Origin of the sequence: Pseudomonas sp. KB_15 (assembly GCF_052114525.1) — a bacterium.
In the GTDB taxonomy this organism is placed as follows: Bacteria; Pseudomonadota; Gammaproteobacteria; order Pseudomonadales; family Pseudomonadaceae; genus Aquipseudomonas.
Genome location: NZ_JBFREX010000044.1, coordinates 1 through 45,006, shown reverse-complemented (window position 1 = coordinate 45,006; position 45,006 = coordinate 1). Strand labels below are relative to the sequence as shown.

Annotated in this window: 41 protein-coding genes; 25 read left to right on the top strand and 16 right to left on the bottom strand. The window is 59.3% G+C overall.

Features of this window, described 5'->3' with window-relative positions; genetic code table 11:
• Positions 1-188, bottom strand: a 188-nt coding sequence (locus tag AB4Z35_RS24605; protein WP_442099931.1) for a glycosyltransferase family 2 protein, incomplete at its 3' end; no start/stop codon positions are given.
• Between the two features lie 304 nt (positions 189-492).
• On the opposite strand from AB4Z35_RS24605, the gene AB4Z35_RS24600 reads away from it, so the two are divergent.
• Entirely contained in the window at positions 493-1,137 is a 645-nt protein-coding gene (locus tag AB4Z35_RS24600) for a YceH family protein (protein ID WP_007997002.1), read from the top strand.
• A gap of 181 nt (positions 1,138-1,318) precedes the next feature.
• On the opposite strand, the gene AB4Z35_RS24595 is transcribed toward AB4Z35_RS24600, so the two are convergent.
• Positions 1,319-1,837 (bottom strand): cupin domain-containing protein, encoded by a 519-nt coding sequence (locus tag AB4Z35_RS24595; protein WP_442099930.1) that lies wholly within the window; start codon positions 1,835-1,837, stop codon positions 1,319-1,321.
• Between the two features lie 171 nt (positions 1,838-2,008).
• On the bottom strand, positions 2,009-2,827 hold the full coding sequence (locus tag AB4Z35_RS24590) for a shikimate 5-dehydrogenase (protein ID WP_442099929.1): 819 nt from the start codon (positions 2,825-2,827) through the stop codon (positions 2,009-2,011).
• A 246-nt stretch (positions 2,828-3,073) separates the two neighbouring features.
• Between AB4Z35_RS24590 and AB4Z35_RS24585 the strand changes: the two genes are divergently transcribed.
• The 3 genes from AB4Z35_RS24585 to AB4Z35_RS24575 all read left to right on the top strand — a co-directional run bounded on the left by AB4Z35_RS24585 (position 3,074) and on the right by AB4Z35_RS24575 (position 4,176).
• Complete coding sequence (locus AB4Z35_RS24585; RefSeq protein ID WP_442099928.1) at positions 3,074-3,439, top strand: hypothetical protein; 366 nt, start codon at positions 3,074-3,076, stop codon at positions 3,437-3,439.
• A gap of 235 nt (positions 3,440-3,674) precedes the next feature.
• Positions 3,675-3,869 carry a hypothetical protein gene (locus AB4Z35_RS24580; protein ID WP_007988042.1) on the top strand — a complete coding sequence of 65 codons (195 nt, stop codon included), beginning with the start codon at positions 3,675-3,677 and terminating at the stop codon, positions 3,867-3,869.
• A 115-nt stretch (positions 3,870-3,984) separates the two neighbouring features.
• Entirely contained in the window at positions 3,985-4,176 is a 192-nt protein-coding gene (locus tag AB4Z35_RS24575) for a hypothetical protein (RefSeq protein WP_008004165.1), read from the top strand.
• Here AB4Z35_RS24575 and AB4Z35_RS24570 read toward each other — a convergent pair.
• Positions 4,173-5,234, bottom strand: a complete 1,062-nt coding sequence (locus AB4Z35_RS24570) for an AI-2E family transporter (RefSeq protein WP_442099927.1) — start codon at positions 5,232-5,234, stop codon at positions 4,173-4,175. The genes AB4Z35_RS24575 and AB4Z35_RS24570 overlap by 4 nt on opposite strands.
• Positions 5,235-5,388: 154 nt before the next feature.
• Here AB4Z35_RS24570 and trhP point away from each other — a divergent pair, with 154 nt between their 5' ends.
• Positions 5,389-6,714: a prephenate-dependent tRNA uridine(34) hydroxylase TrhP gene (gene trhP / locus AB4Z35_RS24565; protein ID WP_442099926.1), complete on the top strand. Its 1,326-nt coding sequence runs from the start codon at positions 5,389-5,391 to the stop codon at positions 6,712-6,714.
• 122 nt (positions 6,715-6,836) lie between these two features.
• Here trhP and AB4Z35_RS24560 read toward each other — a convergent pair whose 3' ends face one another.
• Positions 6,837-7,700 carry a LysR family transcriptional regulator gene (locus AB4Z35_RS24560; protein WP_442099925.1) on the bottom strand — a complete coding sequence of 288 codons (864 nt, stop codon included), beginning with the start codon at positions 7,698-7,700 and terminating at the stop codon, positions 6,837-6,839.
• A gap of 95 nt (positions 7,701-7,795) precedes the next feature.
• On the opposite strand from AB4Z35_RS24560, the gene AB4Z35_RS24555 reads away from it, so the two are divergent.
• Positions 7,796-8,698: a DMT family transporter gene (locus AB4Z35_RS24555; RefSeq protein ID WP_442099924.1), complete on the top strand. Its 903-nt coding sequence runs from the start codon at positions 7,796-7,798 to the stop codon at positions 8,696-8,698.
• A 147-nt stretch (positions 8,699-8,845) separates the two neighbouring features.
• On the opposite strand, the gene AB4Z35_RS24550 is transcribed toward AB4Z35_RS24555, so the two are convergent.
• Positions 8,846-9,556 carry a FadR/GntR family transcriptional regulator gene (locus AB4Z35_RS24550; protein WP_442099923.1) on the bottom strand — a complete coding sequence of 237 codons (711 nt, stop codon included), beginning with the start codon at positions 9,554-9,556 and terminating at the stop codon, positions 8,846-8,848.
• Positions 9,557-9,836: 280 nt separating this feature from the next.
• Between AB4Z35_RS24550 and AB4Z35_RS24545 the strand changes: the two genes are divergently transcribed.
• The 3 genes from AB4Z35_RS24545 (at position 9,837) to ampC (ending at position 13,821) form a co-directional block, all read left to right on the top strand.
• A complete protein-coding gene (locus AB4Z35_RS24545; RefSeq protein ID WP_442099922.1) occupies positions 9,837-11,183 on the top strand; it encodes an MFS transporter in 1,347 nt (448 codons plus the stop codon).
• 24 nt (positions 11,184-11,207) lie between these two features.
• Positions 11,208-12,551, top strand: coding sequence for a glucarate dehydratase (gudD, locus tag AB4Z35_RS24540; protein WP_442099921.1), 1,344 nt, complete (start codon positions 11,208-11,210; stop codon positions 12,549-12,551).
• A gap of 160 nt (positions 12,552-12,711) precedes the next feature.
• Entirely contained in the window at positions 12,712-13,821 is a 1,110-nt protein-coding gene (gene ampC, locus AB4Z35_RS24535) for a class C beta-lactamase (RefSeq protein ID WP_442099932.1), read from the top strand.
• A gap of 133 nt (positions 13,822-13,954) precedes the next feature.
• Here the strand turns inward: ampC and AB4Z35_RS24530 are convergent, their stop codons facing one another.
• Positions 13,955-14,515 carry a DUF4174 domain-containing protein gene (locus tag AB4Z35_RS24530; protein ID WP_442099920.1) on the bottom strand — a complete coding sequence of 187 codons (561 nt, stop codon included), beginning with the start codon at positions 14,513-14,515 and terminating at the stop codon, positions 13,955-13,957.
• A 180-nt stretch (positions 14,516-14,695) separates the two neighbouring features.
• On the opposite strand from AB4Z35_RS24530, the gene AB4Z35_RS24525 reads away from it, so the two are divergent.
• The gene (locus AB4Z35_RS24525) at positions 14,696-15,064 is read left to right on the top strand and encodes a VOC family protein (RefSeq protein WP_007988019.1); all 369 of its coding nucleotides are present in this window, start codon (positions 14,696-14,698) and stop codon (positions 15,062-15,064) included.
• A 70-nt stretch (positions 15,065-15,134) separates the two neighbouring features.
• A complete protein-coding gene (phaR, locus tag AB4Z35_RS24520; RefSeq protein WP_108230268.1) occupies positions 15,135-15,668 on the top strand; it encodes a polyhydroxyalkanoate synthesis repressor PhaR in 534 nt (177 codons plus the stop codon).
• Between the two features lie 35 nt (positions 15,669-15,703).
• On the opposite strand, the gene phaP is transcribed toward phaR, so the two are convergent.
• Positions 15,704-16,267, bottom strand: coding sequence for a TIGR01841 family phasin (phaP, locus tag AB4Z35_RS24515; RefSeq protein ID WP_442099919.1), 564 nt, complete (start codon positions 16,265-16,267; stop codon positions 15,704-15,706).
• 250 nt (positions 16,268-16,517) lie between these two features.
• Here phaP and AB4Z35_RS24510 point away from each other — a divergent pair, with 250 nt between their 5' ends.
• A complete protein-coding gene (locus AB4Z35_RS24510) occupies positions 16,518-18,941 on the top strand; it encodes a DUF3141 domain-containing protein (protein WP_442099918.1) in 2,424 nt (807 codons plus the stop codon).
• A 14-nt stretch (positions 18,942-18,955) separates the two neighbouring features.
• Here the strand turns inward: AB4Z35_RS24510 and AB4Z35_RS24505 are convergent, their stop codons facing one another.
• Positions 18,956-20,083 carry an AraC family transcriptional regulator gene (locus AB4Z35_RS24505; RefSeq protein WP_442099917.1) on the bottom strand — a complete coding sequence of 376 codons (1,128 nt, stop codon included), beginning with the start codon at positions 20,081-20,083 and terminating at the stop codon, positions 18,956-18,958.
• Positions 20,084-20,355: 272 nt separating this feature from the next.
• Between AB4Z35_RS24505 and phbB the strand changes: the two genes are divergently transcribed.
• The 4 genes from phbB (at position 20,356) to AB4Z35_RS24485 (ending at position 24,723) form a co-directional block, all read left to right on the top strand.
• Positions 20,356-21,102 carry an acetoacetyl-CoA reductase gene (phbB, locus tag AB4Z35_RS24500; RefSeq protein ID WP_442099915.1) on the top strand — a complete coding sequence of 249 codons (747 nt, stop codon included), beginning with the start codon at positions 20,356-20,358 and terminating at the stop codon, positions 21,100-21,102.
• A 64-nt stretch (positions 21,103-21,166) separates the two neighbouring features.
• Positions 21,167-22,345, top strand: a complete 1,179-nt coding sequence (locus AB4Z35_RS24495; RefSeq protein ID WP_442099914.1) for an acetyl-CoA C-acetyltransferase — start codon at positions 21,167-21,169, stop codon at positions 22,343-22,345.
• Between the two features lie 161 nt (positions 22,346-22,506).
• Complete coding sequence (gene phaC / locus AB4Z35_RS24490) at positions 22,507-24,210, top strand: class I poly(R)-hydroxyalkanoic acid synthase (RefSeq protein WP_442099912.1); 1,704 nt, start codon at positions 22,507-22,509, stop codon at positions 24,208-24,210.
• Positions 24,211-24,456: 246 nt separating this feature from the next.
• Positions 24,457-24,723, top strand: coding sequence for a hypothetical protein (locus AB4Z35_RS24485; RefSeq protein WP_414910308.1), 267 nt, complete (start codon positions 24,457-24,459; stop codon positions 24,721-24,723).
• A gap of 222 nt (positions 24,724-24,945) precedes the next feature.
• On the opposite strand, the gene AB4Z35_RS24480 is transcribed toward AB4Z35_RS24485, so the two are convergent.
• On the bottom strand, positions 24,946-25,731 hold the full coding sequence (locus tag AB4Z35_RS24480) for a sulfite exporter TauE/SafE family protein (protein WP_007988000.1): 786 nt from the start codon (positions 25,729-25,731) through the stop codon (positions 24,946-24,948).
• 368 nt (positions 25,732-26,099) lie between these two features.
• On the opposite strand from AB4Z35_RS24480, the gene AB4Z35_RS24475 reads away from it, so the two are divergent.
• Positions 26,100-26,921 (top strand): aldo/keto reductase, encoded by an 822-nt coding sequence (locus AB4Z35_RS24475; RefSeq protein WP_008004123.1) that lies wholly within the window; start codon positions 26,100-26,102, stop codon positions 26,919-26,921.
• A 29-nt stretch (positions 26,922-26,950) separates the two neighbouring features.
• Positions 26,951-27,421: a DUF1810 domain-containing protein gene (locus AB4Z35_RS24470; protein WP_008004122.1), complete on the top strand. Its 471-nt coding sequence runs from the start codon at positions 26,951-26,953 to the stop codon at positions 27,419-27,421.
• Here the strand turns inward: AB4Z35_RS24470 and AB4Z35_RS24465 are convergent.
• The gene (locus AB4Z35_RS24465; RefSeq protein WP_442099909.1) at positions 27,386-29,746 is read right to left on the bottom strand and encodes a DNA polymerase II; all 2,361 of its coding nucleotides are present in this window, start codon (positions 29,744-29,746) and stop codon (positions 27,386-27,388) included. The two genes, AB4Z35_RS24470 and AB4Z35_RS24465, sit on opposite strands and share 36 nt — an antisense overlap.
• 212 nt (positions 29,747-29,958) lie before the next feature.
• Complete coding sequence (locus AB4Z35_RS24460) at positions 29,959-30,390, bottom strand: nuclear transport factor 2 family protein (RefSeq protein ID WP_442099908.1); 432 nt, start codon at positions 30,388-30,390, stop codon at positions 29,959-29,961.
• 157 nt (positions 30,391-30,547) lie between these two features.
• Here AB4Z35_RS24460 and AB4Z35_RS24455 point away from each other — a divergent pair, with 157 nt between their 5' ends.
• Positions 30,548-31,198: a DUF2238 domain-containing protein gene (locus tag AB4Z35_RS24455; RefSeq protein ID WP_442099907.1), complete on the top strand. Its 651-nt coding sequence runs from the start codon at positions 30,548-30,550 to the stop codon at positions 31,196-31,198.
• Positions 31,199-31,420: 222 nt separating this feature from the next.
• On the opposite strand, the gene ilvD is transcribed toward AB4Z35_RS24455, so the two are convergent.
• Positions 31,421-33,103, bottom strand: coding sequence for a dihydroxy-acid dehydratase (ilvD, locus tag AB4Z35_RS24450; protein WP_442099905.1), 1,683 nt, complete (start codon positions 33,101-33,103; stop codon positions 31,421-31,423).
• Between the two features lie 391 nt (positions 33,104-33,494).
• Between ilvD and mqo the strand changes: the two genes are divergently transcribed.
• The 3 genes from mqo (at position 33,495) to sorB (ending at position 37,444) form a co-directional block, all read left to right on the top strand.
• The gene (gene mqo / locus AB4Z35_RS24445; protein WP_007998620.1) at positions 33,495-35,141 is read left to right on the top strand and encodes a malate dehydrogenase (quinone); all 1,647 of its coding nucleotides are present in this window, start codon (positions 33,495-33,497) and stop codon (positions 35,139-35,141) included.
• A 406-nt stretch (positions 35,142-35,547) separates the two neighbouring features.
• Positions 35,548-36,789, top strand: coding sequence for a SorA family sulfite dehydrogenase catalytic subunit (gene sorA, locus AB4Z35_RS24440; protein ID WP_442099903.1), 1,242 nt, complete (start codon positions 35,548-35,550; stop codon positions 36,787-36,789).
• A gap of 10 nt (positions 36,790-36,799) precedes the next feature.
• Positions 36,800-37,444: a SorB family sulfite dehydrogenase c-type cytochrome subunit gene (gene sorB, locus AB4Z35_RS24435; protein ID WP_442099902.1), complete on the top strand. Its 645-nt coding sequence runs from the start codon at positions 36,800-36,802 to the stop codon at positions 37,442-37,444.
• A gap of 114 nt (positions 37,445-37,558) precedes the next feature.
• On the opposite strand, the gene AB4Z35_RS24430 is transcribed toward sorB, so the two are convergent.
• Both AB4Z35_RS24430 and AB4Z35_RS24425 read right to left on the bottom strand, forming a co-directional pair.
• Complete coding sequence (locus AB4Z35_RS24430) at positions 37,559-38,365, bottom strand: glycosyltransferase family 2 protein (RefSeq protein WP_442099901.1); 807 nt, start codon at positions 38,363-38,365, stop codon at positions 37,559-37,561.
• Between the two features lie 74 nt (positions 38,366-38,439).
• Complete coding sequence (locus AB4Z35_RS24425) at positions 38,440-39,072, bottom strand: dihydrofolate reductase family protein (RefSeq protein WP_442099900.1); 633 nt, start codon at positions 39,070-39,072, stop codon at positions 38,440-38,442.
• Positions 39,073-39,364: 292 nt separating this feature from the next.
• On the opposite strand from AB4Z35_RS24425, the gene AB4Z35_RS24420 reads away from it, so the two are divergent.
• Entirely contained in the window at positions 39,365-39,526 is a 162-nt protein-coding gene (locus tag AB4Z35_RS24420; RefSeq protein ID WP_442099898.1) for a DUF2986 domain-containing protein, read from the top strand.
• Positions 39,527-39,554: 28 nt separating this feature from the next.
• On the opposite strand, the gene AB4Z35_RS24415 is transcribed toward AB4Z35_RS24420, so the two are convergent.
• Complete coding sequence (locus tag AB4Z35_RS24415; protein ID WP_442099897.1) at positions 39,555-40,220, bottom strand: LuxR C-terminal-related transcriptional regulator; 666 nt, start codon at positions 40,218-40,220, stop codon at positions 39,555-39,557.
• A 204-nt stretch (positions 40,221-40,424) separates the two neighbouring features.
• Here AB4Z35_RS24415 and AB4Z35_RS24410 point away from each other — a divergent pair, with 204 nt between their 5' ends.
• A complete protein-coding gene (locus AB4Z35_RS24410) occupies positions 40,425-40,712 on the top strand; it encodes a PilZ domain-containing protein (RefSeq protein ID WP_442099896.1) in 288 nt (95 codons plus the stop codon).
• A gap of 90 nt (positions 40,713-40,802) precedes the next feature.
• The coding region (locus tag AB4Z35_RS24405; protein ID WP_442099894.1) for a beta strand repeat-containing protein at positions 40,803-45,006 on the top strand (4,204 nt) is incomplete at its 3' end.

Below are 45,006 nucleotides of genomic sequence, written 5' to 3'. Positions count from 1 at the left end.
GTGTTCAAGCCGTCGTGGCGGATCTGCCGCAGCTCATGCAGGGTCGCATCGGTGCTGCCATCGTCGACGACGATGATTTCGTACGACTCATCGGCCAGCGCCACGCGGATTTCCTCAAGCAGCGGCTTGAGGTTGTTCGCTTCGTTCTTGGCGGGAATCAATACGGATACAAAAATGTCTTGGCTCATGGAGTCTCTCTCGCCTTATTGGATTTCTTTTATCAGAGGCGAATCAAGGTGTCGTACACCGGCCGACTCGATGCAGGGTTCAGCTATTCAGGGCGAAGACGCCAACAATATCCCGCCCTGTGGACGCACTCGCGCGCGACCCCGCATACGGTGCCCGGCCATTTGTAAAAATGGCGTTAATATTTCATACACTTTTTGTCATCATTCCCCGAATGACGCAGCGAATTCGGTTGCCATTGGCGCTTGCCCATCTAAAGTGCACTCACGCACGTGAAAAACATGAATCGGGTAAGGATGCACAACCATGAGCACTGACCAAGAGACGACTTTAGACGAGCCGCGGCTCAACAGTACGGAAATCCGTATTCTGGGCTCGTTGATCGAGAAGCAGGCCACCAGCCCGGAAACCTATCCCCTGACCCTCAATGCCCTGGTGATTGCCTGCAACCAGAAAACCAGCCGCGAGCCGGTGATGAACCTCACACCGGGCCAGGTCGGCCACAGCCTGCGCGCCCTTGAAGGACGCGGCTTCACCAGACTGGTGATGGGCAGCCGCGCCGACCGCTGGGAGCACAAGGTTGACAAGGCCCTGGAACTGGTGCCGGCGCAAGTCATCCTGACCGGGCTGATGTTTCTGCGCGGCCCGCAGACCGTCAATGAACTGCTGACCCGCAGCGGCCGCATGCATGAATTCGAAGACGCCGAACAGGTGGTGCATCAGCTCGAACGCCTGATTGCCCGGGGTCTGGCCGTGCTGATTGCGCGTCAGGCGGGCCAGCGCGAAGATCGTTACACACACGCCCTGGGCGATCCGGAAGATATCGAAGCGATCATGGCGGCAAGGAACAACCCGTCCGAGCGTGGCAGCAGCGGGGTTTCGGTTGAACGGATAGAAGAGCTGGAAGCGCGGATTGCGGCGCTGGAAGAGCGGTTGGCACGGCTGGAGTAATTTTTACCTGTTAATGATTACCCCTGTGGCGAGGGGGCTTGCCCCCGTTCGGCGGCGCAGCCGTCGTAAAATCGGTGGACGAGGTTGCTCCTGAATGACCACTGTGCCTGGTTATGGGGCCGCTTCGCAGCCCAACGGGGGCAAGCCCCCTCGCCACAAAGTAACCGCCATCCTGTACCGCTTACTCGCCATCCCAGTAATCCACCCCATCCGCCTGCCGGGCCACCGCGACAAAACCTGAAGCATTACCCTCGGCATCCACCTTGAAGTCATCCATCACGGCGTATTTGCCGGAATCCGGATACTCACAGATCTCCGGCGATTGCTGGGTGCTGACGGCCAGGTAACGCAACTCGCCATTGCTGGTATTGATGATCTGATGCGCCCTTTCAGGCCCGCCCGGCGGGCAGGCAATCACATCACCGGCGCGGATTGGAAAACGTTCGGATCCCAGGCGGACTTCCCCTTCCCCAGCCACGACGTAGAACATTTCCTCATTGACCCGATGACTGTGAAACGGGCTGCCGCGCATGCCTGGCCCCAGCACATACAGGCGATAACCAAGCTTTTGCGCCCCCAGCAGCTGACCGACACGGGCCAGACGCTGTTGATAGCGACCGGCGGTCTCACCGGTCGGCGCAAACGATTCGGGCAGCGGTTCGAGTTCGACTGAATTCAGATTGAGAATGGGGGGATGCATCGACACCTCCTAGTGTCCTGTGTGGGAAATACGTTTCCTTTTGACGAGTGCCTGTGGCTGTCCGGCAAGGCGCCGCGACGAGTCATAGCAGGGCTATGGCGAGGAGTGGCAACGCAGGCGGGCGGCCACAGGTGCCGTCAAAATGGAACAGCTTATTTCCCACACAGGACACTAGCTGCGGGCAAAGGCTACTGCCTTGTGGAATTGCTCGTCCGTCGGACGCACGCCGGTATAGAGGACAAATTGCTCCAGTGCCTGGATCGCGATGACTTCCAGTCCGGTGATGACCCGCTTGCCTTCGGCACGAGCATGCACGATCAGCGGTGTTTCCGAGGGAATCGCCACCACATCAAAGACAGTTTCCGCTTTTTCGATTACGTCAGGCTCGAAGGCCAGTTGATCGGCCTCCGGTCCTCCCGTCATGCCGATCGGGGTGACGTTGACCAGCATCTGCGGGCGACGACTCCCCAGCTCTGCCTGCCACTCATACCCCAACGACTGCGCCAGTGCCTGCCCGGCGCGCTCGTTGCGGGCCACGATCAGGCCGTTTTCATACCCGCCATCGCGCAAGGCGCTCGCCACGGCCTTGGCCATGCCGCCGCTGCCGCGCAGGGCAAAGGTCGAGTCCTTGGGCACCTGGTGTTTTTCCAGCAACTGGGCAACGGCAATGTAATCGGTGTTGTAAGCCTTGAGATGACCGTCGGTGTTAACGATGGTGTTGATCGATTGAATTGCGGCGGCAGACGCGTCGAGTTCATCAACCAGGGCGATGCAGGCTTCCTTGAACGGCATCGACACGCCACAGCCACGAATCCGCAGGGCGCGAATACCGGTAACGGCGCCCGGCAGGTCCTGGCTGGCAAAGGCCTTGTAGTAGAAATTCAGGCCCAGCTGTTCATACAGATGATTATGAAAACGCAGACCAAAGTTCCCGGGGCGCCCTGAAAGGGACATGCACAGCTGGGTGTCTTTGTTGGGGTTCATCTGCATGGGGAAGCTCCTTCAAATGCACTTTTCGGATGGACGGGTTTAGCCCCCCATCGGGTTCTGATCGATCATATAAGCCTGATTTCACGGACTTACACAGGTCGGTAAGAAAGTCGGTACAGACCTTACACAAAATTTACCAAGCGGCTGTGCTGATTTTCGAAAAAACGCTGTCTTAGAAGTATCCCCGCGACAATCCCTGGGTCTATTGCAGACACAGGCGCCGGGCTGAAGAACCGAGGAACTATCATGATCCGTAAAGTCCCCACAGTAGCCTTGCTGATTGGCGCCCTCGCTATCGCAGGACAGGCGCAAGCCCATGGTGGTGGTAATTACTGGCAAGGCCCGGCGGTATTTGGCGCGATAGTCGGTACTGCCATCGTCGGCTCGGCCCTGATCAACGCCAACCGCCCGGTTTATGTCGCACCGCAACCGGTCTACTACCAGCCAACGCCGGTTTATTACGCACCACCGCCTCCGGTTTACTACCAGCCGGCGCCGGTCTACGTGCAACAACCGATGTACTACCGTCCGGCCCCGGTCTACTACGGACCACCCGGTGGTTACTACGGCCCGCCTCGCGGCTACTACGGCCATCACTACGGTCGCTGGTAACGGACTCATCAAGCCCCGCTGAAACAGCGGGGCTTTTTTATGCCCTTTTGTCGGTGCAGGTCTGGATAAATCTCGCCAAGGTCGTTATCGGAACAGCGTTGGCGACTCAAGTTGGCAAGATTGACCTGGTATTGTTTCTGCCGTGCGGCAGCAAACTGTCATATTTATGTCATGTCAGGTCCGCAAGCTCGGGTCTGTCCGTCAATAACAGGTTGATAACAACAAGGACGACCACATGCCAACGCAAAACCCGCACCGCATCGTCGGTCTGTGCACCTCCAGCAAGGTCTACAACGCACTGACCGAACTCAAGCACCTGGAAGGTCATCGCAGCGCCAAGTTTCTATCGCTGCTGACGCAAAACCTGGTGCGCAAGGGCCTGCTCAACGAGCAGGAAGTGGTTCATATGCTCGATCAGGTGGTCAGCTGACCGACCAACGGTCGTTTGCCCCCGCTGGCATCAATGACCACTATCGAAAGCGTTGATTACCCCTCAAGGCACCCTGACCTTAAAGTAACTCCACAGATTGATGGAGGTACTTGTCATGTCCAAGGTTCAGATCATGTCCGTTATCGGCAGCGCCGTCCCTGCACAGCTCAGAGAGCTGGGCATGCTCGCCTGTTGGTATCTGGTGCAGGATGGCGTGCAGATCAGCGGCCCGCTCACTTCGCTGCCCGCCGCCCGGGAGCTGTCGCAACGCATCGGCACCGGCCAGTCCGGCAGGCTCAGCGCCTAAGGCAGCTGCACCCGCGGTTTGGTTTCAATGAAGATGTCCCAGCTCGACATGAACAGGGCTGCGATCAAAGGGCCGATGACAAAGCCGTTCAGCCCGAATATCGCCAGGCCGCCGAGGGTCGAGATCAGGATCATGTAGTCCGGCATCTTGGTGYCCTTGCCCACCAGCAATGGCCGGAGCAGGTTGTCCACCAGTCCGATCACGAAGATCCCGAACAACCCCAGCACCACGCCCTGCCAGATTGCCCCGGTGAGCAGGAAAAACATCGCCACCGGCGCCCAGACAATCCCCGCCCCGACCGCCGGCAACAGCGACAGAAACGCCATCAACACCGCCCAGAGCAATACGCTGGGAATGTCCAGAAACCAGAAAATCAGACCGCCCAGCGCGCCTTGCGTGATCGCCACCAGCAGGTTGCCCTTCACCGTGGCCCGCACCACACGATTGAACTTGAGCTGCAAACGGCGTTTCTGCTGTTCCTGCAACGGCACCGCCAGGCGCACCTTGCGCGCCAGTTCCGCACCGTCGCGCAGGAAGAAAAACAGCAGGTACAGCATGATGAAAAAGCTGACGATGAACTCGAACGTGCCCTGGCCAAAACTGAAAGCCTGGGTGGCGAAAAACTCGTTGCCGGTCATCGCGCTCTTGATGATTTTCTCCCTCAGCCCATTGAGTTCCCCGATGCCGAAGCGGTCGAGCAAATGCTGGAAATATGGCGGTAGGCTGTGCTTGATCTGCGCCACATACCCGGCGATGTCCAGCTCGCCGCTTTCGATGCTCTTGTAGAGCGTTGTTCCCTCCTGGACCAGGAAGACGCCGAGGACTATCACAGGCAGGATCGCGATCAACAGGCAGATGCTCAGTGTGAGCAATGAAGTGAGGTTGCGCCCCCAAGCGAACTTCAGTTGCAGCCGACGTTGCAGGGGAGCAAAGAGGATCCCGAGGATCACCGCCCAAAACACGGCGCCGTACAGCGGCAACAGAATCCAGACGAAAGCGATGCTCACCAGGGCCAGCAGGACGGTCAGCGATTTGTCTTTCAGAGTTTCTTCGTTCATGTCCGATCCATGCCAGTCTGCCCGGACGCAAAGGTACGTCCTGATGCTTAGGTCGTCGCGGCCAGCACGAGTGCCATGAACAAAGCATAGATCCAGATCAATAAACCCTCGGGCCAAGGCGTTTACCCTGCGCGGCTTTTGCGATCGACCCGCCATGAACCTGATTGCTCCGCAACTGCTTGCCCCCGCCGGTACCCTGAAAAACATGCGCTACGCCTTCGCCTACGGTGCCGATGCCGTGTACGCCGGCCAGCCGCGCTACAGCCTGCGGGTGCGCAACAACGAATTCGATCACGCCAACCTGGCCCTCGGCATTCGTGAGGCCCAGGCTCAGGGCAAGCGCTTTTACGTGGTGGTGAACATCGCGCCGCACAACGCCAAGCTCAAGACCTTCCTCAAGGACCTGGCGCCGATCATCGCCATGGCGCCTGATGCCCTGATCATGTCCGACCCCGGCCTGATCATGCTGGTGCGTCGCCACTACCCGCAGATGCCAATCCACCTTTCGGTGCAGGCCAATACGGTGAACTGGGCGAGCGTCGAATTCTGGCAGCAGCAAGGTTTGAGCCGGATCATCCTGTCGCGCGAGCTTTCGCTGGAAGAAATCGCCGAGATCCGCGAGCAAGTGCCCGCCATGGAACTGGAAGTGTTCGTGCACGGCGCGTTGTGCATGGCCTATTCCGGGCGTTGCCTGCTGTCGGGCTACATGAACAGGCGCGATGCCAATCAGGGCAGTTGCACCAACGCCTGTCGCTGGAAATATTCGGCGCAACCGGCCACGGAAAACCGGTTCGGCGAGATTGTCCAGACATTCGATCCCGAACCGACCCTGGGCATCGGCGCGTCCACCGGGCAGGTGTTTCTGTTACAGGAAGCCAATCGTCCCGGCGAACAGATGCCGGCCTTCGAAGACGAACACGGCACTTACATCATGAACGCCAAGGACCTGCGCGCCGTGCAGCACGTCGAACGCCTGACACACATGGGCGTGCACTCGTTGAAAATCGAAGGCCGGACCAAATCCCACTTTTACTGCGCGCGCACCACCCAGGTTTATCGCCGGGCAATCGACGACGCGGTGGCGGGACGGACCTTCGACCGCAACCTGATGACCGACCTGGAATCCCTCGCCCAGCGTGGCTACACCGAAGGTTTTCTGCGCCGGCATGTGCATGACGAATACCAGAACTACCAGAACGGCAGTTCGGTGTCGGAACGCCAGCAGTTTGTCGGAGAACTGACCGGCCAGCGGCGGGATCGCCTGGCCGAGGTCAAGGTGAAGAATCGCTTCGGCCTGGGCGACCACATGGAACTGATGACGCCCAAGGGCAACTTCCACTTCGACCTGCATCAGTTGCAAAACGCTAAAGGTGAAGCGATCGACGTAGCGCCGGGAGACGGGCATACGGTGTATTTGCCGATACCGGATGCGGTGGATCTGGATTTTGGATTGTTGATGCGGGATGTGGGTGTGTCTTGATCTTCAAATACACACAAAACACCTGTGGGAGCGAGCTTGCTCGCGATGACGGAGTGTCAGTCGCCAGCAACGTAGACTGATACAACGCTATCGCGAGCAAGCCCGCTCCCACAGGTACCGCGTCAGGCAAATTCCTCGCGCAGCATCGCCACAAACGCCTCACGCGCAGGGTGCACCCCGGCGTTTTCGTGCCAGTAAAACAGGTTGTCGACGGCGGTCAGTTCGGGGAACTCAAACCCCGCGCACCCCGCACCTTTGGCGTATTGATCGAAGATGCCTTTGGGCACCAGCGCCACGCCAGCCCCGGCGCTGACGCAACCGACAATCGCGCCATAACTGGCCAGGCTGACAATCGGCAGTGCCTGCCCCTGTCGCAACAGCCAATGCTCCAGCGCCGCCCGGTACGGACAGCCCTGGGGCCACATGAATACGGTCTGGTCCTGCAAATCGCTGATGCCCCGCAGCGGCCCCAGGGAGGTCGAGGCGATCAGCAGCAGATCTTCGCGGTACATCGGCGTGCGCTTGAGGTGCGAACGCTCGACATCCACCGCGACGATGGCGCCGTCGAGCTTGTGATTGAGCGTGTCATCGAGCAACTGGCCCCAGGAGCCGGTGGTCAGCTCCAGCGCCACCTGTGGGAAACGCTTGTGGAATTTCGCCAGCAGACGTGGCAAACGCCCGGTGGCCGACGACTCTATGGCCCCGATGCGCAAGGGTCCGGAGGGCTCGGCCGACGGGTCGACCGCGCGCTTGGCCTCGGCGGTGAGGGCGAGGATTTTCGAGGCGTAGGCCAGGAAGGTCTGCCCCGACGGGCTGATGCGCAGACCGCGACCCTCACGCAGAAACAGCGCCACTCCCAACTCTGCTTCCAGCGACTTGATCCGTGCCGTGATATTCGACGGCACGCAATGCAGCAACTCGGCGGCCCGGGCAATGCTGCCGACGTCGGCCACGGTCTTGAACATGCGAATCTGTGCCAGTTCCATACATCACCCACAGTGAACGGTTAGCGCAGTATAAGTCAGTTGTGGCGAACGATCATGGTTCTGATACTCAGTGCACCTCCTATCGGTGCCCAACCATGAATCCACTCACGCCCTCCCCTTTGAAAATCATCCTGGCCATGGCGTTTGTCGTGGCGTGCTGGGGCTATTCTCCGACCGGCATTCATATCGGCCTGCAGGCCTACGACCCCGTGCATCTGGCGCTCCTGCGCTTCTTGCTGGCTTCCGTGTTCATGGCCGTGGTCGCGATATTCAAAGGCATTCGCCTGCCAAGCCTTCGAGACTTACCGCTGATGTTCGGCCTGGGTTTCTTTGCCGTGAGCCTGCACCACGTGGCGATCAACTTCGGGCAGCAAGGCGTCAGCGCTGGCGCTTCGAGCGTCCTGGCCCAGACCACGCCGCTGTTCAGCACATTGATCGCGCGCTTCGTGTTCAAGGATCAGGTGAGCCTGTGGCGCTGGGGTTGTGTGCTGCTCGGGCTGCTTGGCGTGGTGATTGTGGTGGCGGGCGACCATGGCCTGGGCAGCATTGACGCCCACGGCTTGCTTATCCTGCTCGCGGCAGTGTCATGGAGTCTCTACTTTGCCCTGCAAAAGCATCACACCGGGCGTTACGACGGGCTGACGCTGGTGTGTTACACCGTGTGGTCCGGGACCGTGCTGTTGATGGTTTACTTGCCCGGCCTGGTGGATCAAGTCGCCCTTGCGCCGCCGCACGTGCAATTTGCGGTGATCGCCTTGGGGATATTCCCCAGTGCCCTGGCCTACCTGGCCTGGGCCTATGTGCTGGCGCATGTCGATTTGAGCCGGGCGACCATGACGCTGTATTTGACGCCGCCGACGGCGATGGTCATTGCCTCCTATGCGCTTGGCGAGCGACCGACGCTGATGATCGTGGTTGGCGGGTTGGTGGTGTTGGTGAGTGTGCTGGCGTTGAATCTGGAGCGGCGGGCTGAGGTTGCTCAGATTGTTCGGGTCTGATCTGCCTTGTGTGTTGGCCTATCCGACCTGATCGCGAGCAAGCTCGCTCCCACAGGTATTGAGTCGTGCTCGAGTGCTGCGGCAAAAATAAAATCCTGTGGGAGCGTGGCTTGCCCGCGATGAACGATGACGCGGTTTCACTGACCATCAACTGGGCGAAAACCGGTCACGACTGTTGCTCAGGTGCAGCCACATCGCCGCCCGCGCCGCGTCCGGGTCCTGGCGCCTGATGGCATTGAGAATCGCCTCATGCTCGAGGTTGGCCAGCTCGCCGAGTTTGCTCAAGTCCACTGCGCCACGCTCGGCCGCATTGACCCGGGTGCGCGGGATCATGGCACTGCCCAGGTGCTGCATGATCTCGGTGAAGCACAGGTTACCGGTGGCTTCGGCGATCAGCAGATGAAATCGCCGGTCGGCTTCGACACAGCTGTCGTTGTTGGCCAGCAGGCGTTGATAGTCATCCAGCGCTTCACGCATCTGCGCCAGTTGCTGATCGCTGCGGCGCATTGCCGCCAATGCGGCCGCCTGGGTTTCCAGGCCCATGCGCAACTCCAGAATGCTGCGGACCCCCAGCGCGGTATCGACATTGAGCCGTAACCCCTGCTCCGGTGCGCGCTCGATCACGAACGTGCCGATGCCATGCCGGGTTTCCACCAGCCCCGAGGCCTGCAACTTCGAGATTGCCTCACGCACCACCGTGCGACTGACCCCATGTTCCTGAACGATGGTGTTTTCCGACGGCAGCTTGTCACCGGGCAACAGCTGGCCGAGCAGGATGCGCTGGGTCAGTTTTTCGACCAGGTCATGGGCCAGGTTGTGGCTGCGCTTGCGGGCGGGAGCTTCGAGGTCTTCGTGCATGAGGGTGTCCGGAAATCTGGGCTATCGAATCGTAGCACCGCGCCTGCCGGGAATCTTGAAAAACCTCACGCAACTTGTATGACAACACTCATCACAACGCCCCTGTAGAGCCATTTCAAAGGCCAGAGATCACCGTATAAAGAATAGTAAGACCCAGACACAGCGCCATTTTGTTGGAAAAACACAGTTGCACGATGAAAAAATGTAGTTGTATGATGTCTATCAACAACGCAGTACCCAGCCTTACCCCGCATAAAAATAACGAGTGGGAGAAAACGCAGTGAATACATCCATCTCCGGGAAGCAGGACGACGCCAATTCAGTGCTGAAGTCCGCCATCGCCAAAGTCAAACGTCACGTCTTGCCGCTGTTCGTCATCATGTTCATCGTCAATTACATAGATCGCGTGAACATCGGCTTCGTCCGCGCCCACATGGAACATGACCTGGGCATTGGCGCTGCCGCCTATGGCCTCGGTGCCGGGCTGTTCTTCATCGGTTATGCGCTGTTCGAAGTGCCCTCCAACATCCTCCTGCAAAAAGTCGGCGCGCGGATCTGGCTGACACGGATCATGCTGACCTGGGGCCTGGTCGCCGCAGGCATGGCATTCATCCAGAACGAAACCCACTTCTACATCCTTCGATTTCTGCTGGGCGTGGCCGAAGCCGGTTTCTTTCCCGGGGTGATCTACTACTTCACGCGCTGGTTGCCCGGCGTGGAGCGCGGCAAGGCGATTGCCATTTTCCTCAGTGGCTCGGCGTTCGCGTCGCTGATCTCAGGCCCCCTGTCCGGTTTGCTCCTGCAAATCGAAGGGCTGGGCCTGCACGGTTGGCAGTGGATGTACTTCATCGAGGGCATGTTTTCGGTGGGGTTGTGCGTGTTCGTCTGGTTCTGGCTGGACTCCAGACCCCACGATGCCAAATGGCTGAGCCGCGAAGAGCAGGACGCGCTGGTCAAGGCCATCGACGACGAACAACTGGCCCGGGAAGCGGCGACCCCCATCAAGCCGTCGCTGGGCAAACTGCTCAAGGATCGCCAGATCATCCTGTTCTGCCTGATCTACTTCTTTATCCAGCTGACCATTTATGCCGCGACCTTCTGGCTGCCCAGCATCATCAAGAAAATGGGCGACCTGAGCGATGTCCAGGTCGGACTGTTCAACTCGATTCCGTGGTTGCTGTCGATTGTCGGCATGTACGCCTTCGCTTCGCTGTCGGCCAAATGGAAACACCAGCAAGCCTGGGTTGCCGCCGCCCTSCTGATTGCGGCCGCCGGGATGTTCATGTCCACCACCGGCGGGCCGGTCTTCGCCTTCGTCGCCATCTGCTTTGCAGCACTGGGCTTCAAATCAGCCTCGTCACTGTTCTGGCCGATACCCCAGGCCTATCTGGATGCGCGCATTGCTGCTGGTGTCATCGCGCTGATCAACTCGGTGGGCAACCTCGGCGGCTTCGTCGCGCCGACCACCTTCGGCCTGCTGGAAGAACGCACCGGTTCCATTCAGGGCGGCCTGTACGGCCTGGCCGCGACCTCGATCATCGCCGCCATCATCGTGTTTGCCGCTCGCAACACACCGAAATCCGCACCTGCCGTGGCGCAGGGCAAACCTGCACCCAACCACGCCTGAATTCTGCTTTTTAAGGATTGGAAAATGAACGCACAAGACACCGCAAAAGCCCCGGTCATCACCAGCATGCAAGTGGTTCCGGTCGCCGGCCACGATGGCATGTTGCTCAACCTGAGTGGTGCCCACGGCCCGTTCTTCACCCGCAATATCGTGATTCTCAAGGACAACGCCGGCCACACCGGCGTCGGCGAAGTGCCGGGTGGCGAGCGCATTCGCCAGACCCTCGAAGACGCACGCAGCCTGGTGGTTGGCAGCCCGATTGGCACCTGGCAGAAGATCCTTAATCAAGTACGCCAGACCTTCGCCGACCGCGATGCCGGTGGCCGTGGTTTGCAGACCTTCGACCTGCGCATCACCATCCACGCGGTCACCGGCCTGGAAGCTGCGCTGCTCGATTTGCTTGGTCAGCATCTGGACGTGCCGGTGGCCGCCTTGCTCGGTGAAGGCCAGCAGCGCGACGAAGTGAAGATGCTCGGTTACCTGTTTTACGTGGGTGATCGCCAGCAAACCGACCTCGCCTACCGCAGCGAACCGGACGCCGACAACGACTGGTTCCGCGTACGGCACGAGAAAGCCATGACCGCCGACGCGGTGGTCCGTCTGGCGGTCGCGGCCCATGCCCGTTACGGTTTCAAGGATTTCAAGCTCAAGGGCGGCGTGCTCAGTGGCGACGCCGAAATCGAAGCGGTGACTGCGCTGGCCGAACGCTTCCCCGACGCACGCATTACCCTGGACCCGAACGGTGCATGGTCACTGAAAGAGGCCACCCGCCTGTGCCGCGATCAGCACCGCGTGCTGGCCTATGCCGAAGACCCGTGCGGGGCAGAAAACGGTTACTCGGGACGTGAAGTCATGGCTGAGTTCCGCCGGGCCACGGGCCTCAAGACCGCAACCAACATGATCGCCACCGACTGGCGGGAAATGGGCCACGCGATCCAGTTGCAGTCGGTCGACATTCCTCTGGCCGATCCGCACTTCTGGACTATGCAGGGTTCGGTGCGCGTGGCGCAGATGTGCCACGAATGGGGCCTGACCTGGGGTTCGCACTCCAACAACCACTTCGACATCTCCCTGGCGATGTTCACCCATGTCGCGGCGGCCGCGCCGGGCGAGATCACGGCGATCGACACCCACTGGATCTGGCAGGACGGCCAGCGCCTGACCAAGGCCCCGCTGCAAATCGTCGACGGCTGCGTGCAGGTGCCGCAGAAGCCGGGGCTGGGGGTGGAGCTGGACATGGATCAACTGGCAAAGGCCCACGAGTTGTACAAAGGCATGGGCCTGGGGGCGCGGGATGACAGCGTGGCGATGCAGTTCCTGATTCCCGGCTGGAAGTTCGACAACAAGCGGCCTTGCCTGGTGCGTTGAATCGCCAAGTGCGTTGAATCAATGGTTGCGCGTGGCCGCCTGATGGCGACCGATTTTAAAAAGCGCTCGGAGCATGACGCTCCAGCCCCTAAAATGACGCGCAACTGAATCAACGACGGATGAAACCAACATGGACAGGCTGAGAACCATCGCCGCTTGCATGGCGATATTTGCCGCGGGCCAGTGCGTGGCACAGGATCAAATCGAGACGGTGGTGAACGCCGCTGTACAACCGGTGATGCAGGCCGAGGGTATCCACGGCATGGCCGTAGCAGTCACCGTCAACGGCCAGGCGCATTATTTCAACTATGGCGTCGCCTCGACAGAAACCGGCAACCCTGTCACGCAAGACACCCTGTTCGAGATCGGCTCCGTCAGCAAAACTTTCACCGCCACCCTCGCCGCTTACGCCCTGGCCACGGGCAAGCTGTCACTATCGGACAAGGCCAGTCATGTCCTGCCAGCCTTGCGCGGCAGTGCATTCGATCACATCAGCGTGCTGCAACTGGGTACCTACAGCGCTGGCGGCCTACCCCTGCAATTCCCTGCTGAATCTGATTCGGCCGACAAAATGCTCGGCTACTACAAACAATGGAAACCGCTCTACGCCCCCGGCAGCCACCGACTGTATTCGAACCCCAGCCTGGGCTTGTTCGGCTACCTTGCCGCCCAAAGCATGGGCCAGCCGTTTGATGACCTGATGGAGAAAACCCTGCTGCCGAAACTGGGCCTCAAGCACACCTACGTGCATGTGCCGCAGGACCAGATGGCGCTGTACGCCCAGGGCTACAACAAGAACGACAAGCCGGTACGGGTCAGTCCGGGGGCGCTGGATTCCGAGGCGTACGGGGTGAAAACCAGCGCCGCTGACTTGCTGGCCTACGTCGGCGCAAACATGAAGCCGGCGTTTCTGGAAAAGCCGTTGCAGCAAGCCATCGCCTTGACTCATAGCGCCTACTACACCGTTGGCGACATGACCCAGGGCCTCGGTTGGGAAATGTATCGCTACCCGATCACACTGGATCGCTTGCTGGACGGCAACTCCACGCCGATGGCCATGGAGGCGCACAAAGTCCAGTGGCTGAACCCGCCGCAAGCGCAGCCGCAGAACGTACTGGTCAACAAAACAGGTTCAACCGGTGGCTTTGGCGCTTACGTGGCGTACGTGCCATCGAAGGGCATCGGCATTGTGATGCTGGCCAACAAGAATTATCCCAATGCAGAGCGGGTCAGGATCGCCCATCGAATATTGAGTGCCCTTCCCCAATAGTTCCTGATCCGTCTGTGGGAACGAGCTTGCTCGCGATAGCGGTATGACATTCAACATTGATATCAACTGTTACGACGCCATCGCGAGCAAGCTCGCTCCCACAGGTCTTCTGCTCCCCACCTGAAATTCCGACTCAATCATCCGGCATTTCAGGCGGTTTGGCGGGCTTGGCCAGTTTGCTGTTTTTTCCAGCCTTGGCACCTTTGGCACCTTTGACAGCCGGCTCGGCTTCAGCGACGGGAGCGGCCACCGTCGCCGTAAATTCTTTCTCGGCCGCCGGCAACTGATCGACGGCGCTGAAAATCTCGTCCAGCTTGATGGCGTCCGATTGTTCAAGTTTCTTTTCGCCGTCCTTGCCGACCAGAATCACCTTGGTCTTGGCGCCGGCGCCCAGCTTGAGCGAGCGGATCAGCGCCGCCGTGTCTTGTGGCCCGAGGTCTTTGCCGTCGCGCTGGCCCATCAGATTGAGCACGGTGTAGAGCACCATGTTGCGGTCGGTGAACCCCTTGCGATTGGCCGGCTCATCCAGCGACTTTTTCAGGCTGACCCAGATTGGATCAACGGTGCTTGGAGCGATGACAATCAGTGGCCGGACTCTGCCCTTATCTATGTCCAGCGGTGAGCCGTCATCGGCGGCGAACAAGGGGCCGGCGATAGCCAGCAAGGTTGCCAGGGTCAGTGACCTGATCAGCATGCGCATCTCCTTTTGATATCCACGCTCTAATGATTGCGCATCGCGGCGATCGTTCCGGGTGACGTACCGCAATTGTGTTTCGCCTTGCCCCAAGCTTAGGTCAGGGCGGTCATTGCGCAACAGGCTGGGCTAATCTGAAGACTCAAGACAACCCGCATGATCCGCCGTGAGGACTTGCCTATGAGCGCTCAGTTGAACCACACCATCGTCTGGTGCCGGGACAAGCAGGTTTCGGCGAACTTCCTGGCCGGACTGCTCGGCCTGCCTGCCCCCGAGCCCTTCGGGCCGATGCTGGTCGTCAGGTTTGATAACGGCGTGTCACTGGATTTCTACGACAACGATCCGCCGATAGCGTCCCAGCACTATGCGTTTTTGATTGGCGACGAGGATTTCGATGCAGCCTTCGCACGCCTGCAAGCCAACGGTCAGCCGTGGTGGGCGGATCCGGGCAAGCAGCGGCCAAGGGAAATCAATGATTACGCGGGAGGACGGCGGGTGTATTTCGATGACCCGGACGGGCATCTGCTGGAAATATTCACCCGCGAATAACGCATTGGACTGGCAGTGGTCAGAGTAGGATAAGATGCCTGCAAATCAGGCTCGCTGTGAGTAGCCCCGCATGACAGATAACAGTCGGAACACCACCCGTCTGATCAAGAAGTACCCGAATCGCCGTCTGTATGACACGCACACCAGCAGTCATTTGACCCTTGCGGATATACGCCAATTGGTCGTCGATAAAATCCCGTTCGAGGTGGTCGACGCCAAGACTGGCGAGGATCTGACCCGAAGTATTTTGCTGCAGGTCATTCTGGAAGCCGAAAGTGGTGGTGAGCCGATATTCTCCAGCGAGATGCTCATGGGGATTATCCAGTTCTACGGTCCCTACCAGAGCGTCCTCGGCAGCTACCTGGATAAAAGCATCCAGACGGTCATCGACATCCAGTCCCAGACCGGCGCTCAGTCCTCTGAAGCCTGGAGCAAATTCATGCACCAGCAAGCACCGGTCATGCAGGATTTGATGCGCCAGTATGTCGACCAGTCAAAAGACCTCTACCTGAACACTCAGAACCTCTTCGGCCTGTTCGGCGGCATGCCACCAGGCAAGCCAGGTGCCGGTGGCGGGCCGAAAAAAAATGGCGATGGGGAGTAAACCCATCGCCATCAGTGTAACCGCTCTAATGTGACTTACTTGTTACCGCTTGTAGCCTTGGCACCAGGAGCGCTTTTGCCGGCTGCGGCGGTCGCCGCGTCAAAACCGCTCTGGGCAACGTCAGCAGCCTGTTTTACGGCGTTCTGTGCGCTCTCAAAAACGGTACCGGCATTCGCCAGCGACGACTTGAACGCGGCCACAACAGGCTCGGAGCCAGCCGGTGCATTCTTGCTGATCACTTCAACGAACTCTTGCACCTGCTGGGTGCCCGCCTCGACCTGACGCGAGGTCAGTTTGGCGATTTCCGATTGAGTGCCGACAATCAATGCTTGCACTTGGCGATTGAACTCAGCCAGGCGTTCGGCTTGCACATTTGGCTGGATGAAAGAAGTCTGGAGCTCAGCAAGCCCTTGTAGATCACGGACTGCCAGCAGCTTGCGAAAGCCGTCGAACTGCTCCTCGGTGGAGGCCTGCAATGTCTTGAACTGCAATTGGCTGAACTGTTCAACACTGGAGAAGATTTTGCCGCTGATTTGCTGCAGGAGGTCGAGGTTGGCTTTCTGAGCGTCTTGCAATTTTTCCGAGTTGAAAAAAGACATGCTTGAATCTCCTGATTCTGAAAAGCCGACATGGGCCTGAGGACGCGATAGCGATCCTGCCGGTCATCGCGTTAGCCTTAATATTGCAGCGCACAAATCCGTTTAGCAATGATTTTTTGTGCGGTGCACAAAAATATTTCTTCTCCTGCCTCTATTCGCTATAGACTCCAGACATCGAACAGCCAGCCAAGCCCTCTTTACTAAAGAGGCGCAGGCAGTTGCTTCTCATGCATAACGCCAGGAGATCACCATGGGCCAGGAAGATATTATTGCATCGCAATATGAAACACCCTCCTCTCAACGTGGCCTGTTCGAACACCTGAGTCATCTGCAGCACCTCAATACCCTGAACGTCCTAGATGCTTTGCGCCAGCGCCAGGAAAAAACCCTCGCGCCCCTGAAGCGGGGTCAACTCAGACAACCCACGCCCACTGACTGGCAGGCATACTTCACCGACCTCGGCCAACGCAGCCTGCTGTTCTGGGACACCCTGCGCCAGCGCGGCGACAATACGCTGGCCCATGAACGCGCCGGGTATCCTCTGCTGCTCAAGTTCGCTCATGAAACCCTGATCGCCGGCTCCGATCTCCCACGCCCGGTCAACTATTCACTGTTGCGAATCCTCCCCGGACCAGAGCAAAGAATCGACAGCAACGGCCAGCCGGTGATCATCATTGACCCACGCGGCGGCCACGGCTCCGGAATCGGCGGCTTCAAACAGGATTCGGTATTAGGTGAAAGCCTCAGAGCCGGCCACCCCACCTATTTCATCTCTTTCAGTCACTCGCCACAGCCTGGACAAACCCTGGCCGATATCGTCGAAGCCCAGGCCCGGTTCATCGAAGTCGTCAGCGCCCTTCACCCGACCAACAGCGAACCGATCATCATCGGTAACTGCCAGGCGGGCTGGGCGTTGATGGGACTGGCTGCAACACGACCGGAACTGCCGGGATTGATCATTATCAATGGTGCCCCCTTGTCATACTGGGCCGGTGTCAACGGACGCAATCCGATGCGCTATACCGGAGGCCTGCTGGGTGGCGGCTGGATGGCTCGCTTGGGCAGCGACTTGGGCAATGGCCGCTTTGACGGTACCTGGCTGGTCAGCAATTTCGAAAACCTGGACCCGGCCAACACCTATTGGGCTAAGTACTACCAGTTGTTCAGCCAGGTCGACAGCGAGGCTACGCGCTTCCTCGACTTCGAACGCTGGTGGGGCAGCCCGACCCTGCTCAATGGCGAAGAGATTGAGATGATTGTCGATGACCTTTTCATCGGCAACCAATTGTCCGGCGGCCTCGGCCGCAAGAGCAGTGGCATTGACCTGAAACGGATCGAAGTACCGGTGGTGGTGTTCTGTTCCTACGGAGACAACATCACCCCTCCCCAGCAGGCATTGAACTGGATCGCCGATGTTTATCCCAGCGATCTCGCTTTGCATGACGCAGGTCGTACCATCGTCTACCTGCGGCACGCCAGCATCGGCCATTTAGGTATTTTTGTTTCCGGCAAAGTGGCGCGGCGCGAACACCGCGGGATGCTCGGCGCGGTCGAAACCATCAAGGCGCTGCCGGCGGGACTGTATGAAATGCTGATTGACGATCTGCCAACCTCCTCGGGTAGCGATGACATGCAATACCGAGTGCGTTTCGAATCAAGGCGAATCGCCGATATCCATGATGACTTCGAGCCGGCCCGTGATGACGATCGCGAATTCTCTGTGGTGGAGCGCGCCTCTGAAATCAACAGCGCGGTTTACGACGGGTTCATACGTCCGTGGCTGCGTCAGATCGTCAACGAGCCAATTGCCGAACTGTTGCGCAGGGCGCACCCTTTCCATCAGCAGCAAGTGCTATGGAGCAGCCTGAATCCGGCGCTATGGTGGTTAGCCAAGACCGCCTCCCAAGTCAGCAGTGATCGTCGTCCCGCACGCAAAGACAACCCGTTGCTGGCCTGGCAGGAGCTGTTCTCCAACCAGATGCAAGACGCCCTGAATGCTTATCGCGATGTGCGTGACGCCACTCAGGAGCTGTGTTTTTACGGTATTTACGGCGCACTGAGTACCCTCACCAACAACAAGCCTGCGCGAAATCTCCAGGCTCATGCTGACCAACAGGACCAGGCCCTGATCGAACGCCTGCAGGATGCGCTGCCCCATGGCGGCCCCCTGGAAGCATTGGTGCGGATTCTGTTTTTGCTGGGCCGCGACAGCGACAAGGCGGGCAAGGAAAGCATCGAGAAGCTGATCCAGCAGGTGCACCTGCTGGTCCAGGACTACAGCAATGAGCCCACCGCCCTGCGCGAAGCCATCCGATTGCAGAACCTGCTGGTTTTCGCCCACCCGCAAGAAAGCTTGCGCAGCCTGCCCTTGTTGCTACCTGAGGCAAAGGAACGCCAACAGGTCCTGACAGCCGTTGGGCAATTGATGCCTGAACTGCTGGCGACCGTTGGAGCTGAAGGCGAATTCTGGCGTGAGCTGCACGCGTTGCTCGAAGTCCCCCTGCCGGGCTTCAGCCTGACCCAACCACCCAATGAAACAGTTGTCATCCCGCAGGAGACCCCTTCGCAGCCATCTGCGTCGCCGCAGATCACACCACTGCCCGCTCCTGCCATCGTAGTTAAAGCCCCGAAGCGCAAAGCGAGCAAAGGGACAACAGGCCCCAAGCCTCAATGACAATTCACAAGGGATTAGCGGTGTATTCGTTCGGCGTAGACGTTGGCGATGCCTGCGACCTTATGATCTCTGGACAGACCGATGAGGTTCATGGATCGGACCCGCGCGACTTTTTCGACCACAGGCGACAACTCGTCGGCTCGATACTGGCCGGGGGTCATACCGAACCAACGGATGCATGCCTTATGGAAGCTGCTGTGATCATGGAAGCCGAGCAGGCAAGTCACATGCTTCATGTTGAAATGAGAATGGCGCAAATAGAAGTCAGCCATCTGCCGGCGCACATCGTTCAGGACGTCCTTGAATTGCGTGCCATCCTTCTCAAGGCCTCGTTGAAGCGTTCGCTTGCTGATATTCAGTGCTGCCGCAATCGATTCCATATCACATTGCCCTTGGCCTTGCCCTTGGCTCAAGCGCTCGGTAATCAGCGCGCGAATCCTGCCAACGATAGAGTAACCGGACAACAGGTCCAATTGAGCCTCGGCAAAACTGTCATGGAGTGTGGCCAACGCCTCGTTGGCCATTCTCAACGGACTCAGAAGCTCCTGGCCATCGAACAGGATGCTGTCATATGCCGCCCCGAAACTCAGCGGACAGCCAAAAAGCCGCTGATGCTCCGACGTGTCTTCAGGTTCGGGATAAGTGAACTCCACACTCAACGGTTGCGGTGACTTGCCACCTGCCAGCCAATGGCAGAAACCCAGCAGCGAAGCCAAGGCTGCATCCGTGTATTGCCGGGGTTTGACCGAGCCATGCTGCTGATGATCGAGACTGGCCAATCGGTAATGCTGCTGATCCCTGACAAGGAAAAGGCTGAATCCGGTACCGATCAACGGGCTGAAACGAACCAGACGTTCAAGCGCTCTTTTCAGATTCGAACTGGACATCATCGTGTAGCCCACGATCTGAAAACTACTGGGATGGAATTCCCCGTAGGCTTTCAAACCGATATTCAGATCATCCGAAGCCTGAGCAGCCAGGTCCCAAAGACGAAATATAACGCTTCGCTCGCAGAATGCTCCTGGTCTACCTACGAACCCGACATCCAGTCCCGCTTCCTGGCACAGACCGGCAAGGTCCAGTCCTTGGGCCAAAAACGTATTCGCCAGCATGCTGGCATAACCTGAACTCATTCTATACATGGCGTCCTCAATGACCAATGGAACCGAACGTCCTGTCCGGAGCCGATACTGACATGCGCTGAACATATTTCAACAGTGTTTCAGTAATATTAACTATCCATTGAGTTTTAAGAGTTGATCCCAGTATGGGTGCTCCTCATTTTTTTGCCAGCAGGCCAAAACACCCGCGTGGCACCGATGGACAGGAGAACGTCACCTTCAAACACTTCCGCACGGCCCGTCGATATCGAACAATCTTCTCTCCTGCAGCGCAAAAAAAATGGAGTTGATGTATGGATTCGCGTAGTCGCATTGCTTTGGTAACGGGTGGTATGGGCGGTATCGGTACGGCAATCAGCCAACGTCTATACAAGGAAGGATTCAAGGTAATCGTCGGCTGCAGCTCTGATTCCAGCCGCAAGAACGACTGGCGTGCCAGCCAACTGGAGGCGGGTTATGAGTTCGAGTTCATCTATGGTGACGTCACCGATTGGGAGTCAACCCGCAAGGCTTTCGAGATGGCTCGTGAACAATTCGGCCCGATCGATGTGCTGGTCAACAACGCCGGCATCACCCGCGATGCCTCTTTTCGCAAGCTCACCCCGGAAGACTGGAACAGCGTGATCGGGACCAACCTGACGGGTTTGTTCAACACCACCAAGCAGGTCATTGAAGGCATGTTGTCCAAAGGCTGGGGGCGGATCATCAATATCTCCTCGATCAACGGTCAGCGTGGCCAGTTCGGCCAGACCAACTACTCCGCCGCAAAGGCTGGCATCCATGGTTTCACCATGGCACTGGCCCGGGAAGTCTCCGGCAAGGGCGTGACCGTCAATACCGTATCCCCAGGCTACATCCAGACCTCCATGACCGCGGCAATTCGCCCGGACATTCTCGAAGGCATGATCGCTGCTACTCCTGTCGGTCGCCTTGGCCAACCAGAGGAGATCGCCTCAATCGTGGCCTGGCTGGCTTCCGATGAGTCTGCCTACAGCACCGGTGCCGATTTCTCGGTAAACGGCGGCATGAACATGCAATAACCCCGATCAGGGCAGGAATGTCCTGGTTTGCTCGACGAATTTTGTCTTTTCGATGAGGTCACGCATGAACGAAGTCGTAATCGTTGCCGCTACTCGTACCGCCATTGGCAGTTTCCAGGGTGCTTTGTCTGCAATTCCCGCGACCGAACTGGGTGCCGCAGTGATTCGCCGCTTGCTGGAGCAGACGGGTATCGATGCTGCTCAAATTGATGAAGTGATCCTCGGCCAGGTACTCACCGCCGGCGCTGGGCAAAACCCGGCACGCCAGACAGCGATCAAGGCCGGTTTGCCACACACCACGCCTGCCCTGACCTTGAACAAGGTCTGCGGCTCCGGTCTCAAGGCGGTCCATCTCGCCGTCCAGGCAATCCGTTGCGGCGACGCGGAACTGGTAATCGCTGGCGGTCAGGAAAATATGAGTCTGACCCCCTATGTTCTGCCCAAGGCACGCACCGGCCTGCGTATGGGCCATGCGCAACTGCAAGACAGCATGATCCAGGATGGCCTGTGGGACGCCTTCAACGACTATCACATGGGTATCACCGCTGAGAATCTGGCGCAGAAGTACGAGATCTCTCGTGAAGCACAGGATACCTTCGCCGCCGCCTCGCAACAGAAGGCCGCCGCAGCCATTGAGGGCGGGCGTTTCCAGAGCGAAATCACCCCGATCCTGATTCCTCAGCGCAAGGGCGAACCGCTGGTCTTCGACACCGACGAACAGCCGCGTATCGACAGTACTGCGCAAGCCTTGGCAAAACTCAAACCGGCATTCCAGAAAGACGGCAGCGTGACTGCCGGCAACGCTTCGACCCTCAACGATGGTGCGGCCGTGCTGTTGCTGGCCAGCGCCGCTAAAGCACAAGCGCTTGGCCTTCCGGTACTGGCACGCATCAAAGCCTATGCCAGCGCCGGTGTGGACCCGTCGATCATGGGCATCGGCCCGGTCCCGGCTACACGCCTGACCCTGCAAAAGGCCGGCTGGAGCGTCGAGGACCTGGACCTGATCGAAGCCAATGAAGCCTTCGCCGCCCAGGCGCTGGCGGTTGGCAAAGAGATGGGTTGGGACACCAGCAAAGTCAACGTCAACGGCGGCGCGATCGCCCTTGGCCATCCGATCGGCGCATCGGGGGCACGGATTCTGGTGTCGCTGGTGCACGAACTGATCCGTCGCGACGGCAAGAAGGGGCTGGCCACTTTGTGCATCGGCGGCGGACAAGGCGTCGGCCTGGCTATCGAGCGCTAACCAACAGCATCTGAGTAGCCCATGCGCGGACTTGGGACCCTTGTTCCGCGCATCAGGTTGGCGTCAGACAACGCTGCCCGCATTCCTGCCGTCGCTACGCCGGAGTCCGGCAAAGCGCGGCTTTTTTTCTGCCCGGCTCATCTGTATGGGCAAGGAACTTTATGGACAACAACGCGCATACATTCAAAACCTATTGGTCAGGCCAGGTTCCGTTCATCGCTTCCTTTGCAGTGGAACAATTACGCCTATGGGTCAGCACCAATCCGTGGTTTTCCGGGCATGAGCACGGCGCCTGGTTCGAGTTACCTCGCGAAACCCTGGACAGCCTTCAAGCGGACTACCAGGTTCAATGGGGCCAACTCGGTCAAAAACTGCTGACCGGCCAATCCTTCAGCTTCGATGATCGACGCTTCTCCAGCAGCAACTGGAGCGAGCCACTGTTCGGCTCCCTCGCTGCGTTTTACCTGCTCAACGCAAGCTTTCTCCTGAAACTGCTCGACAAGCTGCTGATCAAAGAAAAAAAACCGCGCGAACGCCTGCGCTATCTGGTGGAGCAAGCCATTGCCGCCAGTGCGCCAAGCAATTTTCTGGTCAGCAACCCTGATGCGCTCCAGCGTGCGGTTGAGACTCAAGGTGCCAGCCTGCTCACAGGTATGCAGCATCTGGTCAGCGACATGAACGAAGGCAAAATGCGCCAGTGTGATAGCGGCGCCTTCAAGGTTGGCGTCGATCTGGCCAACACCCCCGGCGAAATCGTCTTTGAGAATCAGCTATTCCAGCTGATTCAGTACTACCCGCAAAGCGAAACCCAGTACCGACACCCGGTATTCGTCGTACCTCCGTCGATCAACAAGTACTACATCCTTGATCTGCGCCCGGACAACTCGATGGTCCGCCACCTGCTGGAACAGGGACATCCCGTATTCCTGATGTCCTGGCGCAACTTTGACGAGGAACACGCTGGCACCACCTGGGATGACCTGATTGAGCACGGGGTAATCGACGCCTTGCAGGTGACCCGCGATATCAGTGGCGAGCAGCGACTCAATTGCGTGGGCTTCTGCATCGGCGGTACCCTGCTGAGTACGGCGCTGGCAGTACTTGCTGCACGCGGCKACCGGGAGATCGCCAGCGTGAGCCTGTTCACCACGTTCCTTGATTACCTGGATACCGGTCCCATCGACATATTCGTCGACGAAGAACTGGTGGCCTATCGAGAGCGCACCATCGGCGGCATGAATGGTCCCATCGGTCTGTTTCGTGGCGAGGACATGGGCAATACCTTTTCCCTACTGCGCCCCAACGAACTGTGGTGGAACTACAACGTCGACAAATACCTCAAGGGGCAGAAGCCGATCCCGCTTGATCTGCTGTTCTGGAACAACGACAGCACCAACCTTCCGGGGCCGATGTACTGCTGGTATCTGCGCCACACCTATCTGCAGAACGATTTGAAATCAGGCGAACTGGAGTGCTGTGGGGTCAAGCTGGATTTACGTGCAATTGACGCTCCCGCTTACATCCTCGCCACCCATGACGATCACATCGTGCCCTGGAAAAGTGCCTACGCCAGCACCAACCTGCTCTCCGGAGCCAAGCGTTTTGTATTAGGAGCTTCAGGGCATATCGCCGGCGTCATCAATCCACCGGCCAAGCAGAAGCGCCATTACTGGACCAATAATCGGGTCACGAAAAACCCGGAGACCTGGTTCAAGAATGCTGAGCAGCAACCCGGTAGCTGGTGGAATGACTGGTTCAACTGGCTGGCGGGACACTCCGGCGAGCGCCAACCAGCGGTTCCGCACATAGGGAATGACAAATTCCCGCCTCTGGAGCCGGCGCCAGGCAGTTATGTAAAGCAATGAAAGACTGCTGTGGGCCAGAGCGCGACACTTTCCAGTACGTGACGCTCGACTTCCTGGATGACGGCAGCGTCGAGAACACAGCAGTTTGATTGCACAGACGAAGATCAAATCACGCAAACGTAAGCGCAAGGACGAGGTTGGTACGGAGGAAGACCAGCAATTTTGACTGTTGTTGTGGAAATGCCCTGCTGCATGACTGCATGCAGCAGGTCTTCTCATTTATTTGGGTACAAGGAGAGACGACCCATGAGCACCCCGTTCCGTATCAACGAAGCACTTTTGATTGCCGGTCACGCATTCAAACCTTTTCAATGCGTCGCTTGGGCTCCGCAAGACGGTAATGGCGAACTGAGCCTGACCATCATCGACCGGGCCAACACTCGTATTTGTCGCAAACAGATTCCAAGCAGTGCCTATTCCGACCCGGCGCAGCTGGAAAGCCTGCTGGAAGAGGTGCGCGCCGAGTTGAGCCAGGAGGGCTACAAGCTACAATCCTGGACAATGCCAGAGTAAGGATTCTCGCGAATCGCTACCTGTGATCCGCCTGATACTCCATTTTCAAGATGAAGATCACGATAATACAGAACTTGCCAAGCTACTGAGATCTGCACTCAGGGAGTTCGAGGTGACAAATAAAACGATAGTTCAAGAAAAAACCTGCATGCAATAATAATAAAAAGCCCTGAATATCAGGGCTTTATCACATAGTTCTTACATGTAAATCTGTAGTAGACGCTAGAACGCCAGTTTGTAACCGATCAACAACAGCATGGTCGCCAGGCAAGGGCGCAGCAGTTCGTCGGAGATGCGCCCGGTCAGGTGGCTGCCCAGGTAAATCCCCGGCAACGAACCCACCAGCAAGTAACCCAGGACGTGCCAGTCCATGTTGCCCATGCTGGCATGGCCAAGGCCCGCGACCAGGGTCAACGGCACGGCGTGGGCGATTTCAGTCCCCACCAGGCGGCGGGTCGGCAGCATCGGATAGAGAATGAACAGTGCCACGGTGCCCAGTGCACCGGCGCCGATGGACGTCAGCGCGACCATGGTGCCAAGGACCAGCCCGGTGATGACCGTCATCACATTCAAGCGCAATCCGCTGGGGTTGTAGTTGCCGCCCGCACGTTTGTGGGCGAAGTCGAGCAGGCGCTTCTTGAACAGGATCGCCAGTGCCGTGGCAAACAACACAAAACCGAGGGCCTGCTTGATGATCGCGTTCATCGCCTCGGGGGCGCTGTGCAGGGTGCTGAGAAACCATAGCGTCAACGCCACCGCAGGCACGCTGCCCAAGGTCAGCCAGCCGGTAATCGCCCAGTCGATGTTGTTGTTCTTGCGGTGAACCAGTACACCGCTGGATTTGGTGATGGCGGCGTACAGCAGATCGGTACCGACCGCCGTCGCCGGGTTGATGCCGAATCCAAGCAGGATCGGGGTCATGAGCGATCCGCCACCCACGCCAGTCATGCCGACGATAAAGCCGACGACCAGCCCGGCAACCACCAACCCGATGTTCACTAAATCCATGAATACTTCCACAAAGATCGCAGGGGAAATCTGGCCCGCAGCATAGCGATATTTCTTATAACCAGTTATATCGATGCGATCTATCTTTATGCCTGTAGGAGCGAGCTTGCTCGCGATGACTGCATGTCAGTCGACATCCATGTCAACTGATACACCGCTATCGCGAGCAAGCTCGCTCCCACAGGGTTCTCAATTGGATTCACTGCACCGGCAGGAAATTCAGGAACAAAAGGCTCTGGACATTGTTCAGGCCGATGTAACGATGCTGGGTGAGACTCAAGCCAACCCTTTGACCCGAAATTTGCGCTTGCCCAGTGAGGTTCAAGACGGTACCTACAATGTTCACCGAATACACACAGGAGATTTGCATGCGCGCATTAGAACTGGCAGGCGCTCAGGTGCCGGTCATTGGCCAAGGCACCTGGCAGATGGGCGAAGACCGCTCGCGACACACGCAAGAAGTCGCGGCACTGCGCCTGGGCATCGAACTGGGCATGACCCTGATCGACACCGCTGAAATGTATGCTGAAGGCGGCGCCGAGGAAGTGGTCCGCGATGCCATCGCCGGCCAGCGCGACAGCGTCTTCCTGGTCAGCAAGGTGTACCCGCACAATGCCAGCCGCCAGGGCATTCCCCAGGCTTGCGAGCGAAGCCTGCGCAGGCTTGGCACCGATTACATCGATCTGTATCTGCTGCATTGGCGCGGCCAGTATCCCCTGGAAGAAACCGTCGACGCCTTCGAGCGCCTGCGCGAAGCCGGCAAGATTGGCCGTTGGGGCGTGTCCAATTTCGACCTCGATGACTTGCTGGAACTGGATGCCCCGGCCTGCGCCACCAATCAGGTGCTCTACAACCTGGAACAACGCGGCATAGAATTTGATTTGCTGCCCTGGAGCCAACAACGGCGGTTGCCGGTCATGGCTTACTGCCCGATTGGCCAAGGCGGCAAAATGCTCGCCAATGCTACGCTCAAACTAGTAGCCAGCCGTCACGGCGTGACACCGGCACAGGTAGCACTGGCATGGATTCTGCGTCAGGACGCAGTGATTGCCATCCCCAAAGCGGTTCATCCCGAACATGTACGCCTCAACGCCCAGGCCGCCAGGTTGCAGCTTGAAGCAGAGGATCTGGAGGCGCTGGACCAAGCGTTTCACGCGCCACAACGCAAACAGCGGCTGGCCATGGTCTGAACCACCGCAGTCTGTCAGAGAGCTTCGCCATGAGAAGCACCGACCACCTGGACCCGTTCAATCTGCAACGCTTTCTCCAGGCTCAGGACCCGGTATTCGACCGGGTTCAAGACGAGCTGAGCAACGGACACAAGCGCAGTCACTGGATGTGGTTCGTTTTTCCGCAGTTTGCCGGGCTCGGCGACAGCGAGATGTCGCGCCGCTTTGCCATCCACTCGCGGGAGGAAGCCCAGGCCTACCTTGAGCACCCGTTGCTGGGCGCCCGGTTACGCAGCTGCACCCAGGAAGTGCTGAATATCCGGGAGCGCTCGGTGGCCGGGATTTTCGGTCATCCCGACGACCTGAAGTTTCATTCATCGATGACCCTGTTTGCCCAGGTCGCCGCTGCCGACAGTCTGTTCCAGCAAGCCTTGAACCAATACTTCCACGGCATCCTGGATGACTGGACCTTATCGCTGATGGACTCAAAACAGGCCCAGTTGCCCCCCAATCAGAGTTGAGAAGTCGTCGTCGACAAACGGCAGTATCGCGTCCGCCACCGGTTGCAGTTGCCGGGTGATGTAGTGGTCGTAATCGATGGGGGCGCTGCGCACTTCCAGCGGTTCAGGGCCGGCGACGGTGATCACGTAGCTGATCCAGCCGCCGTTCTGGTATTGCCGCGGGCGCCCCTGCCGGTCGTTGTACTCGTCGGCCAGGCGCGCCGCGCGCACATGGGGCGGTACGTTGCGCTGATAGTCATCGAGGGTGCGGCGCAGGCGTTTGCGGTAGATCAGCCGGTCATCGAATTCACCGGCCAGGGTCTTGCGGACATAGTCGCGCACATAATCCTGATAGGGCTTGCGCAGGAAGATCCGCGAATACAGCTCCTGCTGGAATTGACGGGCCAGCAGCGACCAATCGGTGCGCACGGTTTCCAGGCCTTTGTAGACCATTTCGTCGCTGCCATCGGCCCGGGTCACCAGTCCGGCGTAGCGCTTTTTACTGCCTTCTTCGGCACCGCGAATGGTCGGCATCAAAAAGCGCTTGTAGTGGGTTTCGAACTGCAACTCGAGAACGCTTTGCAAGCCGTATTCCTGCTGCACGTGCTCGCGCCACCACTGATTGACGTGCGCGACCAGTGCATGGCCGATCTGCGCCGCCTCCTGCTGGCCATGGGCACGACGCAGCCAGACGAACGTCGAGTCGGTGTCGCCATAAATCACCGCATGCCCCTGCGCTTCGATCAACTGGCGGGTACGCAGCATGATCTCGTGCCCGCGCAAGGTGATCGACGACGCCAGGCGTGTGTCGAAGAAGCGACAACCGCTGGAGCCGAGTACGCCGTAGAAGGCGTTCATGATGATTTTCAGCGCCTGGGACAGCGGTGCGTTGTGTTCGCGCTTGGCGGTTTCCCGGCCTTCGGCCACCCGGGCGACGATGGATGGCAGGCAATGCCGGGTGCGAGAAAAGCGCGCGCCACGAAAACCCGGCACCGACTCGCTGTCGTCCGGGTGCTTGAGCCCTTCAATCAGCCCCACGGGGTCGATCAGGAAGGTGCGGATGATCGACGGATAGAGGCTTTTGTAGTCCAGCACCAGCACCGCTTCGTACAGTCCCGGTTGCGAATCCATGACGAAACCGCCGGGACTGGCTTGCGGCGGCTTGCCACCGAGGTTCGGCGCAACGAAACCCTGACGGTGCATCAGCGGCATGTACAGGTGGGTGAATGCCGCCACCGAACCGCCCATGCGATCGGCCGGCAAACCGGTGACGCTGGCCCGTTCCAGCAGGAAGGTGAGCAACTCGGTCCTGGCGAAAATCCGCGTGACCAGTTCGCAGTCCTTGAGGTTGTATTTGGCCAGCGCCGGTTTGTCCTCGGCGAACATGCGATTGATTTCGTCCATGCGCTGGTACGGGTTGTCGATGGACTTGCCTTCGCCGAGCAAGGTTTGCGCGACGTTTTCCAGGCTGAACGAAGGGAAACTCCAGGTCGCCGAACGCAGGGACTCGATACCGTCGATGATCAAGCGGCCAGCCGCCGAGGCGAAGTAGTGGTTGCCGCTGCCGTGTTCGCGCCACTGCATTTCCTCGCCGCCACGCCCCAGTTTCAACGGCACCGCCAGGCGCCGGGCGTGTTCGTGAAGCACCCGCAAATCGAACTGCACGACGTTCCAGCCGATGATCGCGTCGGGGTCGAACCGGGCAAACCATTCGTTGAGCTTTTTCAGTAACAGGGCCCGCGAATCGCAGTACTCGAGCTGGAAATCCACCTGGCTATCGTCGCCATTGGGCGCGCCGAGCATGTACACCTGACGCTCGCCGCAACCTTCCAGGGCAATCGAATACAACTCGCCCTGGGCCGTGGTCTCGATGTCCAGAGACACCAGTTTCAAGCTTGGCCGATAGTCGGGATCGGGTTTCATCTGCGCATCGAGCAGCTGCCCCTCGGCATTCGGCGTACCACCGAAGCGCACTGGCGCGGTGATGAAGCGTTCCATCATGTAGCGTTCTGGCGGACGCACGTCGGCTTCGAACACCTCGACACCGGCCCTGCGCAACGCGGTTTCGAGGCGCATCAACTGGCCATGTTGCCGGCAGTAAAGACCGAGGACCGGGCGATGTTCGAAATCCCTCAGGGCCAGGGGCCTGAGCTCGACGTTTTTCTCGTCATGCAAAACGCTTTCGGCCGCCTGACGCTGGTCAGCAGGGATGAACGCCACCGAGGGCTGGAAAGGCAAGCGGATTCGCCGGGGACCGCTGTCAGTCGCCAGCCAGAACTCGACTTCCGTACCGGCCGGGGTGTCGCGCCAATGCCGGGTCAGGACGAAGCCCTGCTGTAGATCCACCGCTGCAAACCTCGAAACTGATTCAGAGGGTGATTCTACCCGTCATCCGTCGCGATAGCGCGTTTGCCGCAGGCCTGTCAGGCAGGCACCTCCCCCTGTAGGAGCGAGCCTGCTCGCGATTGCGGATAAACATTCAACAAAGATATTGGCTGACAGTCCGCCATCGCGAGCAGGCTCGCTCCTACAGGTACGGTGGTGGTTTTAGCAATGCATCAGAACTTGAATGCCTGCCGTCCCACCAGCAGCCATTTACCGTCCTGCTTTTGCCAGATCTGGAAGTTCTCGATTTCGGTTGGCACCACTTCAGTGCCTTTCAGCGCTTGCGCCGAGAAGTGGTGACGGACCAGCGCAACATCACCTGAGACGGTAATGGTCTGGTTCTGCATCTCAAGCGTCTTGAAGGCGCTTTTGCCGGTTTCGATGTCGGCGATGAAGGCCGTCTTGTCCTGAATCTTGCCGCTGGAATGCCCATAGGTCAGGTTGTCGGCGGTCAAGGCGTTCAGTTCCGCAATGTCCTTGTGCAGCATGGCCTGGGTCAGGTGGTCGACAGCCTGGGCCACGTCCTTGTCCGCGGCAGCCGGGGTGGCGGCGACGTAGCCGCTGAACAGGCACAGAAAACCAATCAGTACTTTTGCTTTTTTCATGGGTGTTTCCTTGTTGTTGTAGGGATAGCGTGACGACTCTACGATGATTCGTCAGTTATCGTACAACCTATCATGCGATGGTGGAAAAAAGCGAACTTGCCTGGCGACCTTGCCTCGAAGTTAAAAGGGCGATGTCCTGACTTCGAGGTATTCAGCCATGCAGCCTCACTCGCGTTTACGGCACGACCTGACGTTGCTGATGGTGTTTCTACTGATTGTCGTGGTGTCGGGTTTTTCACCCGGTAGCCGGGTGGACTGGGCGCTGGAAAACCTGCTGGTACTGTTGCTGGTGGGGACGTTGGTGGCGGTTTCTCGCTGGTTTCGCTTGTCTGCGACGTCGATCACGCTGGTGTTTGCGTTTCTGTGCGTTCATGAACTGGGCGCCCACTACACCTATTCCCTGGTGCCTTACGATCAATGGTCTTCGGCGTGGTTGGGCTTCAGTTTCGACCGGGCGTCAGGTGTGCACCGCAATCACTACGACCGACTGGTGCATCTGAGCTACGGGCTGCTGCTGGCTTATCCGGTGCGCGAAGTCCTGTGGCGCCTGACTCCGCTGCGTGGGTTCTGGCTGTTTTTCGTGACCCTGAACATCATGCTGTCGACATCCGCCGTGTACGAACTGGTGGAGTGGATCGGCGGTGCCTTCCTGGGCAATGACACGGCAAATGCTTTCGTCGGTGCACAAAACGACCCCTGGGACTCGCAAAAGGACRTGGCCATCGCGGTCGCCGGAGCGTTTGCCAGCCTGTTGCTGGTGTCCCTGCGCGCTAGGGTGCAAAAGCAAGCGATGACAACAGCAAGGTGATCGGGCAGACCGCTTCGACCACGGATGAGCTGTCCAGCCTGGCGGGGCAGTTGTCGCAGTCGGTGGATCGGTTCAGGCTTTGAGGTAGAGGTTGCCTGACAGGACGCCATCGCGAGCAGGCTCGCTCCCACAGTTGATCGCGTTTTTCCTGGAGGAACACGGTCGAATGTGGGAGCGAGCCTGCTCGCGATGGCTTTGGATCAGCCACCTCTAAACCACGCCCTATAGATATTTGTCCGTCACAGCCCCCTCCGAAGCACTGGACACGGTCTTCGCATACTTGGCCAACACCCCGCGCTTGTATTTCGATTCCGGGCGCACCCAGCGCGACTTGCGCTCGGCCAGCACGGCATCGGAGACATCCACCGTGATCTGCCGGGTTTCGGCATCGATGATGATCCTGTCGCCATTCTCGACCAGCGCAATCGGTCCGCCTTCGAAGGCTTCCGGCGTGATATGACCGACTACGAAACCGTGGGAGCCACCGGAAAAACGCCCGTCGGTGATCAGCGCCACTTCCTTGCCGAGGCCCTTGCCCATGACCGCCGACGTCGGCGACAGCATTTCGCGCATGCCCGGGCCGCCCTTGGGCCCTTCGTAGCGGATCACGATCACTTCGCCGGGCTGGACTTCGCCATTGAGAATGCCGGCCAGCGCACCTTCCTCGCCGTGATAGACCCGTGCCGTGCCTTCAAAACGCAGGCCTTCCTTGCCGGTGATCTTGGCCACGGCGCCGGTGGGCGAGAGGTTGCCGCGCAGGATGACGAGGTGGGAGTCCTTCTTGATCGGCTGGTCGAAAGGCCGGATCACGTCCTGGCCGGCCGGGTAGTCGGGCACGTTTGCCAGGTTTTCCGCCAGGGTCTGGCCGGTGACGGTCAGCACATCGCCGTGCAGCATGCCGGCATCCAGCATGCGCTTCATCAGCGGTTGAATGCCGCCGATGGCTACCAGCTCGCTCATCATGTACTTGCCGCTGGGGCGCAGGTCGGCGACCACCGGGGACATCTTGCCCAGCTCGACGAAGTCATCCAGGGTCAGCTCGACATCCACTGCGTTGGCCATGGCTAGCAGATGCAGCACGGCGTTGGTCGAGCCGGCGAGGGCGATCACCACGCGAATGGCATTCTCGAAGGCTTTGCGGGTCATGATGTCGCGAGGTTTGAGGTCGAGCTTGAGCAGCTCCATGACCTGCTGTCCGGCACGGAAGCTGTCCGACGCCTTGTCGGCGCCAATGGCGTCCTGGGAGCTGGAGCCGGGCAGGCTCATGCCCAATGCTTCAATGGCCGAGGCCATGGTGTTGGCGGTGTACATGCCGCCGCAGGAACCGGGACCGGGAATCGCCACCTCTTCAATCTGCTTGACCTGAATCTCGCTGATATCGCCCCGCGCGTGTTGGCCCACGGCCTCGAACACGGAAATGATGTCGGTATGGCCGGCGCCCGGCTGGATGGTGCCGCCATAGACAAAGATCGACGGGCGATTCAGCCGTGCCATGCCGATCAGGCAGCCCGGCATGTTCTTGTCGCAGCCGCCGATGGTCACCAGGCCATCAAATCCCTCGCAACCGGTGACCACTTCAATGGAGTCGGCGATCACCTCGCGGGACACCAGCGAATACTTCATGCCTTCGGTGCCGTTGGCGATGCCGTCGGAAATGGTAATGGTGTTGAAGATCACACCCTTGGCGCCCGCGGCATTCGCGCCTTTTTCGGCTTCAAGCGCCAGCTTGTCGATGTGCATGTTGCAGGGCGTGACCATGGCCCAGGTCGAGGCGATGCCGATCTGCGGTTTCTGGAAGTCTGCATCGGTAAAGCCCACGGCCCGCAACATGGCGCGTGCCGGTGCGGCCTCCACGCCGTCGATCACTTGAGAGGAGTACTTGCGCAGATCGTCTTTGTCGCTCATGACTGCTCCTATCGCTCATGGCTGTTCCTCACGCACTCATGGTGAAAAACAGGATGAGTATAGAAGGCCGGGCGCCCGGGCCCGGACTAACCGGTCGGGAACAGACGCGCGGGTAAGCCTTGTCGTGATATTCTGCGCGCCAACTTGGTTTGACCTATTCAGTTTGCATGTCCGCAAGACGTGCCGACGGAATCACTGTCGCTCAAGTAGCTGAAGCCAATAAAGATAAAAAGTCAGTTCAGAAGGGACATTAAACTGGGGTCGATGCGGTTCGTCGGCCTTGTGTGCCCACCCTGCAATCCTTGAGTGCCGCACCCGTGACTGCCGAGAAACATGGGGCTGTGCGCATGAGGATGGAAGGGCGGATGGCGTTTTATCATAGGTGCTACAGATGTTTAAGAAAGTGAACACGGCCCTGCTGGGGCTGGCTTTGGCGATGGGGATGACTTCCGTCTACGCGCAAGAGGCAAAGAAAGTCGATGTGTTGCTGATTGGCGGCGGCATCATGAGCGCGACCCTGGGTGTGTGGCTCAATGAGCTGGAGCCTGGCATGTCGATGGAAATGGTCGAGCGCCTCGATGGCGTCGCCCAGGAAAGCTCCAACGGCTGGAACAACGCCGGTACCGGTCACTCCGCCCTGGCCGAACTGAACTACACCCCGGAAGACGAGAACGGCAAGGTTTCGATCCCGAAAGCCGTTGAAATCAACGAAGCCTTCCAGATCTCCCGTCAGTTCTGGGCCTGGCAGGTTCAGCAAGGCGTGCTGAAGAACCCGCGTTCGTTCATCAACTCCACTCCGCACATGAGCTTCGTGTGGGGCGATGACAACATCAAATTCCTGAAAAAACGCTACGAAGCCCTGCAAGCGAGCCCGCTGTTCGCCGGCATGCAGTACTCCGAAGACCCGGCTGTGATCAAGCAGTGGGTGCCGCTGATGATGGAAGGGCGTGACCCGAACCAGAAGATCGCGGCCACCTGGAGCCCGCTCGGCACCGACATGAACTTCGGCGAAATCACCCGTCAGTTCGTTGCGCACCTGCAAACCACGCCGAAATTCGACTTGAAGCTGTCCAGCGAAGTGCAGGACATCACCCGGAACGAAGACGGCAGCTGGCGCGTCAGCTACAAAAACCTGAAAGACGGCAGCAAAACCGAAACCGACGCCAAGTTCGTGTTCATCGGCGCCGGCGGCGGTGCCCTGCACCTGCTGCAGAAGTCCGGTATTCCTGAAGCCAAGGAATACGCCGGCTTCCCGGTGGGCGGCTCGTTCCTGGTGACCGAGAACCCGACCATCGCCGAGCAACACCTGGCCAAGGCCTACGGCAAGGCTTCGGTGGGCGCACCGCCGATGTCGGTTCCGCACCTGGACACCCGCGTGCTGGACGGCAAGCGCGTGATCCTGTTTGGCCCGTTCGCGACCTTCAGCACCAAGTTCCTCAAGGAAGGCTCGTACCTGGACCTGCTGACCACCACGACCACGCACAACGTGTGGCCAATGACCAAGGTCGGCATCAAGGAATACCCGCTGGTCGAGTACCTTGCAGGCCAGCTGATGCTGTCTGACGAAGACCGCATGAACGCCCTGAAAGAATACTTCCCGAACGCCAAGGCCGAAGACTGGCGCCTGTGGCAAGCCGGCCAGCGCGTGCAGATCATCAAGCGTGATGAAGCCGCCGGTGGCGTGCTGAAACTGGGCACCGAGATCGTCGCTTCGCAAGACGGCAGCATCGCCGGCCTGCTGGGCGCCTCCCCAGGCGCATCGACCGCCGCACCGATCATGCTGACCGTGCTGCAGAAAGTGTTCAAGGACAAGGTCGCGACACCTGAGTGGCAGGCAAAACTGCACCAGATCGTGCCGAGCTATGGCACCCAGCTGAACAACAGCCCTGAGAAGGTTGCTGAAGAGTGGGCCTACACCGCCAAGGTGCTGGAGCTGACTCCGCCACCCGCGGTGATCGCACCGGCTGTGAAGCCAGTGACTGTCGACACTGCTGTTAAGGCACCGAAGGCTAATGCTGCGAGTGATATGGCTCTGTAACTAGACGCCGGATCAAAAAAAGCCCACTGAACCGGCGACGGTCAGTGGGCTTTTTTGTGGGCGATGGTACAGGCAACACTTTGAAACCGGAGTGTCTACGCCAGCCATAACGGAGGTTACTGTCATCAATTGTCAATTCACTGACGCTCAATGAGAAGCAGACAGTTTGGCCCTGAGGATACTGGTTTGTTTACCAACCTCGGTAAGGCGAAACCTTAAGCCTGATACCTCTCCACCCCGGTGGGAATTTGTAGGAGCGAGCTTGCTCCGGGCGGCGTTCCGACGATGGAATCAAGTGCGCTGCGTTTATCCAGTAAACACGCGTAATCGTTAACGACCATCGCGAGCAAGCTCGCTCCTACAGTAGTCAGTTGCATCTCGATAAAACAAACATAGAGAGCGCAGAATGAAGTTCAGTTTTGTAGACAGCAGCCAGCCGAGCCGTCGGCGGGTTTTACGCGATGCTTTTACGTTGGCGTTGGCGGCTTCGCCGTTGGCAAATCTCGCCAGGGCCGCCGACGAAAACACTGAAGAAGTGACCTTTGCCGCAGGCCCACGACCGCTGGTGCAATATCCGCAAAAACGCCCGTTGACCCTGGTGACCACGCGACCGCCGCACCTGGAGACGCCGTTCCCCGTCTTCAACGAAGGGCCAATCACGCCCAATGACGCCTTTTTCGTGCGTTACCACCTGGCCAATTTCCCGACCAGCATCGATCCCGACAGCTACCGCCTGACGATCAAGGGCTCGGTCGACACGCTGCTGTCGCTTTCCCTTGCCGAGCTCAAGGCCCTCGCCGAGCCGGTAGAAGTGGTGGCCGTCAATCAGTGTTCGGGGAACAGCCGTGGCTTCTCGATGCCGCGGGTGTTCGGGGCTCAGTTGGGCAATGGCTCCATGGGCAATGCGCGTTGGCTGGGGGTGCCGCTCAAGGCTGTACTGGAAAAGGCAGGGGTGAAAGCCGGTGCCGCGCAAGTGACTTTCCGTGGGCTCGATAAACCGGTGCTGCCAAGCACGCCGGAGTTCATCAAGGCGCTGGATATCAGCCATGCCATGGACGGCGAGCCCATGATCGCCTGGTCGATGAATGGCACCGACCTGCCATTTCTCAACGGTTACCCGATTCGTCTGGTGGTGCCGGGCTATTTCGGCACGTACTGGGTCAAGCACCTGAGTGAGATCGAAGTCCTCGACCATACCTACGACGGTTTCTTCATGGCCAAGGGTTACCGGGTTCCGGATAACGATTGCTTCTGCATCGCCCCCGGCACCACGGCGGCGAAAACCCGGCCGATTTCCAGATTGCCGGTACGCAGTTTCATCACCAGCGTTAAGCACGGCGATGTATTGCCACTGAACAAAAACGTGGTGCTCAAGGGTATTGCGTTCGACGGTGGCGCTGGGGTCAACAAGGTGGAGGTGTCGATCGACGGCGGGAAAACCTGGCGCGAAGCCAGGCTTGGGCAGGACCTTGGCCGCTACTCCTTCCGCGAGTGGACTCTGCCGATCAGCTTTACCCGCAAGGGCGCCACGCAGTTGATGGTGCGAGCCAGCAACAGTGCGGGCGAGACGCAACCGCTGCAAGCCGACTGGAACCCCGGTGGCTACCGCCGCCATGTCGTCGAAACCAGCCACGTGACCGTCGCCTGAGGAGGGCTGCATGAAACCCCTGAAATTCATGACCACCTTGCTGTGCGCGACTCAGGTTTTTCTGGCCAGCATGGCTGGTGCCGCGCCACTGTCGATCACGTTGCCGCCCGAAACGGCAGCGTTCAAGCCCAGTGCGTTGCCTGGCTATCCATTGGCCCGGCAGAAGTGTTCCATCTGCCATTCGGCCGACTACATCAACTTCCAGCCGCCGGGCATGAGCCTGGCGCAGTGGACCGCCGAAGCGAGCAAGATGCAGCACGTGTACGGCGCTCCGATCAGCGACCAGGAGGTGAATGTGATCGGCGCCTACCTGGCGGTGACCTACGGCAGTGCCCAGGCGAGCGATGCCGATGTTCAGGCGGCCTCGAACCCGTCGGCGGCCCAGCCCCCGACAGTGTCGGTAGCCAAAGTCGCCTCGGCCTTGCTCCAGGACAACGCCTGCCTGTCCTGTCACTCGGTCGATCATAAGGTTGTCGGCCCGGCCTATCACGATGTGGCAACCAAGTATGCCAATGACCCGCAGGCACTGGCCCGGGTAATGTCCAGCATTCAGCACGGCGGTAGCGGAAAGTGGGGGGATGTGCCCATGCCACCGTTCGCGCAGTTAAGTTCGGATGACCTGAAAAGCCTCGCGACGTTCATCATGAATCAATGAACGGGCCGTGAGCCTGGCACCATCTGTGTGACTGTGCAACCGTCATCGTCGGAGCGCCGCCCGGACCAAGCTCGCTCCCACATTATTCGGGGCTTTTTTGTGAGTGCAGTTTGTTCAAGACATCGAAGTCTTGTCTGCACTGAAGCGCTTGAGAATGTCCTGGTACATTTTGGTCCGCCGGTGATTCTGGCCATATCCGCCCGCGGCGGCGACGGTGCCGGCCTGGACGTGGTCCAGGTACTTGAAGATTTTGCCCGGCGAAAGAAACACGACTTTGTAGCCAAGCCCGATCACCTGGTCTTGCAGTTCATAACCGGGCACACGATCGTCGATCTGAAAATGCAGACCCTGCTGCTTCATCAGCCTGCAATTCCATAGCGTGCAAAAGCTTTTCAAGTGGGTTTCCTTGTAGGGCTTCGGGTCTTTTGATCGCAGGCCAAGGGATTGCTTCAGGCGCCGGTAATGGTGCTTGAGCAGGCGTGAAGTGAAGCGCCACACGGTCCTTGGCAGTCCGCGGTCGAGTTGCTCCGTGCAACCGACCGCGATGACTTTTCGATCCTTTGTGCAGTGGTCCAGCATCATCGCAAAGACATCGGCATCGAAGACGAACGTGTCGGTGTGTATCAGGAACAGATAGTCGGTATTGACCCTGGCCAGTGCCAAGTCCAGCGCTTTGCCATGGGCGATGTGGCCCGGCTCTTTGGTGGGGGCATTGCGTTCGATCAGATTGATCCAGTCGAGTGAGCGCAAATACTCGACGCTGGCGTCCGCCGAACCGTTATCCACCACCCAGACCGCAATGCCGGCTTTTCGTACCGGCTCGCGTAAAAGGTCCAGGCAGATCCTGGTCAAATCAAGGGTTTTGTAATTCACCAGAACGATGCTGAACGGTGGTTTGGCGTTTGTATCGACACTACCCATCTTTGAAATGCTCGACGGCCCAAATGCGTCGAGCTTAAAGAGGCAACCTTAGCCCAAGCTTAATTTCACCTGGGCTATTGCTGCCTGACGCCCTCGAACGTGCCTGTGCGTACCTCGCCGCTGCGCAGGTAACGGGCGATCAGCACACCCCCGGGCGAGCTGATCGAGTTCTGCAAGGTGAAGGCCGACGCTTGTGCGTTGTCGCCGAACAGGCGCTTGCCGCGCCCCAGCAGGATGGGATGAATCATCAGCCGCAATTCATCCACCAGGCCGGCGGCAAGCAGTTGGCGCACCAGATCGCCGCTGCCTTGGGTCAGTAACTGAGGACCGTCCTGACGCTTGAGCGCGCTGATCGCATCGACCAGGTTGCCCTCCAGCGCATGGCTGTTCTGCCAGTCCAGTGAGTCGGCGCGATGCGTGGCCACATGCTTGGGTACGCCGTTGAACAGGTCAGCGATGGTGTGGTGGGTTGAATCGGCCCGAATGTGCGGCCAATAGGAGGCGAAGATGTCGTAGGTACGACGCCCCAGCAGCAACTCGAACGGCTGGGAGAACAGGTCCTGTACGGCCTGGCCGGTGGTTTGGTCGGCGTAGGGCACTATCCAGCCACCGAACCGGAATCCGCCACTGGAATCCTCTTCAGGCCCGCCGGGCGCTTGCATGACGCCGTCCAGACTCACGAACGCGGCAACGGTGAGTGTGCGCATGTTCTTCTCCTGATTCATCTTGCTGAAAGAGTTTAGACAGGGAAGTCTGCGATGCCTTGAGACCAGTCCCTGATAGATAGTCGAACCAGATGCTGTGAAATCGACAACAAAGTGCGCGATCTTTATTTCTCGCGAGAATGCATTGCATAACATTGTCATTTGGAGGCTTCGAGCAAACCAGGGGCGATTCACCGCCTGTTTCCAGCGTTATGCACCAAGTGCGCACCACAGGGAGCTGGCCCGGTACTTTAAGCTGATATCATTCAAGAACTTGCAAAAGGGGTAGAAAAATATGAATCGTCGTAAAAAAATAAATCAGTTGTTAAAGGCTCACGCCAAAAAGGCCAGTGCCAAGTTGGCACCGAAAAACAAGTCAAAATACATTAGTAAAGCGGACCGATTGAAACTGGCTGCTGAATCCAGTCAGGACTCAATCATTTCCGTTGAGAGCTGACGCCACCATCGGCGGCGGCCCGCAGTCCTCAGTCGCCAGCGGAAAGCCCATGCTTGTGTGCGTAGGCGTACAGATCTACGCGGTTCGTCAGGCCCAGCTTGCTATAGATCGATGTTAAATGGTTGCGCAGCGTGTGCTCGCTGATGTGCAGCTTCTCGGCCACCAACTTGCCAGGTGCTGAGGGGTCGCTGGCCAGCGATGCAATGGTTTGCTGCTCGCGCCGTGTCAGCTTGGCGATTTTTTCTTGCTCCGGGTCCATATCGCGCCCGGCTTTCTTGCGCGCCAGTTCAAGGAAGATACGGCTGGTCGCATTGCGGTCAATCCAGAGTTCGCCTTCATGCACTTTTTCTATGGCTTTGAGCAATGTTGAGGCGGATGCCGACTCCCGCTTGTCCACCACGCCACGTGCACCCGCCAGCACCGCACTGTCATGCAGTGCCACGTCGCTCGACCCTGTCACTACCAGAATCTTGGCTTTGGTCTGGCGGTGCAAGTCGGCCAGCGACTCGATACAGTCCTCGCTGTCCAGGTCCAGTACCACCACATCTGGTGTGTATAGGTGCAGCGAAAGCAGGTATTGCGCCACCGACGCCACCGAACCCGCCAGCATCAACCTCGGTTGAGCGCTTTCCACCAGACGCTCAAGGCCCCAGGCCACGAGCGGTAGAGCTACTAACAGGACTTGAATTGGCATGCGGCTCGCTGCCTCTTTAGGCGGGTTGTGTTAGCTGATCATGATAGCAATCGTTGCAGCCCGTAGCTTTTTCTATAGCGCTTCAGGCACCCCCCTCCCATGACATTTGTCCCGTAAAACACTGTTTTCATGGGTGATTGACTCCCAGAAAAAAAGGGATAGCGCACTCATGTAAAAAACAGAGGCCGTTTTTAGACTGCTGTCATGAAAGACGCACACCGAATTGAGCCCCGTGAACAAGTCACCCTGTCGCTGCAACTGATCGGCGGGGGCAACGGTGTCACCCGTGACATCAGCGCCTCCGGTTTGTATTTCGAAACCGATAGCAAGCAGCAGGTGGGTAGCTTGATTGACTTCGAGATCGAGCTCGACACTCCCGGCGGCCCCATGAAGTTCAAGGCGCAAGGACAAATCGTGCGCATTGAGCAGCAGGGCGGCAGGGCCGGGGTGGGCGTGAAGCTGCTGGCCAGCCGGCTGGTACCGGTGGAGTGAAGTATTCGCGGGTTGAGGAAGAATCGGCTTGTGGCTGTTAGCGGCCCACAGCGGTTTTTTTGCTCAGAGTGACATTCATGGGAGAAAGACATGGCTAGCACCACAACTACCAGCGGCGGAACCGTTACCTCGTTTTCCAACACGCCGCAGGCGAAGGATGACGTCTTCACCACCACTGAAAATCTGCTGGGGGTCGTGTATTGGGACGTCATGTCCAATGACCTCGGCGGTAACGCGAAGACACTCTGGTCACTCGACAACGCGGACAGTCTTTCTACTGCCACCAAGGCTTATGCTCCGGCCGACCTCCTGACCCAGGATACGGCGAGGGCTGAGGCGACCAGTTCTGACACCAGTTTGAATGGTGCAAAGATCTGGATCACTTCGGACGGTAAGGTCGGCTACGACGCCGCTACTTTTTCAGATGCTTTCAAGGCACAACTCCAGGCGCTTGCTACTGGCGAGGTCCTGACGGACAGCTTTACCTATGCGATGCGTCTCGGCAACGGAACGCTCAGCTGGGCCACCGCGACAGTGCAGTTTTCGGGCGAGAACGATGGTGTGACGATCAGCCTCGGCGCGCAGGCCGGCACGGTGACCGAAGACGCCGCCACCACTGCGAGTACGACCGACTCGCTGACGGCCAGCGGCACGATTGCCTTTAACGACGTCGACCTGAGTGACACGCACATTGCGACGTTCGCGCCGGCGCTGGGCAACGCTACTCATCTTGGTACGTTTGTGCTCTCGTCGGTAAGCGAAGCCGCGAACGCGGCCAACGGTTCGGTGCAATGGACGTACAACCTGAGCAATGCGGCGGCGCAGTACCTGGCTCAGGGACAGACAGTAACCGAAACATACCTGGTCACCATCAGCGATGGTCATGGTTCGTCGGTAACGCAGAATGTGACCATCACCATTACCGGCACCAATGACGGGCCGACGGTGGCGGCGGCAGAACTTGAAAGCGGGGCGGTGGCCGAAGACGGCACCAAAGTGGCCAGCGGCAGCTTCGCTTTCGGCGATGTGGACCTGGCGGATCACGCCCATGTGGCCAGCGTGAATGCGCCATCCGGTGCGCTGGGTACGCTGGTGGCCAGTGTCAGCGACGAGAGTACGGGTGACGCGGCGGGCAGCGTGGGCTGGACTTACACGCTGAACAACAGCGCGGCGCAGTACCTGGCCGCGGGCCAGACCAAGACCGAAATGTTCACGGTGACGCTGACCGACGATTTCGGGGCGACGGTGACCAAGGCCGTGACGATCACCATTACCGGCAGCAACGACGCGCCGACGGTGACGGCGGCAGAAGTCGAAAGCGGTGCAGTGATCGAAGACGGCACCACGGTGGCCAGCGGCAGCTTCGCCTTCGGCGACGTGGACCTGGCCGATCACGCCCATGTGGCCAGCGTGAGCGCGCCATCCGGTGCGCTGGGTACGCTGGTGGCCACTGTCAGCGACGAGAGTACGGGTGACGCGGCGGGCAGCGTGGGCTGGACCTATACGCTGAACAACAGCGCGGCGCAGTACCTGGCCGCGGGCCAGACCAAGACCGAAATGTTCACGGTGACGCTGACCGATGACTTCGGGGCGACGGTGACCAAGGCCGTGACGATCACTATTACCGGCAGCAACGACGCGCCGACGGTGACCGCGGCAGAAGTCGAAAGCGGTGCGGTGGCCGAAGACGGCACCACGGTGGCCAGCGGCAGCTTCGCCTTCGGCGACGTGGACCTGGCCGATCACGCGCATGTGGCCAGCGTGAGTGCGCCATCCGGTGCGCTGGGTACGCTGGTGGCCACTGTCAGCGACGAGAGCACCGGCGACGCGGCGGGCAGCGTGGGCTGGACCTATACGCTGAACAACAGCGCAGCGCAGTACCTGGCCGCGGGCCAGACCAAGACCGAAATGTTCACGGTGACGCTGACCGACGATTTCGGGGCGACGGTGAACAAGAACGTGACGATCACCATCACCGGCAGCAATGACGCGCCCGTGCTCGGTTTTGAAACGGGCAATGATGCCGGCGCGGTGCAGGAAGACATCCAACTCAGCGTGAACGGCCAGTTCAGCTCGACCGACATCGATCACGACGCCACCGCCACTTGGAGTATTGCCGGGTCAAATACCGGCACCTTTGGCTCGATCGCCGTGGATAACGCTGGCCAGTGGACCTACACCCTGGCCAATGGCACCGATGGTGTTGCCAGTGCGGTGCAGGCGCTGAAGGCGGGCGAGAGTCACAATGACGTGTTTACGGTACAGGTCAGCGACGGCCTCGGTGGCGTCGACACCCAGCTGGTGACCATCACCGTCACCGGCACCAATGACGCACCCGTGCTCTATTTCGCGACCGGCAACGAGGCCGGCGCGGTGCAGGAAGACACCCAGCTCAGCGTCAGCGGCCAGTTCAGCTCGGCCGACATCGATCACGACGCCACGGCGACCTGGAGCATCAATGGCTCGCCAACCGGAACCTACGGCTCGATCGCCGTGGACAACGCCGGCCAATGGACCTACTCGCTGGCCAATGGCACCAATGGTGTCGCCAGTGCGGTGCAGGCGCTGAAGGCAGGCGAGAGTCACAATGACGTGTTTACGGTGCAGGTCAGCGACGGCCTCGGTGGCGTGGACACCCAGCTGGTGACCATCACCGTCACCGGCACCAATGACGCACCCGTGCTCGATTTCGCGACCGGCAACGAGGCCGGCGCGGTGCAGGAAGACATCCAACTCAGCGTCAGCGGCCAGTTCAGCTCGGCTGACATCGATCACGATGCCACGACCAGTTGGAGTATCAATGGCTCGCCAACCGGCACCTACGGCTCGATCGCCGTGGACAACGCTGGCCAATGGACCTACACCCTGGCCAACGGCACCGATGGCGTTGCCAGTGCGGTGCAGGCGCTGAAGGCGGGCGAGAGTCACAACGAAGTGTTCAGCGTGCARGTCAGCGACGGCCTCGGTGGTGTCGACACCCAGCTGGTGACCGTCACCATTACCGGCACCAATGACGCGCCCGTGCTCAGTTTCGCGACCGGCAATGATGCCGGCGCGGTGCAGGAAGACATCCAGCTCAGCGTCAGCGGTCAGTTCAGCTCGGCTGACATCGATCACGATGCCACCGCCAGTTGGAGTATTGCCGGGTCAAATACCGGCACCTACGGCTCAATCGCCGTGGACAGCAACGGCCAATGGACGTACACCCTGGCCAACGGCACCGATGGCGTTGCCAGTGCGGTGCAGGCGCTGAAGGCGGGCGAGAGTCACAATGACGTGTTTACGGTGCAAGTCAGCGAYGGCCTCGGTGGYGTCGACACCCARCTGGTGACCGTCACCATTACCGGCACCAATGACCAGCCGACGCTGACGATCGACGACACGACCGGGACAATGGACGAAGGCAACGGCGCGGCCACGCTGAGCGACAGCGGGGTGCTGAGCTTCGCCGATCTGGACAGCCACGACACGGTGACGGTCAGCCAGACCGCCAATAACGACCTCGTCTGGAGCGGCGGTACCCTCGGTGCGGCGCAAGCCGCGGCGCTGGTCGGCGGTTTCTCGGTCGATCAGGTCAGCTGGCACTACAGCAGCAGCGAGAACCTGGACTTCCTGCGCGCCGGTGAAACCATCCGCTTCTCCTACACCGTGGTGGCCACCGATGACAGCGGCGCGGGCAACGCGACCTCGGCGCCGCAGACGGTGACGATCACCCTGACCGGCACCAACGACCAGCCGACGCTGACAATCGACGACACGACCGGGGCAATGGACGAAGGCAACGGCACGGCCACTCTGAGCGACAGCGGGGTGCTGAGCTTCGCCGATCTGGACAGCCACGACACGGTGACGGTCAGCCAGACCGCCAATAACGACCTCGTCTGGAGCGGCGGCACCCTCGGTTCGGCGCAGGCCGCGGCGCTGGTCGGCGGTTTCTCGGTCGATCAGGCCAGCTGGCACTACAGCAGCAGCGAGAACCTGGACTTCCTGCGTGCCGGTGAAACCATCCGCTTCTCCTACACCGTGGTGGCCACTGACAACAGCGGCGCGGGCAACGCCGCCTCGGCGCTGCAGACCGTCACCATCACTATTACCGGCAGCAACGACGCGCCCGTGCTCAGTTTCGCGACCGGCAATGATGCCGGCGCGGTGCAGGAAGACATCCAACTCAGCGTCAGCGGCCAGTTCAGCTCGGCCGACATCGATCACGACGCCACGGCGACCTGGAGCATCAATGGCTCGTCAACCGGCACCTACGGCTCAATCGCCGTGGACAACGCCGCCGGCCAGTGGA

Excerpts from the sequence above, each read along its gene's own strand:
- AB4Z35_RS24575 (WP_008004165.1), top strand. The coding sequence starts at position 3,985 with ATGTCCAAGGTTCAGATCATGTCCGTTATCGGCAGCGCCGTCCCTGCA.
- AB4Z35_RS24530 (WP_442099920.1), bottom strand. The coding sequence starts at position 14,515 with ATGCTGATCAGGTCACTGACCCTGGCAACCTTGCTGGCTATCGCCGGC.
- phaP (WP_442099919.1), bottom strand. The coding sequence starts at position 16,267 with ATGTCTTTTTTCAACTCGGAAAAATTGCAAGACGCTCAGAAAGCCAAC.
- phbB (WP_442099915.1), top strand. The coding sequence starts at position 20,356 with ATGGATTCGCGTAGTCGCATTGCTTTGGTAACGGGTGGTATGGGCGGT.
- ampC (WP_442099932.1), top strand. The coding sequence starts at position 12,712 with ATGGCGATATTTGCCGCGGGCCAGTGCGTGGCACAGGATCAAATCGAG.
- AB4Z35_RS24475 (WP_008004123.1), top strand. The coding sequence starts at position 26,100 with ATGCGCGCATTAGAACTGGCAGGCGCTCAGGTGCCGGTCATTGGCCAA.
- trhP (WP_442099926.1), top strand. The coding sequence starts at position 5,389 with ATGAACCTGATTGCTCCGCAACTGCTTGCCCCCGCCGGTACCCTGAAA.
- AB4Z35_RS24505 (WP_442099917.1), bottom strand. The coding sequence starts at position 20,083 with ATGTATAGAATGAGTTCAGGTTATGCCAGCATGCTGGCGAATACGTTT.
- AB4Z35_RS24415 (WP_442099897.1), bottom strand. The coding sequence starts at position 40,220 with ATGCCAATTCAAGTCCTGTTAGTAGCTCTACCGCTCGTGGCCTGGGGC.
- AB4Z35_RS24595 (WP_442099930.1), bottom strand. The coding sequence starts at position 1,837 with ATGCATCCCCCCATTCTCAATCTGAATTCAGTCGAACTCGAACCGCTG.
- AB4Z35_RS24550 (WP_442099923.1), bottom strand. The coding sequence starts at position 9,556 with ATGCACGAAGACCTCGAAGCTCCCGCCCGCAAGCGCAGCCACAACCTG.
- AB4Z35_RS24470 (WP_008004122.1), top strand. The coding sequence starts at position 26,951 with ATGAGAAGCACCGACCACCTGGACCCGTTCAATCTGCAACGCTTTCTC.
- AB4Z35_RS24580 (WP_007988042.1), top strand. The coding sequence starts at position 3,675 with ATGCCAACGCAAAACCCGCACCGCATCGTCGGTCTGTGCACCTCCAGC.
- AB4Z35_RS24600 (WP_007997002.1), top strand. The coding sequence starts at position 493 with ATGAGCACTGACCAAGAGACGACTTTAGACGAGCCGCGGCTCAACAGT.
- gudD (WP_442099921.1), top strand. The coding sequence starts at position 11,208 with ATGAACGCACAAGACACCGCAAAAGCCCCGGTCATCACCAGCATGCAA.
- AB4Z35_RS24425 (WP_442099900.1), bottom strand. The coding sequence starts at position 39,072 with ATGCGCACACTCACCGTTGCCGCGTTCGTGAGTCTGGACGGCGTCATG.
- AB4Z35_RS24585 (WP_442099928.1), top strand. The coding sequence starts at position 3,074 with ATGATCCGTAAAGTCCCCACAGTAGCCTTGCTGATTGGCGCCCTCGCT.
- AB4Z35_RS24555 (WP_442099924.1), top strand. The coding sequence starts at position 7,796 with ATGAATCCACTCACGCCCTCCCCTTTGAAAATCATCCTGGCCATGGCG.
- AB4Z35_RS24485 (WP_414910308.1), top strand. The coding sequence starts at position 24,457 with ATGAGCACCCCGTTCCGTATCAACGAAGCACTTTTGATTGCCGGTCAC.
- AB4Z35_RS24430 (WP_442099901.1), bottom strand. The coding sequence starts at position 38,365 with ATGGGTAGTGTCGATACAAACGCCAAACCACCGTTCAGCATCGTTCTG.
- AB4Z35_RS24410 (WP_442099896.1), top strand. The coding sequence starts at position 40,425 with ATGAAAGACGCACACCGAATTGAGCCCCGTGAACAAGTCACCCTGTCG.
- AB4Z35_RS24420 (WP_442099898.1), top strand. The coding sequence starts at position 39,365 with ATGAATCGTCGTAAAAAAATAAATCAGTTGTTAAAGGCTCACGCCAAA.
- phaR (WP_108230268.1), top strand. The coding sequence starts at position 15,135 with ATGACAGATAACAGTCGGAACACCACCCGTCTGATCAAGAAGTACCCG.
- AB4Z35_RS24560 (WP_442099925.1), bottom strand. The coding sequence starts at position 7,700 with ATGGAACTGGCACAGATTCGCATGTTCAAGACCGTGGCCGACGTCGGC.
- AB4Z35_RS24525 (WP_007988019.1), top strand. The coding sequence starts at position 14,696 with ATGAGCGCTCAGTTGAACCACACCATCGTCTGGTGCCGGGACAAGCAG.
- AB4Z35_RS24495 (WP_442099914.1), top strand. The coding sequence starts at position 21,167 with ATGAACGAAGTCGTAATCGTTGCCGCTACTCGTACCGCCATTGGCAGT.
- sorA (WP_442099903.1), top strand. The coding sequence starts at position 35,548 with ATGAAGTTCAGTTTTGTAGACAGCAGCCAGCCGAGCCGTCGGCGGGTT.
- sorB (WP_442099902.1), top strand. The coding sequence starts at position 36,800 with ATGAAACCCCTGAAATTCATGACCACCTTGCTGTGCGCGACTCAGGTT.
- mqo (WP_007998620.1), top strand. The coding sequence starts at position 33,495 with ATGTTTAAGAAAGTGAACACGGCCCTGCTGGGGCTGGCTTTGGCGATG.
- AB4Z35_RS24460 (WP_442099908.1), bottom strand. The coding sequence starts at position 30,390 with ATGAAAAAAGCAAAAGTACTGATTGGTTTTCTGTGCCTGTTCAGCGGC.
- AB4Z35_RS24480 (WP_007988000.1), bottom strand. The coding sequence starts at position 25,731 with ATGGATTTAGTGAACATCGGGTTGGTGGTTGCCGGGCTGGTCGTCGGC.
- AB4Z35_RS24590 (WP_442099929.1), bottom strand. The coding sequence starts at position 2,827 with ATGCAGATGAACCCCAACAAAGACACCCAGCTGTGCATGTCCCTTTCA.
- AB4Z35_RS24510 (WP_442099918.1), top strand. The coding sequence starts at position 16,518 with ATGGGCCAGGAAGATATTATTGCATCGCAATATGAAACACCCTCCTCT.
- ilvD (WP_442099905.1), bottom strand. The coding sequence starts at position 33,103 with ATGAGCGACAAAGACGATCTGCGCAAGTACTCCTCTCAAGTGATCGAC.